Source organism: Microbacterium sp. BK668, assembly GCF_004362195.1.
Lineage (GTDB): Bacteria > Actinomycetota > Actinomycetes > Actinomycetales > Microbacteriaceae > Microbacterium.
The window spans coordinates 2,399,134-2,455,748 of record NZ_SNWG01000001.1 but is presented as its reverse complement, the minus strand read 5'-3'; the positions used below and the strand labels follow the sequence as shown (position 1 = coordinate 2,455,748).

51 protein-coding genes and 1 tRNA gene (2 of these 52 only partly in view) are annotated in these 56,615 nt (G+C 71.1%); 18 read left to right on the top strand and 34 right to left on the bottom strand.

Features of this window, described 5'->3' with window-relative positions; all coding sequences use genetic code 11:
* Together EV279_RS10940 and trmD are read right to left on the bottom strand one after the other, a co-directional pair.
* Positions 1-3,020: the 5' portion of a DUF5979 domain-containing protein gene (locus EV279_RS10940; protein WP_133543416.1), read on the bottom strand. The gene continues 679 nt to the left of window position 1, outside the view; only the first 3,020 of its 3,699 coding nucleotides appear in the window; its start codon is at positions 3,018-3,020; its stop codon lies off the left edge, out of view.
* 48 nt (positions 3,021-3,068) lie between these two features.
* The gene (trmD, locus tag EV279_RS10935) at positions 3,069-3,746 is read right to left on the bottom strand and encodes a tRNA (guanosine(37)-N1)-methyltransferase TrmD (protein ID WP_133543414.1); all 678 of its coding nucleotides are present in this window, start codon (positions 3,744-3,746) and stop codon (positions 3,069-3,071) included.
* 166 nt (positions 3,747-3,912) lie between these two features.
* Between trmD and EV279_RS10930 the strand changes: the two genes are divergently transcribed.
* Positions 3,913-5,349 (top strand): MFS transporter, encoded by a 1,437-nt coding sequence (locus EV279_RS10930; RefSeq protein WP_133543413.1) that lies wholly within the window; start codon positions 3,913-3,915, stop codon positions 5,347-5,349.
* A gap of 197 nt (positions 5,350-5,546) precedes the next feature.
* Here the strand turns inward: EV279_RS10930 and EV279_RS10925 are convergent, their stop codons facing one another.
* From EV279_RS10925 to rpsP, 4 genes are all read right to left on the bottom strand, one after another.
* The gene (locus tag EV279_RS10925; RefSeq protein ID WP_133543411.1) at positions 5,547-9,653 is read right to left on the bottom strand and encodes a bifunctional nitrate reductase/sulfite reductase flavoprotein subunit alpha; all 4,107 of its coding nucleotides are present in this window, start codon (positions 9,651-9,653) and stop codon (positions 5,547-5,549) included.
* A 99-nt stretch (positions 9,654-9,752) separates the two neighbouring features.
* Complete coding sequence (gene rimM / locus EV279_RS10920) at positions 9,753-10,475, bottom strand: ribosome maturation factor RimM (RefSeq protein WP_133543409.1); 723 nt, start codon at positions 10,473-10,475, stop codon at positions 9,753-9,755.
* Positions 10,475-10,705 (bottom strand): RNA-binding protein, encoded by a 231-nt coding sequence (locus tag EV279_RS10915; protein WP_133543407.1) that lies wholly within the window; start codon positions 10,703-10,705, stop codon positions 10,475-10,477. Before EV279_RS10915 ends, rimM begins: the two co-directional genes overlap by 1 nt.
* Positions 10,706-10,708: 3 nt before the next feature.
* Complete coding sequence (rpsP, locus tag EV279_RS10910) at positions 10,709-11,131, bottom strand: 30S ribosomal protein S16 (protein ID WP_133543405.1); 423 nt, start codon at positions 11,129-11,131, stop codon at positions 10,709-10,711.
* A 330-nt stretch (positions 11,132-11,461) separates the two neighbouring features.
* On the opposite strand from rpsP, the gene EV279_RS10905 reads away from it, so the two are divergent.
* On the top strand, positions 11,462-12,625 hold the full coding sequence (locus EV279_RS10905; protein WP_133543403.1) for a glutamate--cysteine ligase: 1,164 nt from the start codon (positions 11,462-11,464) through the stop codon (positions 12,623-12,625).
* 111 nt (positions 12,626-12,736) lie between these two features.
* Here EV279_RS10905 and EV279_RS10900 read toward each other — a convergent pair whose 3' ends face one another.
* The 3 genes from EV279_RS10900 to EV279_RS10890 form a co-directional block, all read right to left on the bottom strand.
* The gene (locus EV279_RS10900; RefSeq protein WP_133543401.1) at positions 12,737-13,594 is read right to left on the bottom strand and encodes a DUF559 domain-containing protein; all 858 of its coding nucleotides are present in this window, start codon (positions 13,592-13,594) and stop codon (positions 12,737-12,739) included.
* A 184-nt stretch (positions 13,595-13,778) separates the two neighbouring features.
* Positions 13,779-15,344: a signal recognition particle protein gene (gene ffh / locus EV279_RS10895; protein ID WP_133543399.1), complete on the bottom strand. Its 1,566-nt coding sequence runs from the start codon at positions 15,342-15,344 to the stop codon at positions 13,779-13,781.
* Between the two features lie 12 nt (positions 15,345-15,356).
* Positions 15,357-16,415: a TetR family transcriptional regulator gene (locus EV279_RS10890; RefSeq protein ID WP_133543397.1), complete on the bottom strand. Its 1,059-nt coding sequence runs from the start codon at positions 16,413-16,415 to the stop codon at positions 15,357-15,359.
* 97 nt (positions 16,416-16,512) lie between these two features.
* Between EV279_RS10890 and lipB the strand changes: the two genes are divergently transcribed.
* Together lipB and lipA are read left to right on the top strand one after the other, a co-directional pair.
* On the top strand, positions 16,513-17,151 hold the full coding sequence (lipB, locus tag EV279_RS10885) for a lipoyl(octanoyl) transferase LipB (RefSeq protein ID WP_133543395.1): 639 nt from the start codon (positions 16,513-16,515) through the stop codon (positions 17,149-17,151).
* A complete protein-coding gene (lipA, locus tag EV279_RS10880; RefSeq protein ID WP_133543393.1) occupies positions 17,148-18,146 on the top strand; it encodes a lipoyl synthase in 999 nt (332 codons plus the stop codon). The genes lipB and lipA overlap by 4 nt, the downstream gene beginning before the upstream one ends.
* Before the next feature lie 40 nt (positions 18,147-18,186).
* Here the strand turns inward: lipA and EV279_RS10875 are convergent, their stop codons facing one another.
* From EV279_RS10875 to smc, 5 genes are all read right to left on the bottom strand, one after another.
* On the bottom strand, positions 18,187-18,624 hold the full coding sequence (locus EV279_RS10875; protein ID WP_133543391.1) for an MSMEG_6728 family protein: 438 nt from the start codon (positions 18,622-18,624) through the stop codon (positions 18,187-18,189).
* Positions 18,625-19,125 (bottom strand): DUF2004 domain-containing protein, encoded by a 501-nt coding sequence (locus tag EV279_RS10870; protein ID WP_133543389.1) that lies wholly within the window; start codon positions 19,123-19,125, stop codon positions 18,625-18,627.
* 68 nt (positions 19,126-19,193) lie between these two features.
* Positions 19,194-20,066 carry a signal recognition particle-docking protein FtsY gene (gene ftsY, locus EV279_RS10865; protein ID WP_133543387.1) on the bottom strand — a complete coding sequence of 291 codons (873 nt, stop codon included), beginning with the start codon at positions 20,064-20,066 and terminating at the stop codon, positions 19,194-19,196.
* Between the two features lie 39 nt (positions 20,067-20,105).
* Positions 20,106-20,750 carry a hypothetical protein gene (locus EV279_RS10860; RefSeq protein ID WP_133543385.1) on the bottom strand — a complete coding sequence of 215 codons (645 nt, stop codon included), beginning with the start codon at positions 20,748-20,750 and terminating at the stop codon, positions 20,106-20,108.
* Positions 20,747-24,250 carry a chromosome segregation protein SMC gene (gene smc, locus EV279_RS10855; RefSeq protein ID WP_133543383.1) on the bottom strand — a complete coding sequence of 1,168 codons (3,504 nt, stop codon included), beginning with the start codon at positions 24,248-24,250 and terminating at the stop codon, positions 20,747-20,749. The genes EV279_RS10860 and smc overlap by 4 nt, the downstream gene beginning before the upstream one ends.
* Before the next feature lie 507 nt (positions 24,251-24,757).
* On the opposite strand from smc, the gene EV279_RS10850 reads away from it, so the two are divergent.
* The 3 genes from EV279_RS10850 (at position 24,758) to EV279_RS10840 (ending at position 27,269) form a co-directional block, all read left to right on the top strand.
* Complete coding sequence (locus tag EV279_RS10850; protein ID WP_133543381.1) at positions 24,758-25,015, top strand: hypothetical protein; 258 nt, start codon at positions 24,758-24,760, stop codon at positions 25,013-25,015.
* 72 nt (positions 25,016-25,087) lie between these two features.
* Complete coding sequence (locus EV279_RS10845; RefSeq protein WP_133543379.1) at positions 25,088-26,176, top strand: GNAT family N-acetyltransferase; 1,089 nt, start codon at positions 25,088-25,090, stop codon at positions 26,174-26,176.
* On the top strand, positions 26,169-27,269 hold the full coding sequence (locus EV279_RS10840) for a GNAT family N-acetyltransferase (RefSeq protein WP_133543377.1): 1,101 nt from the start codon (positions 26,169-26,171) through the stop codon (positions 27,267-27,269). The genes EV279_RS10845 and EV279_RS10840 overlap by 8 nt, the downstream gene beginning before the upstream one ends.
* A 48-nt stretch (positions 27,270-27,317) precedes the next feature.
* Here EV279_RS10840 and mutM read toward each other — a convergent pair whose 3' ends face one another.
* The 6 genes from mutM to EV279_RS10810 all read right to left on the bottom strand — a co-directional run bounded on the left by mutM (position 27,318) and on the right by EV279_RS10810 (position 32,515).
* Positions 27,318-28,247 (bottom strand): bifunctional DNA-formamidopyrimidine glycosylase/DNA-(apurinic or apyrimidinic site) lyase, encoded by a 930-nt coding sequence (gene mutM / locus EV279_RS10835; RefSeq protein WP_133543375.1) that lies wholly within the window; start codon positions 28,245-28,247, stop codon positions 27,318-27,320.
* Positions 28,240-28,878: a ribonuclease III gene (gene rnc, locus EV279_RS10830; protein WP_243728616.1), complete on the bottom strand. Its 639-nt coding sequence runs from the start codon at positions 28,876-28,878 to the stop codon at positions 28,240-28,242. Before rnc ends, mutM begins: the two co-directional genes overlap by 8 nt.
* A gap of 100 nt (positions 28,879-28,978) precedes the next feature.
* Positions 28,979-29,188, bottom strand: a complete 210-nt coding sequence (rpmF, locus tag EV279_RS10825) for a 50S ribosomal protein L32 (protein ID WP_019179169.1) — start codon at positions 29,186-29,188, stop codon at positions 28,979-28,981.
* A 29-nt stretch (positions 29,189-29,217) separates the two neighbouring features.
* The gene (locus EV279_RS10820; protein WP_133543371.1) at positions 29,218-29,706 is read right to left on the bottom strand and encodes a DUF177 domain-containing protein; all 489 of its coding nucleotides are present in this window, start codon (positions 29,704-29,706) and stop codon (positions 29,218-29,220) included.
* A 107-nt stretch (positions 29,707-29,813) separates the two neighbouring features.
* Positions 29,814-30,311 carry a pantetheine-phosphate adenylyltransferase gene (gene coaD, locus EV279_RS10815; RefSeq protein WP_133543369.1) on the bottom strand — a complete coding sequence of 166 codons (498 nt, stop codon included), beginning with the start codon at positions 30,309-30,311 and terminating at the stop codon, positions 29,814-29,816.
* A 41-nt stretch (positions 30,312-30,352) separates the two neighbouring features.
* Positions 30,353-32,515, bottom strand: coding sequence for an ATP-dependent DNA helicase RecG (locus tag EV279_RS10810; RefSeq protein ID WP_133543367.1), 2,163 nt, complete (start codon positions 32,513-32,515; stop codon positions 30,353-30,355).
* A gap of 75 nt (positions 32,516-32,590) precedes the next feature.
* Here EV279_RS10810 and EV279_RS10805 point away from each other — a divergent pair, with 75 nt between their 5' ends.
* Positions 32,591-33,178, top strand: coding sequence for a 1-acyl-sn-glycerol-3-phosphate acyltransferase (locus EV279_RS10805; protein ID WP_166644509.1), 588 nt, complete (start codon positions 32,591-32,593; stop codon positions 33,176-33,178).
* Positions 33,175-33,756, top strand: a complete 582-nt coding sequence (gene rsmD / locus EV279_RS10800) for a 16S rRNA (guanine(966)-N(2))-methyltransferase RsmD (RefSeq protein WP_133543365.1) — start codon at positions 33,175-33,177, stop codon at positions 33,754-33,756. The genes EV279_RS10805 and rsmD overlap by 4 nt, the downstream gene beginning before the upstream one ends.
* Here rsmD and thiL read toward each other — a convergent pair.
* Positions 33,726-34,715 (bottom strand): thiamine-phosphate kinase, encoded by a 990-nt coding sequence (gene thiL, locus EV279_RS10795; protein WP_133543363.1) that lies wholly within the window; start codon positions 34,713-34,715, stop codon positions 33,726-33,728. The two genes, rsmD and thiL, sit on opposite strands and share 31 nt — an antisense overlap.
* Before the next feature lie 22 nt (positions 34,716-34,737).
* Between thiL and EV279_RS10790 the strand changes: the two genes are divergently transcribed.
* Positions 34,738-35,232, top strand: coding sequence for a DUF3515 family protein (locus EV279_RS10790; RefSeq protein WP_133543361.1), 495 nt, complete (start codon positions 34,738-34,740; stop codon positions 35,230-35,232).
* A gap of 1 nt (position 35,233) precedes the next feature.
* Here the strand turns inward: EV279_RS10790 and EV279_RS10785 are convergent, their stop codons facing one another.
* From EV279_RS10785 to EV279_RS10755, 7 genes are all read right to left on the bottom strand, one after another.
* Complete coding sequence (locus EV279_RS10785) at positions 35,234-36,325, bottom strand: D-alanine--D-alanine ligase family protein (RefSeq protein WP_133543359.1); 1,092 nt, start codon at positions 36,323-36,325, stop codon at positions 35,234-35,236.
* Entirely contained in the window at positions 36,225-37,358 is a 1,134-nt protein-coding gene (locus EV279_RS10780) for an NAD(P)H-dependent glycerol-3-phosphate dehydrogenase (protein WP_243728533.1), read from the bottom strand. The genes EV279_RS10785 and EV279_RS10780 overlap by 101 nt, the downstream gene beginning before the upstream one ends.
* Positions 37,348-38,118, bottom strand: coding sequence for a lysophospholipid acyltransferase family protein (locus tag EV279_RS10775; protein WP_133543355.1), 771 nt, complete (start codon positions 38,116-38,118; stop codon positions 37,348-37,350). Before EV279_RS10775 ends, EV279_RS10780 begins: the two co-directional genes overlap by 11 nt.
* Before the next feature lie 3 nt (positions 38,119-38,121).
* On the bottom strand, positions 38,122-39,492 hold the full coding sequence (gene murA, locus EV279_RS10770) for a UDP-N-acetylglucosamine 1-carboxyvinyltransferase (protein ID WP_133543353.1): 1,371 nt from the start codon (positions 39,490-39,492) through the stop codon (positions 38,122-38,124).
* Between the two features lie 83 nt (positions 39,493-39,575).
* Positions 39,576-40,172, bottom strand: coding sequence for a 3-isopropylmalate dehydratase small subunit (gene leuD / locus EV279_RS10765; protein WP_133543351.1), 597 nt, complete (start codon positions 40,170-40,172; stop codon positions 39,576-39,578).
* Position 40,173: 1 nt separating this feature from the next.
* On the bottom strand, positions 40,174-41,655 hold the full coding sequence (gene leuC, locus EV279_RS10760) for a 3-isopropylmalate dehydratase large subunit (protein WP_133543349.1): 1,482 nt from the start codon (positions 41,653-41,655) through the stop codon (positions 40,174-40,176).
* 161 nt (positions 41,656-41,816) lie between these two features.
* Positions 41,817-42,893 carry a TerC family protein gene (locus tag EV279_RS10755; RefSeq protein WP_133543347.1) on the bottom strand — a complete coding sequence of 359 codons (1,077 nt, stop codon included), beginning with the start codon at positions 42,891-42,893 and terminating at the stop codon, positions 41,817-41,819.
* A gap of 262 nt (positions 42,894-43,155) precedes the next feature.
* Here EV279_RS10755 and EV279_RS10750 point away from each other — a divergent pair, with 262 nt between their 5' ends.
* Together EV279_RS10750 and EV279_RS10745 are read left to right on the top strand one after the other, a co-directional pair.
* Positions 43,156-43,710 carry a sigma-70 family RNA polymerase sigma factor gene (locus EV279_RS10750; protein ID WP_133543345.1) on the top strand — a complete coding sequence of 185 codons (555 nt, stop codon included), beginning with the start codon at positions 43,156-43,158 and terminating at the stop codon, positions 43,708-43,710.
* On the top strand, positions 43,707-44,909 hold the full coding sequence (locus EV279_RS10745) for a DUF4349 domain-containing protein (protein ID WP_133543343.1): 1,203 nt from the start codon (positions 43,707-43,709) through the stop codon (positions 44,907-44,909). Before EV279_RS10750 ends, EV279_RS10745 begins: the two co-directional genes overlap by 4 nt.
* 3 nt (positions 44,910-44,912) lie before the next feature.
* Here EV279_RS10745 and EV279_RS10740 read toward each other — a convergent pair whose 3' ends face one another.
* Both EV279_RS10740 and EV279_RS10735 read right to left on the bottom strand, forming a co-directional pair.
* The gene (locus tag EV279_RS10740; RefSeq protein WP_133543341.1) at positions 44,913-45,200 is read right to left on the bottom strand and encodes a hypothetical protein; all 288 of its coding nucleotides are present in this window, start codon (positions 45,198-45,200) and stop codon (positions 44,913-44,915) included.
* A gap of 236 nt (positions 45,201-45,436) precedes the next feature.
* A tRNA-Glu gene (locus tag EV279_RS10735) sits at positions 45,437-45,512 on the bottom strand.
* A 107-nt stretch (positions 45,513-45,619) separates the two neighbouring features.
* On the opposite strand from EV279_RS10735, the gene EV279_RS10730 reads away from it, so the two are divergent.
* The gene (locus EV279_RS10730; RefSeq protein WP_133543339.1) at positions 45,620-46,258 is read left to right on the top strand and encodes an MBL fold metallo-hydrolase; all 639 of its coding nucleotides are present in this window, start codon (positions 45,620-45,622) and stop codon (positions 46,256-46,258) included.
* A 57-nt stretch (positions 46,259-46,315) separates the two neighbouring features.
* On the opposite strand, the gene EV279_RS10725 is transcribed toward EV279_RS10730, so the two are convergent.
* From EV279_RS10725 to EV279_RS10710, 4 genes are read right to left on the bottom strand one after another with little or no spacing between them, the layout of a single operon-like run.
* The gene (locus EV279_RS10725) at positions 46,316-46,585 is read right to left on the bottom strand and encodes an HPr family phosphocarrier protein (protein ID WP_133543337.1); all 270 of its coding nucleotides are present in this window, start codon (positions 46,583-46,585) and stop codon (positions 46,316-46,318) included.
* 36 nt (positions 46,586-46,621) lie between these two features.
* The gene (locus tag EV279_RS10720) at positions 46,622-48,703 is read right to left on the bottom strand and encodes a fructose-specific PTS transporter subunit EIIC (protein ID WP_133543335.1); all 2,082 of its coding nucleotides are present in this window, start codon (positions 48,701-48,703) and stop codon (positions 46,622-46,624) included.
* Positions 48,704-48,732: 29 nt separating this feature from the next.
* Positions 48,733-49,680, bottom strand: a complete 948-nt coding sequence (locus EV279_RS10715) for a 1-phosphofructokinase (protein ID WP_133543333.1) — start codon at positions 49,678-49,680, stop codon at positions 48,733-48,735.
* The gene (locus EV279_RS10710; protein ID WP_133543331.1) at positions 49,677-50,462 is read right to left on the bottom strand and encodes a DeoR/GlpR family DNA-binding transcription regulator; all 786 of its coding nucleotides are present in this window, start codon (positions 50,460-50,462) and stop codon (positions 49,677-49,679) included. The genes EV279_RS10715 and EV279_RS10710 overlap by 4 nt, the downstream gene beginning before the upstream one ends.
* Before the next feature lie 114 nt (positions 50,463-50,576).
* Between EV279_RS10710 and EV279_RS10705 the strand changes: the two genes are divergently transcribed.
* From EV279_RS10705 to EV279_RS10685, 5 genes are all read left to right on the top strand, one after another.
* Positions 50,577-51,491, top strand: a complete 915-nt coding sequence (locus tag EV279_RS10705) for a phosphotransferase (RefSeq protein WP_133543329.1) — start codon at positions 50,577-50,579, stop codon at positions 51,489-51,491.
* Positions 51,492-51,673: 182 nt separating this feature from the next.
* The gene (locus EV279_RS10700) at positions 51,674-52,291 is read left to right on the top strand and encodes a sigma-70 family RNA polymerase sigma factor (protein WP_133543328.1); all 618 of its coding nucleotides are present in this window, start codon (positions 51,674-51,676) and stop codon (positions 52,289-52,291) included.
* On the top strand, positions 52,281-52,751 hold the full coding sequence (locus EV279_RS10695) for a hypothetical protein (protein WP_133543326.1): 471 nt from the start codon (positions 52,281-52,283) through the stop codon (positions 52,749-52,751). Before EV279_RS10700 ends, EV279_RS10695 begins: the two co-directional genes overlap by 11 nt.
* A gap of 75 nt (positions 52,752-52,826) precedes the next feature.
* On the top strand, positions 52,827-54,497 hold the full coding sequence (locus EV279_RS10690) for a S8 family serine peptidase (RefSeq protein ID WP_133543324.1): 1,671 nt from the start codon (positions 52,827-52,829) through the stop codon (positions 54,495-54,497).
* 39 nt (positions 54,498-54,536) lie between these two features.
* A protein-coding gene (locus EV279_RS10685; protein WP_133543322.1) for a CHAT domain-containing protein crosses the window boundary here: on the top strand, positions 54,537-56,615 show its 5' portion. The gene runs 456 nt beyond the window's last position; 2,079 of the gene's 2,535 nt are visible here — the first part of the coding sequence; its start codon is at positions 54,537-54,539; its stop codon lies off the right edge, out of view.

Genomic DNA, 56,615 nt, shown 5'->3' with positions numbered 1-56,615 from the left:
AGGATCACGCGTTCCTGCGGTTCGCCGTTGAGCCACCAGTCGACCGAGAACTCGGTCCCGGGGGGCACTCGCCCGGTCGCGTCGCCGGCCAGCTCCTTCACGACGTTGATGCGGGTGAGCTCGACGGCCGAGTTGGTCACCTCGAGCTCGGGGAGGACGTCGGCCTGGACGATGAGCGTGTTCGTCGGGTTCCACCACGAGCTCGCCCAATCGAATGCCGGCGGGAGGTCCGCTTCGTCGAGCGGGGCCTCCGCGAGGGTCACGACGGTCCCCACGGGGAAGACGATCGGCCCGTCCGCATCCGAGGGACCTACCGGGGTGCCGTCGGCGGGCACGTCGATCGTCCCCGTGATCACGTCGCCGAACACCGTGCGCGCGGAATAGCGGACCTCGAACGAGTCGACCAGGACCTCGGCGGGGTCGATGCCGACGAGGCTCTTGCGCACGAGGAAGGTGCCGTCGGCGAGGATCGCGGAGTTGGTCACGGTGCCGCTGACGACTGCCTCGCCCCCCGCGCCGATCGTCAGCTCTTCGGGCGTGTAGACGGGATCCTGCCAGTCCACGCCCGCGATGCTCGGCAGCCCCGTCTCTTCGAAGGCCACGACGGTGCCGTAGGGGAACAGCAGAGGCGGGCCCGAGGCATCCACCGGCGAGACGGGCGTGCCGTCGGAGGGCAGGACGACGGTCCCCTCCGCCGTGGCACCCGCCGGCGTCGTCGCCGTCCACCCCACGGAGAAGCTCAGCGGGACCGGCAGAGACGGGCCGTCAGCGCGTGCGAAGTCCTTCGAGAGCTGGAAGGTGCCCCGCCGGAGAGCGTTGCCGACGGCGATGACCACCTCACCCGTGTCTGGCAGCGGGATGTTCACGATCGCGCTCTCCAGCGGCCCGGCGCCCTCGAAGTTCTCCGGCCGGTACTCCTCGGTGACGCCGTCGATCGTCACGCGGAAGACCGGGAGATCCCAATCGGCGGCGTCCACCGGCGTGCCGTCGAGCTCGGGCACGAGCTCCGCGAGGGCGAGGGTGTCCGCTTCCGTCTCGAGGTCATCGAGCGTCACCGGGTCGCCGACGGCGATCGGACGCGTCGCGCGCTCCCCCGGCGGGTCGGTGTTGTAGGAGATCGCGTACGTGTAGCGGGGATCGGCGGCCTCGCCGATCGTCTCCTTGACGACCGAGACGACGCGGCCGGCATCGTCCGGCGCGAGCGAGTTCGTGAGCACCACGGCCGTCGTCGTGTTCGCGCGATCGATGAGGAACGCCCTGCCCGGATTCCAGGCGGAGCCCACCCAGTGGTATCCGTCCGGCAGCGCGACCGCGTCGAGGTCCTCGCTGAGCTCGATCCGCGTGCCCAGGGGGAAGCTCTGCCCGACCTCGACCGTCGTGCCGTCGAGGGGGACGTCCAAGGTGCCGCTCGCGAGCGTCCCGCCGCCCGCGCGCGCGGTCCAGGAGACGGGCACGGTGCCTGCGAGCGCCGGGACGTCGGGGGCATCCGGATCAGCCGACTCCACGACCTTGCGGATGCTGAAGGTGCCCGCGCGAAGGACCGCCGTGTTCTCGACGACGACCTCCGCGGCTCCCGCGGCGATGGTGATCGGATTCGGGGTGATGACGGGGTCCGCCCAGAGGTAGGGCGGGACGCTCGCCGGGGGGATCTCGTCGAACTCGACGGTGGTGCCGATCGGCAACTGGATGCCGGGGCCGACCGTCTCCCCGGACGCCGGAAGCTGCACGGAGCCCGTCGTGACCGTTCCGTCGGGGCGCGTCGCGGAGTAGTTGACGGTGAATGTCGTGCCGGCCGGGAGGTCGTCCGCCTCGATGCCGGACAGCGTCTTGCGCATCACGAAGGTCCCGCTGTCGGCCGCGCAGGCGAGCTGCCCGGCGAAGAGGAAGGAGTGCACCTCGCCGCCGCGCAGGACGACGTCGCGACCGATCACCTGCCCGTCGAGGGGTGCGGCGTTCACGGTGACGGCGGCCTCCGGCGCGTAGATGGAGCCGTCGATGCGACTCTGCGCGGCATTCACAGCGACGTCGCCGGTGATCTCCGACAGGTCCCAGAAGATGTACGGCGAGTACGCTCCCTGCGGGTCGACCCGCGCGGCGCTCACCGTCGTCGTCCCGGCGGGAACGCGGATGATGAGGGGGTTGGCGACACCGGGCGTGGGCCCCGCCGAGAACTGGATGAGGCCCGCTCCCGCGATGTCGGCGTACTGCACGACGTTGGGCTGATCGGCGCTGAGGGGCTCCAGGACGACGCGGTCCCCCGCATCCTCGGCGATCCCCACGGGGTTGCCGACGCCGGCGGACGGATCGGCCACGCCGTCGAGGCAGTCCTTCGCCAGCTCGTACGACGCCTCGGCGTTCTCCTCCACATAATCCGCGACGGCGGAGTCACCGGTTCTGATCGTATGGATGCTGTGCCCGCCCAAGGGACCCGCCGGAGGCGCGGCGTGCGCCGGGTAGTCCTGGTGTGTCGCATCGAGAAGCGGCGTCTGATCGGGGTTGCCCGCGTCGAGGTTGAGCCTGAGCCAATCGGCGCGCGCGAAGGCCTGCCACGGTCCGTCGCGCTCCACCATCTTGAGATCGCCCTGCAGGCTGGGATCCGAGGTGCCGGCGCTCGTGATGGCGAGGATGCCCCCGCTGGACGGGCTGTAGCTCCCGACGAGGAGGCGGGTGGGGTCGCCGTCGACGGTCGGCAGCGTGTAGTCAGCCGTCCCGGCCGAGACGTGGATGATCGTGTACTGATCACCGGCGCCCTGCTGCGTCGTCGCGACGCCGCCCGCGGCGAGGCTGCCCTCCGTCTCGTCGTTGCCCATCGTCAGGTCTTCGCGCGCATAGACGGTGAAGCCGCCGTTCATCGAGAACGGATTGAAGGTGTCGGGGTAGGCGGCGTCGGCCGGCGGAGGCGCCGGCGAGACGGCGACACCGACCGTCGCGGCGAGCCCCGCGACGACCGCTCCAGCAAGGAGAACGCCCAGACGGCGTCGGATCGGCACTTCTCGGGAGGGACGAGTCGACCGGCGCATCGATTCCGACCCTATCCGCGCCGGCGGGAAGGAGGAAGGCGGAAGACTCTACGGAAGGAGGTCCGGCCGGCGAAGCCGCGTGCGCTCGACGCTCTGCTCGCGCCGCCATTCGGCGATCGCACCGTGGTTGCCGCCCAGGAGGATCGGCGGCACCTCGAGCCCTCGCCAGATGGGCGGCTTGGTGTAGCTCGGGTACTCCAGAAGCCCCTCCTCGTGCGACTCCTCGATTAGGCTCTCGGGATTGCCGACGACCCCCGGCACAAGGCGCGAGACCGCCTCGATCATCGCCATCGCGGCGACCTCTCCGCCGTTGAGCACGTAGTCGCCCAGGCTCACGCTGCGCACCCGGCCGCGCTGGGAATAGTGATCGACGACGCGCTGGTCGATCCCCTCGTAACGGCCGCACGCGAAGACGAGATGCGGCTCCTCCGCGAATTCGCGGGCCAGCTTCTGCGTGAACCGCTCCCCCGCCGGCGACGGGACGAGCAGAAGCGCCTCGTCGTCGAGCACGGCGTCGAGCGCCTCGCCCCACGGCTCGGGCTTCATGACCATGCCCGCCCCTCCCCCGTACGGGGTGTCGTCGACCGTGCGGTGGCGGTCGTGGGTCCACTCACGCAGGTCGTGGACCCGGAGGTCGAGGATGCCGCGCTCCCGCGCCTTGCCGATGAGTGAGACGTCCAGCACATCGAAGAACCCCGGGAAGATGGTCACGATGTCGATGCGCACGCAGTGAAGTCTAGGCATCCGCCCATGTTTCCGACGTGTGACGCGGGCCTCACCCGCCCGGCGCGCACCCCGTGACGGACATGTGATGAAGAGGTAACCGCGGGGGCCGACGGCGCGAAACACGCCGTCCGTAGCTTCGCCTCATACCCTTCCCGAGGAGAGCGCGATGACCACGACAGTGACATCCCCCCAGGGCGGCGCCGACGCCGCCGGCAGCACGGCCGACGCCTCCGGCAGCACAGGCGCCGTCACCCTCGCACGCCGTCCCGGACGCTGGATCGACGGATGGAACCCCGAGGACGCGCCGTTCTGGCAAGCCGAAGGCCGCGCGATCGCCCGGCGGAATCTCGGCTGGTCGATCTTCGCGGAGTTCCTCGGCTTCATCGTGTGGCAGCTGTGGAGCATCGTCGTGGTCATGCTGCCCGCGGCGGGCTTCTCGTTCACGAGCTCCGAGGCGTTCTGGCTCATCTCGGTGCCGAGCCTCGTCGGCGCGACGATGCGATTCCCCTACACCTTCATGGTCGCGCGGTTCGGCGGCCGCAACTGGACGATCATCTCGGCGGCTCTGCTGCTCATCCCCTCGGTCCTGCTCGGCGTCGTCGTCGGCAACCCCGAGACGCCGTTCGGCCTCATGCTCGTCGTCGCGGCGCTCGCAGGGTTCGGCGGAGGCAACTTCGCGAGCTCGATGGCGAACATCACCTACTTCTTCCCGCAGAAGGAGAAGGGCTGGGCGCTGGGCCTCAACGCGGCCGGAGGCAACATCGGCACGGCGGTCGCCCAGTTCGCGGTGCCGATCGTCGTCACCCTCGGCGCCTCCGCGACGCTGAACATCTCGCTCGCGGGCTGGATGTGGGTGCCGTTCATCCTCCTCGCGATCTGGGGCGCGTGGCGGTTCATGGACAACCTGTCCAATGCGAGATCGGATGCCGCGGCCTCGGCCGCCGCGCTCCGCGAGCCGCACCTGTGGCTGCTCGCCGTGCTGTACATCGGCACGTTCGGCTCGTTCATCGGCTTCGCGAGCGTCTTCCCGAAGCTTATCGCCGACCAGTTCCCGGCCTTCTCGACGATCCAGGTCGGCCAGGCGGCGGTCTCGCTCGCCTTCCTCGGCGCGCTCGTGGGCTCCGTCGCCCGCCCGTACGGCGGCAGGCTCGCCGACCGCGTCGGCGGCGCGCGGGTCACCGTCGGCGCCTTCACCGTGATGGCGCTCGGCGCGCTCGCCCTCGTCTGGACCCTCCCCCTCCAGAACTTCTGGATCTTCCTCGCGTGCTTCCTCGTGCTCTTCGCCGCGACGGGCGTCGGCAACGGCTCGACCTACCGGATGATCCCGAACGTGTTCGCCGCGCGCGCCCTCGCAACGGCATCCGACCGCCCCGATGCGGGCGTCGCGATGCAGCGCAAGGCGGCGGCGGCCCTCGGCCTCATCTCGGCGATCGGCGCCTACGGCGGCTTCGTCATCCCGCAGATGCTGAACCTGTCGCAGACGGCGACGGGCGCATATACGGCCGCGTTCTACGGCTTCGTCCTCGCGTACGCCGCGCTCCTGGTCCTGACGATCTCGGTCTACATCGTGCCGCGTCGCTCGCTCGCCCGCCAGCGCATCTGATCGACCCCGCTCGAAGGGCCGCACCCTCCGGGGTGCGGCCCTTTCTCGTGTGAGCGGCTCTTCCCGCCCGCCGCGCCGATCCACCTGACGCAATCCGTCGCATCGAGGCCGCGTCCGCGACGATTCCCGCCGAGTGAACGCGGGATGCCGGCCCGGGCCGGCGACTCCCTCGCGCCATCTCCTCCCCCCGTGCGGTGTCAATAGACGTCGCGGACGTAGCGCTTCTGCCCGACGAGCGTCTTCGTGAACTGGGCGGCGTCGTCCTCCGACAGGCCGCCGTGGCGGCGCGCGATGGTCGTCAGCGTGTCGTCGACGTCCTTCGCCATGCGGCTCGCGTCGCCGCAGACGTAGAGGTGCGCCCCCTCCTGGAGCCAGCGCCAGAGCTCGACGCCGTGCTCCAGCATCCGGTCCTGCACGTAGATCTTCTGCCGCTGGTCGCGCGAGAAGGCGACGTCGAGGCGCGTGAGGAAGCCGTCATCGCGCATCTCGAGGAGCTCGTCGCGGTAATAGAAGTCCGTCGCCTCGTGCTGCTCGCCGAAGAAGAGCCAGTTGCGGCCCGCGTGGCCCCCGGCGCGTCGGTCGTGCAGGAAGGCGCGGAACGGCGCGATGCCCGTCCCCGGCCCGATCATGATCATCGGCGCGTCGCCTGCTGCGGGAGGCCGGAAGTGCGGGGACTTCTGCAGGTAGACCGACGCCTCTCCGCCGCCGACGACGTCCGCGAGGTAGGTCGAGGCGACGCCGCCGCGACGGCGGCCGGCCTCCGTCTCGAAGCGGACGACCGATACGGTCAGCTGCACTTCGTGCGGACTGGTCTTGGGACTCGACGAGATGGAGTACTGGCGCGGCTGCAGGCGCTTGAGCACGGTCATCCACTCGTCCGCGCCGGCCCGCACCGGAAACTCATGCAGCAGATCCACCGCCTGCATGCTCCACAGGAACTGCTCGAGCCGCGCGGTGTTCTCGCGGCGAAGCAGCGTCGTGAGCGCGGAGTCCTGCGAGCGCTCCGCGACGAATGCGAGCAGGTCCGGCGTGATCCTCGAGATGTCGAGCTGCGTCGCGAGGGCCTCGTCGAGGTGGCGTTCGTGACCGTCGAGCTCGACGACCGTGCGCGGCGGGAGCCCCGTCACGTCGAGCCACTCCGCGACGGCAGCCGGGGCATTCGCGCACACGACGCCGAGCGAGTCGCCGGCCTCGTATGAGACGCCGGCGGGCGCGAGGTCGAAGCCGAACTGGCGCACCTCCTTCCGGGAGCCGGCCCCGCTCAGGAGCGTGTTCGTCACCAGGGCCGCCCGCACCGGGTTCGACCGCGTGAAGAGGCGTCGGGTGGCGGGGACGGATGCCTCGGCGGCCGTCCCCGACCCGGCTGCGCCGGCCGCCGCTCTCGCCGCCCGCGCGTCGCCCAGGGCTGCGAGGACGTCCTCCAGCCATGCCGCAGCCGGCTCGGCGCAGTCGGGCTCGCAGTCCACGCGCGGCACGATCGCCGTCGCGCCGAGTGCGGCGAGCCGCTCGTCGATCCCCCGGCCGTGGCCGCAGAAGTCGTCGTAACTCGAGTCGCCGATCGCGAAGACGGCGTACCGGACGCGGGCGAGGTCGGGCGCGTCGGCGTGCTGGAGCGCGGCCCAGAGGTCTGCCGCATTGTCCGGCGGACCGCCGTCGCCGAACGTCGACGTCACGACGAGGAGCGTCTCGGTCTCGGCGAGGCGCGCGAGCGACACATCGAGCATGCTGACGACGCGGGTCGGGATGCCGCGTCCCACGAGCGTCGCGGCGCAGGCGGAGGCGACCTCCTCGGCGTTCCCGGTCTGCGAGCCCCACAGCACCGTGACCCCCGAGACGACGCCGGTCGCGGCGGATGGCGACGCGATGGGCATGCGCGAGTACAGGCCCGCGAGGACGCCCTCGACCCACGCGCGGGCGAGGTCGCCGAGGGGTGCGGAGGGCGGCAGCACGGGCGCGGTCCCCGCTTCGGGCGGCGCGGCCTCGAGCGCTGAGAGGAAGCCCGACACGTAGGCGCCCTCGTCCTCGCTCAGACGGGCGCCGAGGAGGTTCGCGGCGGCGGCGGGAAGCGGCATCCGACCCTCGTCCCTCCCGTCCGCCGGACGCGACGGCGGGGGACCCACGCGACGGAGCGCCACGGCGGCGTACTTGAACTCCGGCTGCAGCGAGGCGGGATCGACGGCGTCGCTCGTGACCGCGTTGACGGTCAGGTACTCGCCCTGCTCGTCGTTCCAGTGGAAGGGCGCGAAGCAGCCGCCCGGCTGCACCCGCTCGGTCAGCACCGCCGGGAGCACGACACGTCCTCGCCGCGACGACACCTCCACCTGGTCGCCCTCGGCGATCTCGAGCCGTACGGCATCGTCGGGATGGATCTCGACGAACGGATCGGGATCGAGCTTCACGAGCTTCGCGACCTTGCCGGTCTTGGTCATCGTGTGCCACTGGTGCTGAAGGCGCCCGGTGTTGAGGATCCACGGGTAGTCGTCGTCGGGCAGCTCCTTCGGCCCGATGTGCGGGCGGGCGAGGAACTGCGCGCGGCGTGACGGCGTCGGGAAGGCCAGCCGCGGGGTCGAGCCATCGTCCGCGACGTGGCGCGCCTGGCTCACGCCGTCGTTGACGTACCGGATGGGATGCCGCGCCTCGGCGTCTCCAGGCGGAGCCGGCCACTGCACGGGCCCGGCCCGCAGGCGCTCGTGCGTCACACCGCGCACATCCCAGCCCGTGCGCGGGTTCCAGAACCGACGGATCTCGTCGAAGACCTCGGCGCTCGTCTGGAAGGAGAAGCCGTCGGCGAAGCCCATGGCACGGGCCACGCGGCAGATCAGCTGCCAGTCGGGCAGCGCGTCGCCGGGAGGGTGCGCGCCCCGCTGTACGAGCGTCATCGTGCGGTCGCTGCTGACCATGACGCCCTCGGCCTCGACCCACAGCGTGGCGGGCAGCAGCACGTCGGCGTAGGCGTTCGTGGCGGTGTCGATGAAGACGTCCTGCGTGATGACGAGCTCTGCGGCCTCGAGGCCCGCGATGACGGTCTTGCGGTTGGCGACGGAAGCGACGGGGTTCGTGCACATGATCCACGCGGCCTTGATGCGGCCCTCGGCCATCGACCGGAACATGTCCACGGTGCCGGTGCCCGCCTCGGCTCGGATCGTGCCGGACGGGAGCCCCCAGACTCCCTCGACGAAGGCGCGATCGTCGGCGTCGAAGACGGCGCGCTGCCCGGGAAGACCCGGCCCCATGTATCCCATCTCGCGGCCGCCCATGGCGTTCGGCTGACCGGTGAGCGAGAACGGTCCGCTGCCCGGCCGGCAGATGGCGCCGGTGGCGAGGTGCAGGTTGCAGATCGCGTTGGTGTGCCAGGTGCCCTGCGTCGACTGGTTGAGCCCCATCGTCCACAGCGTCATCCACTCGCCGGCTTCCGCGATCCACTGCGCGGCGGTGCGGATGTCTCCCTCGGCGAGCCCCGTGATCTCGGCGACACGGCTCGGCGGGTAGTCCGCGAGGAACGTGGGCATCGCCTCCCACCCGTCGGTGTGCTCGGCGATGAAGCGCTCGTCGATCGCCCCCGTCTCGACGAGCAGGTGCAGGAGGCCGTTGAGGAGCGCGAGGTCGGTGCCCGGCGTGATCGGCAGGTAGAGGTCGGCGCGGTCGGCCGTCGCCGTGCGGCGAGGATCGACGACGATGAGTTTCGCCCCCTGCTTGAGCCGGTCGGCCATCCGGAGGAAGAGGATGGGGTGGCAGTCGGCCATGTTCGACCCGATGACGAAGAACAGGTCGGCGCGATCGATGTCCTCATACGATCCGGGCGGGCCGTCGGCCCCGAGCGACTGCTTGTAGCCGGTGCCGGCCGAGGCCATGCACAGCCGCGAGTTCGATTCGATGTGGATGCCGCGGAGGTATCCCTTCACGAGCTTGTTGGAGAGGTACTGGGCCTCGATCGACATCTGCCCCGAGACGTACACGGCCACGGCATCCGGTCCGTGCTCGTCGACGATGGCCCGCAGCCGCGTGCCCGCCTCGGAGATCGCCGTGTCGAGCGGCGTCGGCACGGCGTCCTCGCCTCGCGCGGGCCGGATGAACGCCGTCGCCATCCGGCCGGGCGCCTGCATCAGGTCGAGGTGCGTCGCGCCTTTCGTGCAGAGCCGGCCGGCGTTGGCGGGGTGCAGCCTGTCACCCGATGTCCTGACGACGCTCGAGCCGTCCGTCGACACGGTGACGCCGCATCCGACTCCGCAGTAGGAGCACGCTGCGCGCACCTCGGTCGTCGGTGCCGCTGAGCGCACCGCCGCCGCGTCCGCGAGAGGGCTCATGCCCCGATGCTCGCGGATGCATGTTCCACGACGTCGTGCGCCGTGTTACCGCCTGGTCACACCGATCTCACCGGCGTGCGATCCGGCGTGTGAGGCGCTTCAGTCGTCGGCGCGCCCGGTGTCGCCGATCGTGGGCTCGCCCGAGGCTTCGTCGCCGGGCATCCCCTCCGAATCGGACATGCCGGAGCCGGTGGATGCCTGGGGCTCGTCGTCCTGACCGGGGAGCTCCTCGAAGAGGCCGGGCGGCGGCGTCACCACGACGCGGCCGGCCGCGATGTCCACCTCGGGCACGATCGCCTTGACGAACGGTACGAGGATCTCGTCGTCGTCGCTGCCGCGGACGATGAGGAGGTCCTGCGCGGGAAGGTGGTCGACGCGGATCACGCGACCGACGACGTCGCCCTCGCGCACGACGTCCAGTCCGACGAGCTGGTGGTCGTACCAGGCGTCGTCCTCGGCGGGAGCTGCCGAGGCATCCTCATCGATCCAGAGGATCGCGCGGATCAGACCCTCGGCGGCCGTGCGATCGTCGACCCCCTCGAAGAACGCGACGGGATGGCTGTTCATCCACTTGAACTCGCGCACCGTGAGCGGCTTGCCGTGCCAGGGCGACGCCTCGGGGACCTGCAGGGTGAACGTGGCACCCGGGACGAAGCGTCCCTCGGGATCGTCGGTGTAGAGCTCGAGCTTGATGGCGCCCTTGAGGCCATGGGCCTTGACGAGGCGTCCCACCCGGAGCTGGTTCTTGGCCGACTTCGGCGGCCGGGCTGCGGCCTTGGCCTCTTCCGGTGTCGTCGAGTCGGGTTCGTGCTCCTGCGCCATCAGTCGTCCGCGACGTCGACGCGCACGCGTCGTCCGTCGGCGAGCGCCGAGATCAACGTGCGCAGGGCCTTGGCCGTGCGTCCGCCGCGCCCGATCACGCGACCACGGTCATCGGGGTGCACGTGCACCGCGAGGACGTCGCCGCGGGGCGACGTCGAAGAGTGGATGCGGACGTCGTCCGGGTGATCCACGATCCCCTTGACGACGTGCTCGAGCGCGGCGGCGAGCACGGATTACTCGGCGTCTTCGGCCGGAGCGGCCTCGGCCTCGTCAGCCGGGGCCTCGGCGACCGGCTCGGCCTTCTTCTCGGCCTGGGGCTTGACGACCGACTTCTTCGAGGCGTCGACCTCGAAGTCGGGCTTGGCCTCCGCGGTGCGCACGGTCGAGACGGCGTTCTTGTCGCCCTTGAACTGGCCCCAGTCGCCGGTCAGCTTGAGGATGGCCAGAACCTGCTCGCTCGGCTGGGCGCCGACGCTCAGCCAGTACTGCGCGCGCTCGGAGTCGACCTCGATGAACGAGGGCTCCTCGGTGGGGTGGTACTTGCCGATCTCCTCGATCACACGACCGTCGCGCTTGGTGCGCGAGTCGGCGACGACGATGCGGTAGTAGGGCGCACGGATCTTGCCCAGGCGCTTGAGACGGATCTTGACAGCCACGATTCTCCTGAATGTGTGGAAAGGAAGTGAACCGGTCGCCTGGAGCGTGGGGTGCACACCCGGCGGAAGCTCTGAAAGGGAGGACCTGTCGCTGGATAGAGGGTCGAGCAAGCGGTCCGACCCTCTATTCTGCCAGATCCGTTCACGAGCCGCGAACCGGCATGCGCGCTCGAGCGGACGATGGACGATCCGACCGCGAGCGACGGATCAGCCGGCACCGTGCGGCGCGAAGCGCAACGCCGCGGCGGGCGCGGCGGCGAGATGTCGCCCGGCGACGCACACCGGTGCGAGCGACGCCGGGGCGCGGCATCCCCGTGCGAAACTGTGCCCATGACGGTGCCTTTCGCGACATCCGCCCGCTCCTCGGTGGGGATCGAATGGGAGCTGATGCTCGCGGATGGCGCGTCGGGCGACCTCGTCCCGCGAGCACCCGAGATCCTGCCGGCCCTCGAGGAGTCGACGGCGCTCGAGCGCTACACCGTCACGGGCGAGCTTCTCACCAACACGGTCGAGGTCACCAGCGGCATCGGCGACACCGTCGCCGCCGCTGTCGACGACGTCGCCGACGCGATCGCGGCCATCCGCCGGGAAACCGATCCGCGCGGCATCGAGCTGCTGTGCGCGGGAAGCCACCCGTTCGCGCAGTGGTACGACCAGAGCATCACCGACAAGACCCGGTACCACAAGCTCATCGAGCGGACGCAGTGGTGGGGTCGCAACATGATGATCTGGGGCATCCACGTGCACGTCGGCGTCGACGACGTCGACAAGGTGTTCCCCATCATCAACGCGCTGGCCGTCTACCTGCCGCATCTTCAGGCGCTGTCCGCGTCGAGCCCGTTCTGGGCGGGCGAGCGGACCGGCTACGCCTCCAACCGCTCGCTCGTCTTCCAGCAGCTGCCGACGGCGGGTCTGCCGTGGCCGCTCGAGTCGTGGGCGGAGTTCGAGGGCTACCTCGGCGACCTCGTGCGAACCGGCGTGATGGAAGACGCGACGGAGGTGCGGTGGGACATCCGGCCCGCACCGAGGTGGGGCACGATCGAGGTGCGCGCGTGCGACGGGATGTCGACGCTTCCCGAGCTCGCGGCCATCGCCGCGCTCGTCCAGGTGCTCGTGGAGCACTTCTCGCGGGAGCTCGACGAGGGGCGCTCCCTTCCGACGCTCCAGCCGTGGTTCGTCCGCGAGAACAAGTGGCGCGCTGCGCGCTACGGCCTGGACGCGCGGATCATCGTCGACGCCGACGGCACGCAGGCCCCCGTGCGCGAGCACCTCGCCGAGACGATGGACCGTCTCATCGACATCGCCGTCGAGCTCAAGTGCGCGCGCGAGTTCGCGGGCCTCGACACCACTCTCACGCAGGGCGCGTCGTACGCCCGGCAGCTCTTCGTGGCCGACGCGGCCGAGGGGGACCTGCGGGAGGTGGTGCACCACCTCATCCGCGAGTTCCGCGCCGGGCCGACGCTGCGCGAGCATCTGTCCCAGCTCGCCCACTGACATCCCGCCACTGACACTCCGACCTCCCGACACCCCGACCTTCACGAAGGTAGGAGTTCGAGCGAGCGTAGGACGCAGCCGCTGCGCGCGGTCCTACCTCCGCGCCTTCTCCTACGCTCGTGAGCCCATCCGGCGATGAAGGCCCTGAGCGACGGCGGCGAGCACCGTCCGCTCGACCACGTGCCAGTCGAACATCACCTGCTGATAGTCGAACCGCAGCACGGTGTATCCCAGAAGCACGAGGCGAGCATCCGCGGCGATGTCCCGCCGACGGTCGGCAGCCGAGCTGTGGTGCTCGAAGCCGTCGATCTGGACCACGAGGCGGTCGCCGATCAGGAAGTCGACCGGATGCCCGTCGATCCACACCTGCTGGCGGATGACCACGCCGAACGGTGAGATCCGGGACCGGAAAATGGTCTCGAGGCCGGAGTCGCTCAACGCCGAGCATGCATCGGCGATCACTCGAGCGCGAGAGCTCCCCCAGTCGACTCGACGAAGTGCATCGAGGCTGACCGCGCCCTTGCGGACCGCCGACTCCCAGACGGTCAGCGCCGACTCCCGCGGCACACACTCTGAGACATGGAGAAGCACGTTCAGAAGCGGGTCCTCGACGGCGTGCGCGCTCACGGGCTCGGGACCGAGCGACCAGTGTGCGACGACCCCCTCTCGGGGAACTCTGGATGCTGTCGGCTTGACCGCGACATGCAGGTCCTCGTGGGCGGGTACCCAGAACCCCCGCCGCGCGGCTGAGCTGATGCAGCTCAAGCGGCCACCCACGGCGACGGCGCGAACGATTCGCCGGTCGACGCCGGGCAGGACGAGCCAGGAGCGGCGCACGCGCGACACGTGTCCATCGTCGACGGCCGCCACCATGGTCTGGGTCGGGAATCCGGCAGTCCGGGCCTCCGAACTGTGCGCGATGCCGCCTCGGGCGGAGAGCCATCTGACGAAGTCGGCGGGGCGAGGCATCCGTCCACCCTGTCGGAACTTCGGCGCACGAGCCGCCGCGCCTCGACCTCTGTTCACATTCCCGTCGGGCGCCCGCGGTGTGGAGGAGACGCCGAAGGTCACCGGCGTAGGAATCCGCGCGAAGGTAGGACCCTACTGGAGGCAGATTTCCTGCCTTCGCTCGATTTCCTACCTCCGTGAAGGGTCAGCCCCGCCCGAGCATCTTCTGCAGCTCGGCGAGGTCGGCCTCGCTCGGCCCGCCCTTGCCGCCGCCGCCGAGGCCGAAGCCCGAGCCCGTCGGCTCCGCCGGACCCGCCGCCGCGATGCCGGCGTTCTCGGCCGCACGCTTGGCGGGGTTTCCCGACCGCGAGCCCGAGCGCGACTTCTGCTGCTTGCCGCGCTTCGACGACGCGCCGGGGCGCCCCGCGCCGGGCACCGGACCCATCCCCGGGATGTTCGGCACACCGCCGCGGGCGACGGTCTTCATCATCTTGGCCGCCTGCTCGAAGCGCTGCACGAGCTGGTTGACGTCGGTGACCGTCATCCCGGATCCGCGCGCGATGCGCAGCCGGCGCGAGCCGTTGAGCACCTTCGGGTTGCGGCGCTCCCCCGGCGTCATGGAGCGGATGATGGCCTCGGTGCGGTCGATCTCGCGCTCGTCGAAGTCGTCGAGCTGCTGCTTCATCTGGCCCATGCCCGGGAGCATCCCGAGCATCTTCTTCATCGAGCCCATCTTCTTCATCTGCTGAAGCTGCTCGAGGAAGTCCTCGAGCGTGAACTGCTCCTTCGCGAGCTTCTCGGCGACCTTCATCGCCTCTTCCTCGTCGAACGCGGCCTGAGCCTGCTCGATGAGGGTGAGGATGTCGCCGAGGTCGAGAATGCGCGACGCCATCCGGTCGGGATAGAACGGCTCGAGGTCGTCGAGGTTCTCGCCCGTCGAGGCGTAGATGATCGGGCGACCGGTGACGGATGCCACGGAGAGGGCCGCGCCGCCGCGCGCGTCGCCGTCGAGCTTGGACAGCACGACACCGGTGAAGTCGACGCCCTCCTGGAAGGCCTTCGCCGTGTTGACGGCGTCCTGGCCGATCATCGCGTCGATGACGAAGAGCACCTCGTCGGGGTTCGTCGCGCGGCGGATGTCGGAGGCCTGCCTCATCAGCTCGGCGTCGACGCCGAGGCGGCCCGCCGTGTCGATGATGACCACGTCGTGCTGGTGCCGCCGGGCGATGTCCACGCCGTCGCGCGCCACCTGCACGGGATCGCCCACGCCGTTGCCGGGCTGCGGCGCGTACACGGCGGCGCCCGCTTGACCGGCGACGACCTGCAGCTGGTTGACGGCGTTGGGGCGCTGGAGGTCTGCCGCGACGAGGAGCGGCGTGTGGCCGTCCTTCTCGAGCTGCTTCGCGAGCTTGCCGGCGAAGGTCGTCTTGCCCGAGCCCTGCAGGCCCGCGAGCATGATGATCGTCGGCGGGTTCTTCGCGAACTGAAGCCGGCGCTGCTCGCCGCCGAGGATCGCGATGAGCTCCTCGTTGACGATCTGCACGACCTGCTGTGCGGGGTTGAGCGCCCGGTTGACCTCGTCGCCCAGCGCGCGCTCGCGCACCTTCGCGGTGAACTCCTTCACCACGGGGAGCGCCACGTCCGCGTCGAGCAGGGCGCGACGGATCTCGCGCACCGTGCCGTCGACGTCCGCGGGCGTGAGCTTGCCCTTGGTGCGCAGATTGCGGAAGGTCTCGGTGAGCCGATCGGAGAGCGTGCCGAAGGTAGCCATGATCCCCCGATTCTACGTGAGCGAGTCCGGCTCCCCCGCGGGCCCGAGTTCCTGGAAGAGCGTGATCTGCAGTCCCGCGGGACCCCGCAGGCGCGAGTTGAGCGAGCGCCAGGGCGTCTGGCGAGCGGATGCCTCGAGCTTCGCCCCCGCCGCGACGAGGCGCTCCGTCATCCCATCCGCGTCGCCGACCTCGAATGCGAGCCGGATCGCGTCGCTCGGAGCATCCCCGTCCGTTTCGACCCGGTCGATCAGAGCCACCTGGCCGGCGTTCGAGAGCTCGAGGGTCGCCTCGCCCGCCGCGAGGATCGCGACCCGCGCATCGCCCTCCCCCTCATGCGACTCCCGCTCGACGAGTCCGAGTTCGTCGCGGTAGAAGGCGAGCGCCTCGTCGAACCGCTCGGCGCGTGCGACGACCCGCAGCTGTCGGACGGCCGTGGGCAGGGTGGGCGCCGCGACGACCAGCGCCCGGGCGAGGAAGCCGGCGAGCGGTGCGCGCCCGGCGCCGCCGTGAGCCCACGCCTCGATCGCGGCGAGCACCGCTCCCCCGTGGGCGGCGCCCGCGACGTCGGCCTCCAGCCGGTCGACGCCGGCCGCGTGCAGACGAGTGGCCACCGCTGCGGCGATCCGCGAGCGGCGGACGGATGCCTCGCGCTCGAGCTCCGCCTCGAGCCCCATCGCGTCGGTGTTCACGACGGCCAGGGCCAGGCTGTCCGGGGTGAAACCCGCCCCGAGGGCCGTGAGTGCGGAGGTGACCGCGGAGGCCGCGCCGCCCGCGCGCCCGGACGCCCCGAGTGACGCGTCAGCGGTCGCGGATGCCGCGGCCGACGTCGCCCCGTCGCCGCGCAGCCGCTCCTCGAGGGCTCGGACCCGCTCGTCGAGAGCGGACCAGAGGATGTCGGACTTGGAGGCGAAGTAGTTGAAGAAGCTCGATCGGCTCACCCCCGCGCGCGAGGCGATGTCGGCGATGGACGTCTGCTCGAACCCGCGCTCGAGGAAGAGCTCGCACGCCGCCTCCGCGAGGGTCTCGCGCGAGGACGCGCGGGGTCGGCCGGTCCGGGGCTCCCTGGGCATGCCCCCACGCTATCCGTGCGCCCCGCGTGGTCGCGAGCGGCGGCGGAGGCGTATTGTTGGACGCGATCCAGGAAGTCGCCACAAGCGAAGGAGAGCCGTGCTCGACATCCTCACCCCCGGCTTCTCGCCGGAGTACGTGCTGTATCACGACGGCTGGGCCCTGCAGAGGAGCGTCCACGCCGACATCGTCTCGGGCGAGCGGGCCGACACGCTGATCCTCCTGGAGCACGAGCCGGTGTACACGGCTGGCGCGCGGACGGCGCGCCACGAGCGCCCGACCGATGGCACCCCCGTCGTCGACGTCGATCGAGGCGGCAAGATCACGTGGCACGGTCCGGGGCAGCTCGTCGGGTACCCGATCGTGCGGCTGCGGGAGCCCGTCGACGTCGTCGCGCACGTCCGCCGCATCGAGGGGCTCTTGATCGACGTGCTCGCGGAGTTCGACATCGAGGGCTACCGCGTTGAGGGTCGCAGCGGCGTGTGGGTGCGGCGTCCGCTCGGGGAGGACAAGGTCGCCGCCATCGGCGTCCGCGTGCAGCGAGGCGTCACGATGCACGGCTTCGCGCTCAACTGCGACAACTCCCTCGCCGGCTTCCGGGGCATCATCCCGTGCGGGATCACGGATGCCGGGGTCACGACCATGAGCGAGATCGTCGGCGCCGACATCTCGCCCGTCGATGTGGTGGACCCGGTGGTGCGGGCCTTCCAGGCCGAGTACGCGGGGGCGATCGCGTGAGCGCCGCCGTGCCCGAGGGCCGCAAGCTCCTGCGGCTCGAGGTGCGAAACGCCCAGACCCCGATCGAGCGCAAGCCCGAGTGGATCAAGACCAAGGCGAAGATGGGGCCGGAATACCAGGCGCTCCACTCGCTGGTGAAGACCGAGGAGCTGCACACCGTCTGCCAGGAGGCGGGCTGCCCGAACATCTACGAGTGCTGGGAGGACCGGGAGGCGACGTTCCTCATCGGCGGCTCGCAGTGCACGCGGCGATGCGACTTCTGCCAGATCGACACCGGCAAGCCGGCCGACTACGACACCGACGAGCCGCGGCGCGTCGCCGAGAGCGTGCAGCGCATGCAGCTGCGCTACTCGACCGTGACGTGCGTGGCGCGTGACGATCTCGCCGACGGCGGCGCGTGGCTCAACGCCGAGACCGTGCGCCAGATCCACGCCCTGAACCCCGGCACGGGGGTCGAGCTCCTGGCGACCGACTTCAACGGCGACCCCGACCTCCTGCGTATCGTCTTCGAGGCGCGGCCGGAGGTGTTCGCGCACAACGTCGAGACGGTCCCGCGCATCTTCAAGCGCATCCGCCCGGCGTTCCGCTACGAGCGGTCGCTCGATGTGCTGACCCAGGCGCGCGACGCCGGCCTCATCACGAAGTCGAACCTCATCCTCGGCATGGGCGAGGAGCTGGAGGAGGTGGTGCAGGCGCTGCGCGACCTGCACGACGCGGGCACCGACATCATCACGATCACCCAGTACCTGCGTCCGACCCCGCGGCACCTGCCCGTCGCGCGGTGGGTCAAGCCCGACGAGTTCGTCGAGTTCAAGGAGGAGGCCGAGCGGATCGGCTTCCTCGGGGTGCTCGCCGGCCCGCTCGTGCGCTCCTCGTACCGCGCCGGGCGCCTGTGGGCGCAGTCGATGATCTCGAAGGGCCGCGACATCCCTCCCCACCTCGCGCACATCGCAGCCGACGTGCACGCGGAGCGCGGATTCGCCCAGGCGGTGTGAGAGGACCGCCGCCGCGCCGACGGCGCCGCGCGGGCTCGCCTCAGACGGCCGGTGCCGGCCAGATGTACGGGAGGTCGTCGGGGATGTCCCCGAACCGGGGACGATAGAACTCGGGATCCTTCCGCACGAGATTCGAACGGTGCGACAGGTGGAACGCCGGGTCTCCGAGCCACAGCGGCAGCTCCAGGTCGTCCTGCCGCACGCCCTCGACCTCGGGCGCGAACGCGAGCAGCTGCGGGCGGACGTTGTCGGGCCGGCCCTGGGCGGTCCAGGCATCCGTCATCGCGAGTCCGTACGACACGAGGGCCGGAAGGTACCCGCGCCACATCTTCGCGGCCGGGTGGTGGCGCCACCCGTAGGTCGGAAGGGTGTTCGCACGCAGCAGCTGCAGGGTCTCGACGCGCTGCTTCCCCAGCCGGGCGCGGTCCAGGGCAGCCGCGGACGCGGCGAACGAGGGGTAAGGGAGGAAGGTCTGCATTCAGTCGGCGCTGGTCACCGAGAGGACGTCGCCGTCCGATCCGAGATTGACCAGCAGCACGTCGTCGGTGGCGTCGGGGTCCAGCGCGTACTCGAGCACCGCGAAAGGATCCGAGCCGCCGTGCTCGTCGGCCAGGATCGTCATGCTCATCAGCTGCAGCGAGCGGATGACGTCGATGTGCAGATCGCCCGATACGTCGACGAGCATGTCGTCGATGTCGTCGCCGAGATTCTCCTGCTGCTGCAGGATGTACTCGGTCACCTCGCTCGTGCGGTCGTCGAGCTCGGAGACCATGGCGTTGCGGGCGCTCCGGTCGATCGCCTCGAGAGACGAGACGAGGCCCGCTGCGACGTCGAGAGCCGCCTCGGAGACGTCGTCCTGGTCGGGTGCCGTCAGGTCGACGGTGACGCTCTGGTCGCCCAATTCGACGTTCTCAGACCAGAAGATCGACCCGTCCGGCCCGGACTCGAGGAGTCCGAAGAAGTCGTGCTCGATCGCCATGAACCCATGAAACCAGCCTGCCGGGTCGGGCGGTAGTGGCGACGCTCCGTGTGTCGCCGAAACGCCGATCAGTCGACGAGGGCGGCCGCGAACACATGCGGCGTGAAGCCCGTGAGGTCGCCGATCCCCTCGCCCTGGCCGAGCAGCTTCACCGGGATTCCGGTGCGCTCCTGCACCGCGAGCACGAATCCGCCCTTCGCCGAGCCGTCGAGCTTGGTGATCACGAGCCCGGTGACTCCGGCGTGCTCGAGGAACGCCTGCGCCTGCATGACGCCGTTCTGGCCGGTCGTGGCATCCAGGACCAACAGGACCTCGCTGATGGGCGCCTGCTTCTCGATCACGCGGCGGATCTTGGTCAGCTCGTCCATCAGGCCGCCCTTGGTGTGCAGGCGGCCGGCGGTGTCGACGAGCACGATCTCCGTCCCCGTGCGCTTGGCGTAGTCGATCGTCTGGAAGGCGACGGATGCCGGATCCTGCCCCTGCTGCTGCGGCCGCACGATCGTCGCGCCGCCGCGTTCGGCCCACGTGGCGAGCTGGTCGACGGCCGCGGCCCGGAAGGTGTCGGCCGCGCCCACCACGACGGAGCGGCCGTAGCGCTGGAGGAACTTCGCGAACTTGCCGATGGTCGTCGTCTTGCCGACGCCGTTGACGCCCACCACGAGCACGACGGCCGGGCGCTCGGTGAGCCGGAGCGTCGTGTCGAACTTGGCGAAGTGCTCCTCGAGCGTCTCTTTGAGCATCCGCTGCAGGTCCCGCGGGTCGGTCGTGCGGTACCGCTCGACCTTCTCGTGCAGCTCGTCGACGATGCGCTCGGTGATGTCGGGACCGAAGTCGGCCGTCAGCAGCGCCGTCTCGAGGTCGTCCCACGTCGTCTCGTCGATCGTCGGCTTCACGAACATGCCGCGCAGCGCGCGGCCGAGCGACCAGGAGCTCTCTGCCATGACTCCAGCCTATGGGGCGCTCCACGCGGCGACGGATCGTCAGCCCGTGCCCGAGAAGACGAGCTGGAATGCGTTCGGATCCGAGCTCAGGAGCGCCCACATGTCGCGCACGTCCGTGGTCGAGGGGCACCGCAGCGTCGCGACGAAGCCCATATCCAGCGCCGCGAAGGCGCGCGCGGCGACGAGGTAGGTCGTCGCGGTCTCGGAGTCGGCGCCCGCGACCGCCCGTGTCTGGACGAGTTCGGAGGGGGTGCGGAAAGGGGCGAGGTCGTCACGCGCGAAGGACGCGATCTCCTCGGCCGTCGTTCCGAACTGGGCGGCGAGCAGCAGGTCCGAGTCGGCGGCGTCGCCGTCCCCTTCGCCGGAATCGGGAAGGGCGCCGTGCCAGTAGCCGACGACGCAGTCCGTCGCCTCGCTCCGGTACGACCACGAGCCGTCCCCGTCGTCGGCTGTCACGACCGTGTACCCGGCGGCACCGTCGAGCGGATCCGCCCACGAGGCCGTCTGCGCGGGATCCAGCAGGTCGCCGTCATCGAGGGAGATCTGGACGGTCGGCGGTTCGGACGACGAAGGCGAGGGCTCGGCGGCGCTCGGCGTCGGAGACGGCTGCACCGTGCACCCGCTCAGGGAGACGAGGAGTGCGACGGAGACCGCCACCGCGGCTCGAGCGGTCGGGCGGCTCACGACGCGACGCGCTCCCCCACCCGCTGGCCGACCACGGCCGAGACGCCGTCCTGGCGCATCGAGACACCGTAGAGGGCGTCCGCGATCTCCATCGTGCGCTTCTGATGCGTGATGACGATGAGCTGGCTGGACGCCCGCAGCTGCTCGAAGACGCCCAGCAGGCGTCCGAGATTCGCATCGTCGAGTGCGGCCTCCACCTCGTCGAGGATGTAGAAGGGACTCGGACGCGCTTTGAAGATCGCCGTCAGCAGAGCCACCGCCGCGAGCGAGCGTTCGCCGCCCGACAGAAGCGAGAGCCGCTCGATCTTCTTGCCCACGGGACGCACGGCGACCTCGATGCCGGTCGTGAGGGGGTTGTCGGGGTCGGTGAGCGAGATGCTGCCCGTACCCCCGGGGAACAGGATCGGGAACACGTCGCCGAACGCCGTCCTGGTGTCCTCGAAGGCCGCGAGGAAGATCGTCTGCATCCGCTCGTCGAGCTCCTCGATGATGGTCATCAGGTCCTTGCGCGTCTGCGTCAGATCGGCCAGCTGCTCGGTGAGGAACTTGTGGCGCTGCTCGAGCGCGGCGAACTCCTCCAGAGCGAGCGGGTTGACGCGGCCGAGCTGGCTCAGCTTGCGCTCGGCGTCCTGCAGGCGTCGCCGCTGCTCGGCGCGGTCGAACGGCACCGAGGCGTCGTCCTTCTCGTCGGAGTTCAGAGGGATCGGCTGATCGGGGCCATATTCCGAAATGAGAATGTTTTCTTCCAAGCCCAGCTCGGAGGCGACGCGCTCGAGCAGGCTCGCAACGTGCAGTCGCTTCTCGTGGATCTGCAGCTCGAGGCCGTGCACGCTCTCCGTCAGCCCTGCCAGCCGCTCGCGCGCGGCCGACTCCTGCGCCCGGAGCTCGGCGAGCTCCTGCGTCACGGCGGTGCGGGCGCTCTCGGCCGTCGCGAGCTCGAGTCGCGCCTGCGTCACGGAGCGGTCGATGGCATCCAGGAGCGGCGGCAGCTGAGCCGTCACGGCGGCCGCCGTCTCGCGCTGCTGCCTCCGGATGACCGCCCGCCGAGCCGCCTCCGCCGCCGCCTCCCGCTCGCGCTCGCGCTGGTTCGACAGCTGGATGACGCGGGCCTCCGCCGCGCGGACCCGTTCACGCAGCGTCTCGACCTCGAGCCGCGTACGCATCTCGTCCTCCCGTGCCGCCTCGAGGCCGGCGAGCAGTCCCTCTCGCGCAGACGCGTCGAGGATCGGTCGCGGGGCCTCGAGGGCCACGGTCAGGCGCTCGTCGGCGACGCGGGCGGAGGCGACGGCATCCTCGACCGCCGCCTCGGCCTGGGCCAGACCCGCTGCGAGGCGCTCGCACTCGGCGATCGCCGCCTCGTGCCGGACGGTCGCCCGGTTGACCTGCTCGGCGTGCGCAGCGAGGGCCGCGTCGTGCGCGCGCAGCGTCTCGAGAGCGGTCTTGGTCGCCTGCCGGGCGCTCTCCAGCTCGCCCACCGTGTCGGCGAGGGCGGTACGCAGGGAGTCCGAGACGACGGTGATCTCCGCGAGCCGTTCGGACGCGGCATCCCGCTCCGCCGCCAGCTCGAGGCGCGAGCGCCCCTGTCCGGATCCCGCGCGGAGGGTGTGGGCCGTCACGACCTCGCCCGTGCGGGTGACCACCGTGGACGACGGCGCCTGCGCCGCGATCGACCGGGCTGCGTCGAGGTCCTCGGCGATGAGCACGGGTGCCAGGATGCCGATCACGCCGTCGGGCGCCGCCACGACGTCGCGCGCGGCGACCGCGCCGCGGACGGCCGCCGTCGGCTCCGTCGCCCGCCCGGCGTGGGCGACCGCGATGTCCACGACGCCGAGGTCTCCGTCCCGCGCGAGCGCGGCGACGTTGAACGCGTCGTCGGTCGAATCGACGAGCACGCCTTCCGCGAGCGGTCCCAGGACGGCTGCGATCGCGGCCTCGTAGCCCGGCGTGACCTTGATGGCATCCCCGATGAGCCCGCGGACGCCGGAGCCCCCGCGCGCCACGATGTCGGCTGCCGCGTTGCGCGTGTCGAGGGCACGGCTCAGCGTCTTGGTCTGCGCCCGCAGGGCCTCGAGCTCGCGCTCCGCGGCATGCAGCCGCTCGCGCAGTCCGTGCACCGCGCCCTCGGCATCGGTCGCGTCGCGCTGAGCGCGCTCGTAGGCCGCCGCGTGCTCGGCGGTGGTGCCCTCGGCGACGAGATCGGGGTCGATGCCCTCGAGCGCCGCCTCGGCGTCCGCCCGGCGGGCCAGGGCTGCGTCGAGCGCCTTCTGCTGTCGCTCCACCGCGCCGCGGACGGCGGCGAGCGTCGAGGCTGCGGCCTCGGCCGTTCCGCGCAGCGCGGTGATCCGCATGTCGTGCTCCGACACGAGGGCGCTCTGCGCGGCGATGTCGGCGTCGAGCGCGTCGAGCTCGGCCCGCGCGCGAAGGACCTCGCGCGCGGCCTCCGCCGCGGCGTCCTGGGCGTCACCCCGCCCCGCCGCGATGTCGTCGATCTCGGTTCGAGCCTCCTCGATCATCGCCTGCGAGACCGTCGTGCGCGTCGCGGGATCGTCGTCGACGCCCTCGCTGAGGAGGGCGAGGCGCTGACCCGCCAGCGTGTACAGGCCGCGCACGCGCTCCTGCACGCGCTCGAGCTCGAATGCCACGCTGCGAGCCCGGTCGACGGCCTCCGAGCGCTGGTCGGCTTCGAGCACCTCGATGCGCGACCGGACGTTCTCGAGCCGGTCCTGCAGGACGAGCCGCTCGGCATGCCGTTCCTGCTCGCTGCGGGTGTGGCCGCCCAGCTCGGTACGGAGGGCGACGAGTTCGTCGGCGAAGAGCCGCGCCTTGGCGTCGCGGACGACCGCCGCGATCGTCGCGGCCTCTCGCGCGATCTCCGCCTGACGTCCGAGCGGCTTCAGCTGCCGGCGCAGCTCGCCCGCGAGATCGCTGAGGCGCAGCAGGTTCGCCTCCATCGCCTCGAGCTTGCGGACGGTCTTCTCCTTGCGCCGCCGGTGCTTGAGGATGCCCGCGGCCTCCTCGATGAAGCCGCGGCGCTCCTCCGGCGAGGCCTGCAGGACGCTGTCGAGGCGGCCCTGACCGACGATCACGTGCATCTCCCGGCCGAGGCCGGTGTCGCTCAGCAGCTCTTGCACATCCAGCAGCCGGCACGTCTCGCCGTTGATGGCGTACTCGCTGGCCCCGTTGCGGAAGAGTGTGCGGCTGATGGTCACCTCGGAGTATTCGATCGGCAGCACGCCGTCGGCGTTGTCGATGGTCAGCTGCACCTCCGCCCGCCCGAGCGGCCCGCGTGTCGCGGTGCCCGCGAAGATGACGTCCTCCATCTTCCCGCCGCGCAGCGTCTTGGCCCCCTGCTCCCCCATGACCCAGGCGAGAGCGTCGACGACGTTCGACTTCCCGGATCCGTTCGGACCGACGATGCACGTGACGCCCGGCTCGAAGGCGAAGGTCGTGGGCTGCGCGAACGACTTGAACCCTTTGAGCGTCACGCTCTTCAGGTGCATGGACGAGCCTCCGCAACGGCCGATGGATGACGCGACAACCGTACCCGACACGCCGGGGAACGCCCGTGCGCCGGGCCGGTGGAGGGATGCTTCGCTCGAAGCTCCGCGAGGGTTTCCGGCCGTTCGGCACGCAAGGCGACACGCGCGGCGAACCGCCGTTTCTGAGAAAAACCTTGACGCCGACCACACGACTGCGCTAGCGTCGCTGATCGCGTCAGAAGTCGAAAGGAGGTCGCCATGATGATGCACATGACTGCTGCCGGCACTGCGCCGGTCCACGCCACCGCGTGCGGTGGATTCCGTGCCACGGCGACCGGGTCCTTCTACGCGTTCATCCCCACGGCCGGCTGACCTGCCGCTCCCGGGAGAACTCTGCCCTCAGGCAGGCTGATCCGGCGATCCCGCCCGCGGCGCATCCCTGCGCCCGCATCGCCCCGCCATCTCTCGAGCGCGATCCGCGCTCCTCCGGCGAACCGACCCCTCATCCCTTCAAGGAAAGACACCACCATGTCCAAGCTCCTCGTGGACGTCCGCACTCTGGACCTCCATCCGCCCGCTCCGGCTCTGCCGGCATCCGCTCCCGTCGGCCTCGTCGACCGCGCATCGCTGCGCCTCGGCCTCTGGCTGCTTCTGCGGAGCGCGGCCCACGCGAACCGTCGCGCGGACCGCGACCTGCGCTCGCGCGCTCTCGAGAACCGTTCCGGTCTCGAGGCGCGGGAGAACGCTGCACTGCGGCGGCTGCACCTGCTGCAGCCGCACCTCTGACGGTGTGCGGCCCGCACCGGGCCGCACACCGCCCCACCGCGCTCCGACCGCACTTCTGACCAGGAACCCCTCATGAGCACCACCACGATCACCGGCGTCGAGTTCCGACCGCTGACCATCCCCGACTCCATCGACTCCCCGGACGCACGCGACTTCCTCGACATGGTCGACGTGCGAAACCGCATCTACGCCGAGATCTCCGGTCACGGCGATCACTCCATCGTCGCCGACGAGCTGCTTCCCCACTACCGCCCCACCGAGTACGAGAAGCGGCTGGTATGGCTGGTGCTGCGCGACGGCGTGCCCGTCGGACGCGTAGGCGCCGACGTCCCTCTGCACGAGGGATCCAAGAACGTGTTCTGGCTCATCGAGCTCCTTCGCCAGGCGCGTGGCCAGGGCATCGGCTCCGCCGGCTACGAGCTCATCGAGCAGACCGCCCGCGAGCACGGCCGCACGGTCCTGCAGTCGTGGGCCGAGCATCCGGCGGCCCCCGGTCCCCGCATCGACTCGCCGACGGGCTTCGGCTCGATCCCCGAGGACGACGCGGCACGCTTCTACCTGCGGCACGGGTACACCCTCGAGCAGGTCGAGCGCAACAGCGCCCTCGACCTACAGGGCTCCTTCGACGAGATCGAGCGGCTGCTGGCCGAGGCGCAGGCGGCCTCGACGGGGTATCGCGTCGTGCAGTGGTCTCCCCCGACGCCCCCGGAGTTCGTCGAGGGCTACGCATGGATGAAGTCGCGCATGAACACCGACGCACCCGCGGCCGGACTCGAGTTCGACGAGGAGGGCTGGGATGCCGCGCGCGTCGCCCGCCACGACGCCCTGTACACCGAGTCGGGCAGGCTCCTCCTCGTGACGGCCGCACAGCACATCGAGACCGGCGAGCTGTGCGCATTCAACGAGCTCGTCATCGGCAAGGACCGCACCGAAGCATCCCATCAGGAGGACACCCTGGTGCTCAAGCAGCACCGCGGCCATCGGCTGGGCATGCTCGTCAAGTGCACGGGACTCCTCTCGTGGCGCGAGATCGCGACGGAGTCGCCGCGGATGATCACGTACAACGCAGAGGAGAACCGCCCGATGCTCGACATCAACGAGGCGATCGGATTCGCGCCGATCGCGTATGAGGGCGCATGGAAGAAGGTGCTCGATGACTGAGACGGCCGCCCCACCGCTCACGATCGGACGCATCGTCGTCCCCGCGACGGTCGACGCCCCCGACGCCGGGCCCTTCCTCGAGATGGTCCGCCTCGGCAACGCCGTCTGCCTGCACGACGCCGGGCACGACGATCTGCATCAGGAGCCTCTCGAGGCGCTGGGGTTCTGGCAGGACCAGCGCGACTGGGGGCAGACCGGCTTCTGGGCCGAGCGCGACGGCCGCATCCTCGGCGCGGTGACGCTCCGCTACGCCCAGGACGAGACCGCGACGACGTCCGACTTCGACCTGCTCGTCGACCCCGAGCACTGGGGCGAGGGTGTCGAGGAGGCACTCCTCGCCGCGGCGGAAGAGGAGGCGCGGGCACTGGGGCGCACCGTCCTCCAGACCTGGACGCTGCATCGACCCGGGACCACCGGGCCGAGGCTGCAGCCGTCGACGGGCTGGGGCGAGGTGCCGGCGGACGATCGCCAGACGGTGTTCCAGCTCGAGAACGGCTTCACGCTCGAGCAGGTGGAGCGCAACAGGGCCTTCGATCTGCGCGGCTCGTTCGCCCTCGTGGAGTCGATGCTCGCTCAAGCCCTCGCCTTCGCCGGGGAGGACTATCGCGTCGTCAGCTGGACGGCGCCGCCGACCCCCGAGGAGTTCCAGGACGGCTACGCCTACGCGATCTCCCGCATGTCGACGGACGTCCCGCAGGGCGGCATGGTCATCGAAGAGGAGAAGTGGGATGCCGAGCGCGTGCGCCGCCGGGATGCCCGCATCGCCGCGCAGGGGCAGGTCGTGTCGGTCGCTTGCGTCCAGCATGTCCCGACGGGGGTGATCGCGGCGTACAACGAGCTCGTGATCGCGGCCGACGACCGGTCCGGCGCGACCCATCAGTACGGCACGCTCGTGCTGAAGGAGCACAGGGGCCACCGACTCGGGACGATCGTCAAGTGCGCCAACCTGCTGCGGTGGCGCGAGATCGCACCCGAGTCGCCGCGCGTCTCGACGTTCAACGCCGAGGAGAACCGGCCAATGCTCGACATCAACGAGGCGATCGGCTTCACGCCGGTGTCGTACGCGGGCGCCTGGAAGAAGATCCTCGCGTAGGGATCGTCGAGGGATGCCGCGCCCCGCGCCGGGCGCGGCATCCCACACTCAGCCGGGAGGCTGCGCCGGCCGCGGTTGACGCTGGCAGTGCGGGCAGTAGTGGCTCGACCGGTTCATGAACGAGACGCGCACGATCGGCCGCCCGCACCGCGGGCACGGCTCCCCCGTGCGTCCGTAGGCGTGGAGCGAGTGCGCGAAGTAGCCCGCCTGCCCGTTCACGTTGACGTACTGCGCGTCGAAGCTCGTCCCGCCCTCGGCGAGGGCCTTCTCGAGCACCGCGCGCACCTCGAGCAGCAGCCGGTTGGCGGCCCGGGTCGAGAGCGCGCGGGCGGGTGTCTCCGGATGGATGCGGGAAGCCCAGAGCGCCTCGTCGGCGTAGATGTTGCCCACTCCGCTCACGACGGACTGATCGAGCAGCACGCGCTTGACGGCCGAGTTCTTGCGGCTCAGGGCGGTGCGGAACCCGCGATCGGAGAACGCCGGATCGAGCGGGTCGCGCGCGATGTGGGCGACCTGTGTCGGGACGGCGGCGGCGTGCGTCCCCCGGCCTCCCGGCGCTGCATCGGGCGTCGGGAGCAGCGCGTCCACGGCGAGCGATCCGAAGGTGCGCTGGTCGGCGAAGACGACGGAGATCTCGCCGTGCGAGGGGTGGTGGATGTCGAGTCGCACGCGCTCGTGACGCTCTGCCGGAGCGCCGGGCGATCGCAGGAGAAGCTGACCGCTCATGCCCAGGTGGCCGACGATGGCATCGACCGGGACGGCACCCTGAGCGGGCAGGAGCGGCAGCCAGAGGAACTTGCCGCGGCGCGCGGCCCCCTCGATCGACCGCCCGGTGAGGGCCGCCTCGAAATCGGCGGCGCCGCCCGCGTGCCGCGTGAGCGCGCGCTCGTCGAGCACCGTCACGCCGGTGATGAGGGCGCCGGCGACGGCGGGCTCGAGGCCGGCGCGAACGACCTCGACCTCGGGGAGCTCAGGCACGCCCGCTCAGCAGGCGCCACGCTCCGAGCGCCGCCGCCGCCTCGGCGTGCTTCTTGCTCGTACCCGTCCCCTGGGCCGACACGTCACCGACCGAGACCGTCGCGGTGAAGCGGCGGTCGTGGTCGGGGCCGGTCGACTCCACGACGTAGACCGGAGCCGCCTGGCCGTCGCGGGCGGCGAGCTCCTGCAGGCTCGTCTTCGGATCCATCGCCGCTCCGTAGCGGTCCGGATCGTCGAGGAGCGGCTCGATCAGCCGGATCACGAGGGACGTAGCGGCGTCCGGCCCGTTGGACAGGTAGGTCGCGCCGATGATGGCTTCGAGCGTGTCGGCGAGGATCGAGTCCTTGTCGCGGCCTCCGGTGAGCTGCTCACCGCGTCCGAGGAGGACGTGGTCGCCCAAGCCGATGCGCCGCCCGACGTCGGCGAGGGCGACGGTCGACACCACCGAGGCGCGGCGCTTGGCGAGCAAGCCCTCGTCGAGCTCGGGGTGATGCGTGAACAGCCGGACGGTGACCGCCTGCCCCAGGACGGAGTCGCCGAGGAACTCGAGGCGCTCGTTGTGGGGGATCTGGCCGTGCTCGTACGCGTAGGAACGGTGCGTGAGGGCGAGCGACAGAAGCCCGGCGTCGATGTCGACGCCGAGCTTGTCGACGAGAACGGCGCGCGGGGCGCCCTCGGAGAGGGGCTGATCCGCGCGCCGCGGGGTGACGTCGGTCACGTCGGGACGACGATCAGACGTCGGCGACCTTGCGGCCCTTGTACTCGAGGAACAGCTCGGTGCCCTGCGAGTCGGTGACGACCTTCGCCTGGTGCGGACGGCTGTAGACGACCTTGCCGTTCTCGATGGTCTTGACCAGCGTGGGGGCCTCGGCCTTCCACTGCGCGCGACGCGAGCGCGTGTTCGAACGGGAGACCTTCCGCTTCGGGGGGTTACCTGCCATGGCTGACTCTTCTCTGTGTTCTCGACGAGTCAGCTGCCCGGCACAGGGCGCGGGGCGTCGTCGTCGTGGTCTTGGGTGTAGTCCTGGAGCGCTGCCCAGCGTGGATCGATGGGAGCGACGGGCTCTGATCCGGTGCTTCCGGTGAGTCGCTCACCCGTGACCGGATCGAGGCCGGGGCAATCCGGCTCACACACCGGCTGAAACGGAAGCGACAGGACGATCGCATCCCTGACCGGAGTTTCAAGATCCACGTGGTCGTCTTGAACCTCGAAGTCAGTTGCTTCCTCCCCAGGATACGCGAAAAGCTCCTGAAACTCGACTTTGAGCGTCTCGGCGATGTCGCGGAGGCAGCGTCCGCAGACGCCGGTGTACTCGGTCTCGGCCTCGCCCGTGGCGAGGATCCCTTCGTGCACCGACTCCAGTCGGACGTCTACCACGATCGGCTCGCCCTCGGCGACCGAGACGAGTCCCTCTCCCCACTTCGCGGGGGCGACGACGTCGAGCGTGTGCTCCCGCATCTCGCCGGGGCGGTGCGCGATGTCGCGGACGGGGATGTCGAGCGGTCCGTTGTGGCGGTTTCTCACGGTCGTCCATGCTACCGGCGGCCGCCCGCGGAGGGCTCGGGTCAGAGGCCGCTGGCGGGAGTTCCCAGGAAGCGCGCCACGGCGGGCGGCACGTACGGCGTGACATCGCCGCCGAGCGATGCGACCTGGCGCACGAGCGAGCTCGAGACGAGGGCGTGCGCGGGGTCCGGGAGGAGGAAGACCGTCTCGACGTGGGCGAGGTGGCGGTTCACGATCGCCATGGGGGTCTCGTAGGCCACGTCCACCTGTGAACGGATGCCCTTGACCAGCACGCCGGCCCCGACATCCGTCGCGTAGTCCACGAGCAGTCCGACGCTCCACGACGCGACCACGACCTCTGTGTCGATGTCGCTCTCGGCGATCGACTGCTCGAGGAGCGCCTGCCGCTGCGCGATCGGCAGCATGGCCTCCTTGCGGGGATTGTGCACGACGAGCACATGCAGCTGGTCGTACAGCGACGCCGCCCGCCGGATGACGTCGAGGTGGCCGAGGGTCGGCGGATCGAACGAACCAGGGACGACGGCGATCCGGCTGCTCATGGCCCCCAGCCTATCCAGGCGGGCGGATGCCTCGGCTCGCGTCACGACTTCGCCAGCGCCGCCCGCTCCTGCTGCCCGACGCGGCGTTCGATCGCCGCGGTCAGGCCGCCGTGCTGCAGCAGGGCCGGGTCCTCGTCGAAGATCCTCTCGGCCGCGATGCGTGCCTCGGCGATGAGATCGGCGTCCTTCACGACGCGCAGCAGCCGGAGCGAGGACCGGGCCCCGGACTGCGCGTCGCCCAGCACGTCCCCCTCGCCACGCAGCTCGAGGTCGACTTCGGCGAGCGCGAAGCCGTCGAGCGTCGAGGCCACGGCGTCCACTCGCGCCCGGGCGGACGAGCCGGCGGGCGCCTCCGTCACGAGCAGGCACAGGCCGGGTACCCCGCCGCGGCCGACGCGCCCCCGCAGCTGGTGCAGCTGCGATACCCCGAACCGGTCCGCCTCGAGGATCGCCATCGTCGAGGCGTTCGGCACGTCGACCCCCACCTCGACGACCGTCGTGGCGACGAGCACGTCGACGTCTCCCCGCGCGAACGCCTGCATGACGGCATCCTTCTCCTCCGCCGGCATCCGGCCATGGAGGATCTGGATGCGGATGTCGCCGAACGCGGGATGCCGGGACAGGAGCTCCGCCGCCTGGACGACGCCCCAGCGTGTGCGGGCCGGCTCATCGTCGTCCTGCCCGATCGGCTCGTCCGCCGTGTCGTCCTTCGCTCCGGCTTCGGCGTCGATCGCCGCGCAGACGACGAAGGCCTGACGCCCCTGCGCGACCTCCTCGGCGATGCGGTCCCAGACCCGGGCGAACCAGCCGGGCTTCTCGGCGAGCGGCGCGACGAACGTCTCGATGCCCGCCCGTCCGGCGGGCATCGTGCGGATGGTCGAGACGTCGAGATCGCCGAAGACGGTCATCGCGACCGTCCGCGGGATGGGCGTCGCGGTCAGCACGAGAGCGTGCGGCGACGAGCCCTTCGCGCGCAGCGACTCGCGCTGCTCGACGCCGAAGCGGTGCTGTTCGTCGACCACCACCAGCCCGAGATCGGCGAAGGTCGTCGACTCGCTCAGCAGCGCGTGCGTGCCCACCACGATGCGCGCCTGCCCGGACGCGGCCCGCAGGGCCGCCTTCCGCCGCTCGGCCGCCGGCAGCTGACCGGTGAGGAGGGTGGGCATGAGCTCCGGCGCGAGCTGGGGACCGAGCATCCGCGCGATCGAGCGCACGTGCTGGGCGGCGAGCACTTCGGTCGGGGCGATGAGGGCCGACTGGCCGCCGCTCTCGGCGACCTGCAGCATCGCGCGCAGCGCGACGAGCGTCTTCCCCGAGCCCACCTCGCCCTGGACCAGCCTGTTCATGGGCCAGTCGCCCTCGAGGTCGCTCTCGATCTGCGCGCCCACCCCGATCTGGTCCGGCGTGCGCGGGAAGGGAAGGGCCTCGTCGAATCGCTCGAGCAGGCGTCCGGGCGCGCGCCTGGTCGCCGAGAGCGACCGCACGAACTGCCGCTGCTGCAGGAGCGCCGCCTGCAGCACGAAGGCCTCGTGCCAGCGGAGCGTCTCGCGGGCCTGCTCGATCTGGTCCTCGAAGTCCGGCCGGTGGATGCGCTCGATCGCCGTGCGCGCGTCGAGGAGGCCATGCCGGTCGCGAAGGCCGCCGGGGAGGGGATCCGGGATGGGGCCGAGCCCGTCGAGGACGAGGTCGATGATCTTCTTGAACTGCCAGCTGGCGACCGCCGACGTCGCCGGGTAGATGGGTATGGGGAGATGGGCGTAGGCTTGCGCGTTCATGCGCGCGGTGTCTTCGTCCTCGAACAGCTCGTAGTCGGGGTGGGCGAGCTGCTTCGCCCCCCGGTACTCGCCGACCTTGCCGGCGAAGATCCCCCGCCGGCCGGGATGCAGGTCTTTGATCCGCCAGGACTGGTTGAAGAACGTCAGCGAGAGATCGCCGTGCCCGTCGCTGATGACGACCTCGAGGATGCTTCCCTTGCGGTACTGCATGCGCCGCTCGTTCGCCCGCCTGACCTCGGCCACGATCGTCACCGCCTCGCCCACGGGCAGCGACGAGATCGGGGTCAGCTCGCCCCGGCGCGCGTAGCGACGCGGATAGTGCGCGACAAGGTCTCCGACCGTCCTCATGCCGAACGCGCGCTCGAGCGCCTTCGCGGTCTTGCCTCCGACCGCGCCGTCGAGTCGGGAATCGAGGGAGAGGCCGGGCATGATCCGAGTGTAGAGATGGTCCGGGACCTCGCCGCCGTGAGAACGCAGAACGGTGCGGCGTCCTACGCTGGAGAGGTGATCCGCCGCTCCATCGCCCGCCTCTACTGGGCGTTCAGCCGGTGGAGGCTCGTCTCCGAGCCCGCCCCCGCGCGCCCCACCGTCGTGCTCGGCGTCCCTCACACGTCGAACTGGGACTTCGTGCTCATGCTCGCCATCGCGTGGCGACTCGGCATGAAGATCCGCTGGCTGGGGAAGGCGAGCCTCTTCCGCGGCTGGCGGTCCCCTGTCATGCATGCGCTCGGCGGCATCCCCGTGGACCGCGCCGACGCGTCACGAGTGGTGTCCGAAGTCGTCGCGCGAATCGGTGAGGACGGCACCTTCGGTCTCGTCGTGACGCCCGAGGGAACTCGCACCGGCGGCGCCTACTGGAAGTCGGGCTTCTACCGGATCGCCCGCGACGCGGGGCTCGGTGTGACCTTCGGATACGTCGACCGCACGACGATGACCACGGGGCTCGGTCCCACGATCGAGCTGACCGGGGACGTGGGCGCCGACATGCACACGATCCGGGCGTTCTACGCCGACAAATCCGGACTTCGTCCGGAGCGCCGCATCGAGCCGAGACTGCGCGAGGAGCAGCTCGACGAGGGTGGCGCGCCGTGACCCGCATCATCGCCGGCCGCGCCGGGGGAACGTCGCTCGACGTTCCCGACCGCGGGACGCGTCCCACGAGCGACCGCGTGCGGGAGTCGCTCTTCGGCGCCCTCGAGTCCGCCGACGCGCTGCGAGGTACCCGCGTGATCGACCTCTACGCCGGGTCGGGCGCTCTCGGGCTGGAGGCCGCCAGTCGCGGCGCGGCATCCGTCGATCTCGTCGAGAGGGGCGCCCCGGCCGCGGCAGTCGTGCAGCGGAACGCGGCGCGGGTCCAGAAGGCGCTCGGACGCGAGGCGGCGATCCGTGTGCACCGGGCGTCGGTCGCCACGTACCTCGCGCGCGCCGCCGGGCCCTACGACCTCGCCTTCCTCGACCCGCCTTACGACCTCTCGGACGCCGACCTGTCCTCGGCGCTTGCAGCCCTGCGTCCGCTGCTCTCGGACGAGGCGCTCGTCGTCGTCGAGCGCGCGCGACGGTCGCCGGCCCCCGACTGGCACGCGGCGGGACTCGAGGGCGTGCGCGACCGGGCATACGGCGACACCACGATGTGGTGGGGTCAGCCGCGCCCGGAGTCCCAGTCGCGGTAGGGGTCCCACCCCGTGCGCGCCCCCGGCAGCTCCTCGCCGATCAGCACCGGCGCGCGCCCGCGCGGCGAGGCGCGGCCGATGCGGCGGAATCCCCGCGGAAGGGCGGCCCCGGACGGGAACGTCGCGAGAAGTCCGTGATCCTCGCCGCCGCTGAGCGCAGGCTCGCCGCCTACGGCTGCGGGATCCAGGACGATGGTCACGCCGGATGCCTCGGCCAGCCGCGTCGCGTCAAGCACGAGGCCGTCCGACACGTCCATGAGCGCCGTCGCCCCGGCGTCGGCGGCGACCGGCCCGAGCGCCACGGGAGGAGTCGGCCGGAGCTGGGCGGCGAGGTCGGCGGCGTCCTCGGGCGACAGGGCGCCGGCATCGACGGGGCGCGGCGCGCCCGAGGGATCCGTGAACCGCGTGAACAGGAGCCCGAGGCCCCGCGCCGCCCGCCCCAGCTCACCGGCTATCGCCACGACGTCGCCCGCGCGTGCTCCCGAGCGCAGCACGGGCGCGCGGCCGTCGAGCGTGCCGAGCGCCGTCACCGCGATCGTCAGGGTGTCGGACACCGTCAGATCGCCGCCCTCGACCGCGCACCCGGGGGCGAGCGCGTCGCAGGCGGCGCGCAGGCCCTCGGCGAGCCCGGTGACGAAGGAGACCCGGGTGTCGTCCGGTATGGCGAGGGCGACGAGCAGCGCCATGGGGCGGCCACCCATCGCGGCGATGTCGGCGAGGTTGACGGCGGCCGCCTTCCAGCCGAGGTCGAAGGCCGACGACCAGGCCAGACGGAAGTCGGGGCCGTGCACGAGCGTGTCGGTGGTCGCGACCACGCGCCCGTCCGGGGCGGCGAGCACGGCGGCATCGTCACCGGGGCCGACGAGAGCCGTGGAAGGTCCGAGGCGGTCGAGGATGCGACGGAGGATGCCGCCCTCGGAGAGGTCGCCGACGCGGGGATCGTCGGGCGGCTCGGTCATCCCTCCAGGCTAGCCTGGAGGGATGACCCGGACCCGCCGCGCCCTCGTCGCCGCCCTCGTCCTCGCGGGCGCGGTGGGCCTCGCCGGGTGCAGCGGCACGGTGACGCTCGAGGCCGCGCCGAACGCCGACGACCCCCTGTGCGCCGAGGTGACCGTGCGGCTTCCGTCGACGGTCGACGGCGAGCAGCGCCGGTGGACGGATGCGCAGGCGACGGGGGCCTGGGGGACTCCCACTGCGGTCCTGCTGACGTGCGGGGTCGAGCCGCCGGGTCCGTCGACGCTGCGCTGCATCACTGTCGGCGGGGTGGACTGGCTCGTGGACGAGTCGGAGTCGCCTCGGTTCCGGCTGACGACGTACGGCCGCTCCCCCGCCGTGCAGCTGTACGTCGACAACGAGCTCGTCTCCCCCAACAATGTGCTCGACGACGTCCGCACCGCCGTGTCGCAGCTGCCGAAGACCGCCGAGTGCACCGCGCCGGAGGCCCCGCTCGACGAGCAGGACTCCGCGACGGGCTGAGTCAGACGGCGCGCTCGAGGGCGGTGTCGACCAGCTCCGAGATGAGCTCGGGATAGGTCATCCCGGAGGCCAGCCAGCACTTCGGGAACATCGAGATCGGCGTGAACCCCGGCATCGTGTTGAGCTCGTTGACGTACAGGCCGTCGGCGGCGAGGAAGAAGTCGACGCGCGCGAGGCCCCGCCCCCCGACCGCTTCGAACGCCCGGACGCCGAGTTCCTGGACGGCGGCGATGTCGGCGGCCGCGAGATCGGAGGGGCACACCACCTCGGCACCCTCTCCTCCGAGGTACTTCCCCTCGAAGTCGTAGAACTCCCGCGTCGTCAGCACGATCTCACCCGGCAGAGACGCGCGTGTCGGCCCGCCCCGACGGCCCTCGAGCACGGCGACCTCGATCTCGCGCCCGACGATCGCCGATTCGATGAGCACCTTGTCGTCCTCGGCGAAGGCCAGCTCGAGCGCCGCGTCGAGCTCCGACGCGTCGTGCACCTTCGACACGCCGACACTCGATCCTGCACGCGCGGGCTTGACGAAGACGGGCTCGCCCAGGGAGGAGGCATCCGTGCGCACGCCCTCCGGATCCGCCGCCCAGCGGGCACGTGAGACCGTGACCCACGGGGAGACCCGCACGCCGGACGCCTGCAGCACGATCTTCATGAAGTGCTTGTCCATGCACAGCGCCGAGTCGAGCACGCCGCCGCCCGCATACGGGATGCCGAGGGTGTCGAGGAAGCCCTGAACCGTCCCGTCCTCGCCGTGCACGCCGTGGAGGATCGGCAGCACGACGTCGAGCGGACCGAGCTCGTCGATGGAGCCGTCGGCGCGCCGGACCCGCAGGTGGCGATCGGCTCCACCCTCCGGCCAGAGGATCCGCGTGCCGTTGTCGGAGACCTCGGGCAGCTTCGACGCATCGAGCGCGAACTTGTCGGGCTCGTCGTCTTCGAGGACGAACACGCCGTCTCGTGTGATCCCGACCGGGATCACACGGTAGCGGTCACGGTTGATCGCGCGGAGGACGCCTCCCGCTGTTGCGGAGCTGATCGAGTGTTCGCTGGAGCGACCTCCAAAGAGCACCACCACCGCCGGCTGTTCCATTCTGCGTCCTCTCGCCCTTCGGCTCGTCGTCGTCGGTCGTCAGGTGGGGCGCGATCTCGCGCGGGTTCATCGTGCCGTCGAGCACGCGCTTGACCTGCTCGACGATGGGCATCTCGATGCCCGCCTCCTTCGCGAGCTGCAGCACGGGGGCGACCGAGGCGAGGCCCTCGGCGGTCTGGTTCATCTGCTTCACGACGTCCTGGAAGCTGTAGCCCTGCCCGAGCAGCCGGCCCGCCGTGTTGTTGCGGCTGAGCGGCGACTGGCACGTCGCGATCAGATCGCCGAGACCCGCGAGGCCCTGCAAGGTCTCGGGATGCGCACCCTGGATCACGGCGAAGTCCGTCATCTCGACGAGTCCGCGGGTGATGATCGAGGCCTTGGTGTTCTCTCCGTAGCCGACGCCGTCCACGATGCCGATCGCCACGGCGATGAGGTTCTTGAGCACCCCGCCGAACTCGGTGCCGATGACGTCGGTGTTGACGAACGAGCGGAAGTAGCGGTTGCGTGCGCGGCGCGCCACGGCGTCGGCGGTCTCCTGGCTCGTCGAGGCGATGACGGCGGCCGTCGGCTGCTCGCGGGCGATCTCGAGCGCGAGGTTCGGACCGGATGCCACGGCGATGCGTGCCGGGTCGCAGTCGAGCTCCTGCTGGATGACCTGGCTCATCCGCAGTCCCGTGCGCTTCTCGACGCCCTTCATGAGCGAGATGATCGGCGCGTCGGTCTTCGACACGAGCGGCCGGACCGCCTTCAGGTTCTCGCGGAGAGTCTGGCTCGGCACCGACAGGTAGACCTGGTCGGCGCTCTCGAGCGCCTCGGAGAGGTGATGCGTCGCCGACATCTCCCGGGGCAGGTTCACGCCCGGCAGGTACTGGCTGTTGCGCTTGGCCTCGTCGATCTCGTGTGCGAGCTCGGGTCGGCGGGCCCACATCGTCACGTGGGCGCCGCCGTCGGCCAGGACCTTCCCGAACGTCGTCCCCCAGCTGCCTGCCCCGACGACCGCGACGCGAGGCAGGGTCTCGTGCCTACGGCTCAAGGCGCCCCGTCTCCTTCTGCCCGTGCTCGGAGGGGTTCCACCGTTCGGCGGGCGCCGGTTCATTGCGGATCGTCGACAGCAGCTCGGCGATCTCCGCCATGACGACGTCCGTCGCCGCGACGAGCGCGGCCGGCTGCGTCTCGTTCGCGCGGAACGCCGAGAGGTCGACGGGCTCGCCGATCACGACCCTCACGGGGCGGCGCAGCGGCCACAGCTTGAGCTTGCCGTAGCGGGGCAGAACCGCCTGGCAGCCCCACTGCGCCATCGGCACGAGCGGGATGTCGCCGGCCAGCGCAAGCCGGACGGCACCGGTCTTCCCGCGCATCGGCCACATGGCGGGATCGCGGGTGAGGGTGCCCTCGGGGTAGACGATGACGCCGCGGCCCAGCTTGACGAGCGTCTCCGACGTCTCGAGAGTCTGGCGCGCGGACGCGGCCGACGAGGAGCGGGCGACCGGAACCATGCCGGTGATCCGGAGGATCCAGCCGAGGACCGGTACGCGGAAGAGGGACTCCTTGGCCATGAAGCGCGGCGCGCGCCCGGCCTTCCACACTGCGAGGGCGACGGCGAGCGGGTCGGACTCGGAGTAGTGGTTCGGCGCGAGGACGTAGGCGCCCTCGCGGGGCAGATTCTCCGCACCCTCGATCTCGAGCTTGAACAGCAGCGCGATCAGCGGCGCGATGACGGCCGCCAGCGGCCAGAAGACACTCGGCCGCGTCTTCTCCGTCGACGCCCGCAGCCGTGGCGAGGTGGCTGCCATGGCTTATCCGACGATGTTGAAATCGGCGCCGAGGGCGTCGAGCTTGGCGAACAGCTTCTCGTAGCCGCGGCGGATGATGCCGACGTTGCGCACGGTCGACTCGCCCTCGGCCGCGAGCGCGGCGATGAGATAGCTGTAACCGCCGCGGAGGTCCGGCACGACGACATCGGCGCCGTGCAGCGGCGTCGGGCCGTTGATGACGGCGGCCTGCTCGAGCTCGCGGCGCGGCACGCGCCGGCCGGGCTGCTGAAGACCGTGCGGATGCACGACGATGTCGGCGCCCATCTGGACGAGTGCCTGCGTGAAGCCGAGGCGGTTCTCATACACGGTCTCGTGCACGACCGACTCGCCGGCAGCCTGCGTCAGAGCGACGATCAGCGGCTGCTGCCAGTCGGTCATGAAGCCGGGGTGCACGTCGGTCTCGACCATGACGGGCTTGAGCGCGCCGTCACGGCGGAACTGGATGCCGTCCTCGTGGATCTCGAACCAGCCGCCGGCCTTGCGGAAGACGTTGAGGAAGGTGAGCATCTCCTGCTGCTTCGCGCCCCCGACGAACACGTCGCCGTCGGTCGCGAGCGCCGCGCACGCCCAGGAGGCGGCCTCGTTGCGGTCGAAGATGCAGCGGTGGTCGTAGCCGCGCAGCGAGTCGACGCCCTCGATGAGGATGACGCGGTTCGGCTCGTAGGAGATGATCGCGCCCATCTTCTGCAGAACGGCGATGAGATCCATGATCTCGGGCTCGATCGCGGCGTTGCGCAGCTCGGTCGTGCCCTTCGCGCGCACCGCGGTCAGAAGCACCTGCTCGGTCGCCCCCACGCTGGGGTACGGCAGCTCGATGTCAGCGCCGTGGAGGCCGTTCGGCGCCGACAGGCGGATGCCGCTCGGCAGCTTCTCGACGATCGCGCCGAAATTGCGCAGCGCGTCGAGGTGGAAGTTGATGGGGCGGTCGCCGATGCGGCATCCCCCGAGGTCGGGGATGAAGGCCTGGCCGAGCAGGTGCAGAAGCGGTCCGCAGAAGAGGATCGGAATGCGGGATGCCCCGGCGTGCGCGTCGATCTCCTCGATGTGCGCCGACACGGCGCCGCTCGGGTCGAAGTGCAGCACGCCGTCCTCGTCGCCCTCATCGACGCGCACGCCGTGCGCCTCGAGGAGGGAGCGCACGACCTTGACGTCGCTGATGTCGGGGACATCTCTCAGCGTGCTCGAGGTCTCGCCGAGGAGCGCGGCCACCATCGCCTTCGTCGCGAGGTTCTTCGCCCCCTTGACCTCCACGCGACCGGTGAGCGGCCGCCCGCCCCGGATCGTGATCGTGTCGCCGGACAGTTCCCTGTCTTCCGCCGTCGGAGCGGCCGTTTCGCTCAGGAGTGTCTTCATCCGGTGGGACCTCATCTGGTTCTTGGTCGAACGCGCGGGCCGCCCTGGTGGAGCGCCGACGCTGGTTTCGGGAACGCCTTAGCTTACGGAACGGGAAGCGTGCGAGGGCGCCACGCCTCGCGACGAGCCTCGAACTGGGCGATCCTGTCTTCGTTCCGCAGAGTGAGCCCGATGTCGTCGAGACCCTCGAGAAGGCGCCACCTAGTGTAATCGTCGATCTCGAAAGCGACCTGAAGACCGCCGATCGTCGCCGTGCGGGCCTCGAGGTCGACGGTCATCGGGATGCCGGGCTCGGCGTCGATCGCGCCCCAGATCGCGTTGAGGTCGTCCTCCGCGATCACACCCGTCACCAGACCCTGCTTGCCCGCGTTGCCGCGGAAGATGTCGGCGAACCGGGGACTGAGCACGACCCGGAAGCCGTAATCGCGCAGCGCCCACACGGCGTGCTCGCGGCTGGAGCCGGTTCCGAAGTCCGGGCCGGCGACGAGGATCGACGCGCCGGCGAAGGCCGCCTGGTTCAGGACGAACGCGGGATCCTGACGCCAGCTGGCGAACAGGGCGTCGTCGAAGCCCGTCTTCGTGACGCGCTTGAGGTAGACGGCGGGGATGATCTGGTCGGTGTCGACGGCGGAGCGCGTGAGCGGTGCCACGATGCCGGTGTGGGTCGAGAACTTCTCCATGTCAGACCTCCGCCCCGGCCGGTTCCTCGGCGTGTCGGAGGACGGGCAGATCGCTCGGACTCGAGAGCGTCCCGCGGACGGCGGTCGCGGCCGCGACCAGCGGCGAGACGAGGTGCGTGCGCCCGCCCTTGCCCTGCCGGCCCTCGAAGTTGCGGTTGGACGTCGAGGCGCAGCGCTCGCCCGGGGCGAGCTGATCGGGGTTCATGCCCAGGCACATGGAGCAGCCGGCGAAACGCCATTCGGCACCGAAGTCGATGAAGACCTTGTCCAGGCCCTCCGCCTCGGCCTCCAGGCGCACCCGCGCCGAGCCGGGGACGACCATCACCCGGACGTTCGGGGCCTTCGTGCGCCCGCGGATGATCGATGCGAACGCGCGGAGGTCTTCGATGCGGCTGTTCGTGCACGAGCCCATGAACACCGCGTCGACCGGGATCTCCTTCAGGGGCGTGCCCGCCTGAAGGTCCATGTACTCCAGCGCCCGCTCAGCCGCGGCGCGCTCGTTGGGGTCCGCGAACGTCTCCGGCGAGGGGACGACATCGCTGAGCGAGACCCCCTGACCGGGATTGGTGCCCCAGGTCACGAACGGCTCGAGCTCGTCCGCGTCGAGGAACACCTCGGCGTCGTAGACCGCGCCTTCGTCGCTGGGCAGGGTGCGCCAGTACGCCACGGCATCCTCCCAGTCCTGGCCTTTGGGCGCGTGCGGACGGCCCTCCAGGTAGGCGAACGTCGTGTCGTCGGGCGCGACCATGCCCGCGCGCGCCCCCGCCTCGATCGACATGTTGCAGATCGTCATGCGCCCCTCCATCGAGAGGGAGCGGATGGCCGAGCCGCGGTACTCGAGCACGTAGCCCTGTCCGCCGTTCGTGCCGATCTTCGCGATGACGGCGAGGATGATGTCCTTCGCGGTGACCCCCGGCCGGAGCTGTCCTTCGACGGTGATCGCCATCGTCTTGAAGGGCTTGAGCGGCAGGGTCTGCGTGGCGAGGACGTGCTCGACCTCGCTCGTCCCGATGCCGAACGCCATGGCCCCGAAGGCGCCGTGCGTCGAGGTGTGCGAGTCGCCGCAGACGACGGTGATGCCCGGCATGGTGAGGCCGAGCTGCGGGCCGACGACGTGCACGATGCCCTGCTCCCGGTCGCCCAGGGAGTGCAGGCGGACGCCGAACTCCTCGGCGTTGCGGCGGAGGGTCTCGATCTGCGTGCGGCTCGTGAGATCGGCGATCGGCTTGTCGATGTCGAGCGTCGGAGTGTTGTGGTCCTCGGTCGCGATCGTGAGGTCCAGGCGACGGACGGGGCGCCCCTCGGCACGGAGGCCGTCGAAGGCCTGCGGGCTGGTCACCTCGTGGACGAGGTGGAGGTCGATGTAGATGAGGTCGGGTTCGCCGTTCTCGCCCTTGACCACGAGGTGGTCGTCCCACACCTTCTCGGCGAGGGTGCGGGGGCGGTCGGGGATGCCGAAGCCGTCGGAAGCGGGGGTGCTCATTGCTCTGTCGTTCTCCTCGAATGGGGGATCAAGCCCGCAACGGACTCCGCGACGAGGAGGGGCTCAGAACGAGATCTCGCCGCGGCCGCTAAGGAGAAGGCGAGCGATCCGCACCCGGTCAGACTACCACCGGGCGCGGATCGCCCGTTCGCGCGGCCCGCTCAGCGCGGCCCCTCGGACCTGGGCGGCTGCTCCACGGTGGGCGGGGTGCCCTTCTCGTCGGCGACGGCGGCGGCCGCGGCATCCGGAGTCGCGGCCTTCTTCTCACGGCTCGACGAGGCGAGGCTCGCGATCGTGGCGACGGCCATCGCGGCGATGATGACGAGCAGCGACACCCACGTGCTGATCTCGGGCGCCCACTCGACGGGCTCGCCGTCGTTGATGAACGGCAGCTCGTTGACGTGGAGGGCGTGGAAGAAGAGCTTGACGCCGATGAACGCCAGGATGAAGGCGATCCCGTAGTGCAGGTACTTGAGGCGGTCGAGCAGGCCGCCGAGGAGGAAGTACAGCTGACGCAGACCCATCAGCGCGAACAGGTTCGCCGTGAAGACGATGAAGGGGCTTTGCGTGATGCCGAAGATCGCCGGGATCGAGTCGATCGCGAAGATGAGGTCGGTGAAGCCGATCGCGACGAACACGAGGATCATCGGCGTCCAGATCCGCTTGCCTGCCACGACCGTGCGCAGCTTCGCGCCGTCGTAGTGGTCGCTGATGTCGATGAAGCGCCGCAAGAACCGTACGATGCCCGACTCCGCCTTGGCGTCCTCGTCGTGCGCGCCCGGGAACGCCTGCCGCCATGCGGTGAAGACGAGGAAGGCGCCGAAGATGTAGAAGATCCACGAGAAGTTCTCGATCAGCGCAGCGCCCAGCATGATGAAGATCGCCCGGAGGACGAGGGCGATGATGATGCCCACCATGAGCACTTCCTGCTGGTATCGCCGCGGCACCGAGAACTGGGCCATGATCAGCACGAAGACGAACAGGTTGTCGATCGACAGGCTGTACTCCGTCAGCCAGCCCGCGATGAACTGTCCCATCGCGTCGGAGCTGCCGGTCACCCAGTACAGGACGACGGCGAAGATGAGCGCGAGCGCGACGTAGAACACGACCCAGAGGGTGGCCTCCTTCATCGAGGGGATGTGGGGGCGCTTCAGGATGATCAGCAGATCGGCGACGAGGATCAGGGTCAGCACGATGAGGGATCCGACGGCGAACCAGGCGGGGATCTCGAAGGTCATGGGTACCTTTCGGGGATGCTCAGGGACCGAAAGTCTCTCCCCCGCGTACGCGGCGCGCGCCCGGGGCTCCGCGACGGCAGCCCGTGATGACGGACGCGCGAGGTCGGGATACTCCCTCTCGCCCGAACAGACTACAGCGCGCGTGCGGCCCGCTCCGCCCGGAAGCGGCGACGGCCGCCCCGACCCGTGAGACGAATGCCGATCCACCGACACTTCAGGGGTGAGAGACAATGAGGCGCTGGCCTCACCGGACGGACGGTGCATGACCGAGATCGATGGGACGGATGCCGCGCTGGCGCGTGCGGCCGCGGACGGCAGTGAGCACGCCTTCCGCGCGCTGTATCGCGCCTATGTGCGACCCGTCTACTGGATCGCCCACGGGCTCGTGGGTAACGCCCCCGACGCCGAGGACGTCACCCAGGAGACCTTCCTGGCTGCGTGGCGGAAGCTGCGGGGCTTCGAGCTCGCGGGGGATTCGCTCCTCCCCTGGCTCGCAGCGATCTGCCGCCTGCAGGCGGCGAACCGCATCCGCCGTCAGCGCCGCGACCGCGAGCGCACCGCGGGAGCGGCCGATGAGACCCTGCCCGCGCGCATCGACGTCGAGAAGCAGGTGATCGACGCGGACCTCGCCGAGCGCATCCTTCGTGAGGTGGAGGGCCTGAGCCCGCTCGACCAGGACATCTTCCGGCTCTGCGCCGCGGAGGGATATGCCTATCAGGCGGCCGCCGATGAGCTCGGCGTCGCGCACGGCGTCGTCCGCAACCGTCTCTCCCGCATCCGCACGCGTCTGCGGACCACCGTCGAGGAGAGCACATGAACACGTCACGCCGCGAGGAGGCCACCGCAGAAGAGGCCGGCCTTCCCGAGCTGCCCGACGCACGCATCGCGGAGATCGAGGAGTCGCTGTTCGCCGAGATCGCGCGGCAGCGGCGCGCGCAGCGCGCGCGGCGCGGACGGTGGTGGATCGGCGGAGCAGCCGCTGCCGCGGTCGTCGTGGTGGCCGCGATCGCCGCGCCGACGATCGTCCCGATCGTGTCGGGGTCGGCCGGCTCATCCGTCTCGGACCAGGCGGGTTCTGCGCCCGCTGCTCCCGAGACGATGACGGGCGACTCCGGGGCGCAGGTGGCGGAGGGGGCGCGCGATTCGTCGAGCACGCTCGAGTCCTCGTCGGTTCCGCTCGCCGACCGCCCGGCGGGCCGCGACATCATCACGACGGCTTCAGCGACCGTCGTCGTCGAGGACGTGCGGGACGCGACGGCGAAGGTCGGAGCAGCCGCCGAGGCGGCCGGCGGCTACGTCGAGTCCCTGAGCATCGGCCAGAGCGGACAGGTGGTGCCGGTCGACCCCGGCGCAGGATACGACACGGCGTATCCGTATCCGTATCCGTATCCGCCGACCGACGGTGCGGTGATCACGGTGCGGGTGCCCGCCGACCGGCTCACGGCGACCGTGAACGATCTCGCCGACCTGGGCGAGGTCACGGCCTCGACGATCAACCGCCAGGACGTGACCGAGCAGACGGTCGACCTGCAGGCGCGGATCGATGCGACGCAGGCCTCCGTCGACCGGCTCACCGCACTTCTCGCGCAGGCCGGGGACCTCTCGGATCTCATCGCCGCCGAGACGGCGCTGTCCGAGCGCCAGGCCACCCTGGAGTCGTACCAGCAGCAGCTGGAGTCGCTGGAGGGTCAGGTCGAGCTGTCGACGCTGACCGTCACGCTGACACCCGTCGCCGAGCCCGTCGAGGCGGATCCTGCCGGATTCGCCGACGGACTGGCGGCCGGTTGGAACGGGCTCGTGGCCACGCTCAACGGCATCGTCATCGCGCTCGGGTTCATCATCCCCTGGCTCGCGCTGGCCGCTGTCGTCGCGCTCGTGATCTGGGGCGTGGTGCGGCTGGTGACGCGCCGCCGCGCGGCACGCCGGGCGCGGGCTCGGTCGGAGCGCGACGCGGGCGCCCCTGCCTCGCAAAGCCTCGCTGAGCAGGCTCGTGAGGGTGGGGACCGCGAAGCGTAGAGCTCAGACGCCCTCGAGCCGCTCGCTGCGCCGCTGGATCTCCACCGAGGCCTCGTGCGCGCCGGCGAGCCGCTCGATCGGCGAATCGAGCACTTCGACGGCCGCGATGGCGGAGCCCGTGCCGGGCCCGAGGGCGAGCCACGAGTTCGCGGCGACGCCGTCGACCAGCGCGGGGAAGCGCACGACGTCGGCCCGGCCGTACTGCGCGAGGACCTGTGCGTAGTGCAGGACGGCGTCGGCGACTTCGTCCGTGGTGAGGAACCGGCTGCCGCTGAAGAGCAGATCTTTCATCGCATGAACTCGACTTCACCCCAGGGGCGCACGTTGCGCGCTTCTCTACCGGTCCTCTTATGTTCACGACGACCCGGCGATCGGCCGAGTGGGTTGACCGATGGACCGGCGTTTGATAATCCTCCCCGGCGGCGCGAGGACCGCCCGCGGGGCTACCGCCCGCGGGGCGGGTCCGAAGAGACCACTGACGCCGAACAGCAAGAAAGCCGGTCCTGGCGGACCGGCTTTCTTGCTGTTGGTGACCCCAGCGGGATTCGAACCCGCGTTACCGCCGTGAGAGGGCGGCGTACTAGGCCGCTATACGATGGGGCCGTCAGGCAACCGTTCAAGTATGCCATGGCCGCGAAGCCCGTCCAAATCGAGGCGGGAACGCAGAATCGCCCTTGCCGGACGACGCGCCGCACGGCTTGACTCGTCACATGCGAGTGACCAAGTTCGAGCATGCCGCCCTCACGATCGAGAACGAGGGCAGCAAGCTCATCATCGATCCCGGATCGTTCACCCTGCCGCTCAGCGACCTCAACACCGTCGTCGCCGTCGTCATCACCCACGAGCACCCCGACCACTGGACGGCCGATCACCTCGACCAGATCCTCAAGTACTCCCCCGGCATCCCGATCTACGGTCCGGAGGGCGTCGCGAAGGCTGCGGGGGGCTATGACATCACCGTCGTCGCTCCGGGCGACACGGTCACCCTCGACGACTTCACGCTTCGCTTCTTCGGCGGCACGCACGCCGTCATCCACGAGTCGATCCCGGTCATCCAGAACGTGGGCGTGCTGGTGAACGAGCAGTTCTACTACCCCGGCGACTCCTACGCCGTCCCCAAGGGGGTGGACGTCACGCTCCTCGCCGCGCCCATCGGCGCACCGTGGCTGAAGATCGGCGAGGCGATGGACTTCGTCCTCGCTGTGGCGCCGCGCCAGGCTTTCGGCACGCACGACATGACGCTGTCGGTGATCGGTCGGGACATGGCGCGCGCTCGGCTCCAATGGGCCGTCGAGCAGGACGGCGGGCAGTTCCTGGTGCTCGAACCGGGCGAGGCCGCCGACATCTGACCGGGAAGACGACGGATGCCGCGGGCCGGACCGGCCCGCGGCATCCTTCTGTCGTCTCTACTCGGCGTCGAGATCCGTCTCCAGCAGCTCGACGAGCTCGTCGAGCGCCTGATCGGCACCCTCGCCTTCCGCCTTGAGGGTCACGACGGTTCCCTTCGAAGCTCCCAGACCCATGAGCGAGAGGATGCTCCCCGCGTTGAGGTCGGGGCCGCCGTCGACGGCGATCGTGACGGGGACCGGCTTCTGCTGCACGGCCTGCACGAAGAGCTTGGCGGGGCGGGCGTGGAGGCCCGAGCTGCTCGCGATGGTGGCCTGGCGTTCTGCCATGAGTGCTCCTGTTCTTGTCTCGGCGAGGATTCCTGGTCAGGCGGGGACGGCGGTCGCCGTCAGGCTGCTCGCCTCGGCGGCCTCGAGCTCCTTCGGGGCGATGAAGCGCTTGAAGGCGACGACGAGGAACGCTGTCACGACCGTACCGGCGATGATCGACACCGCGAAAGCCCAGAAGGGGTTGATCGCGAAGAAGACGAAGATGCCTCCGTGCGGCGCGAGCGACTGCACGCCCAGCGCCATGCTGAGGCCGCCCGTCACGGCACCGCCCACCATCGACGCAGGGATGACGCGGAGGGGGTCGGCGGCCGCGAACGGAATCGCTCCTTCGCTGATGAACGAGGCGCCGAGCAGCCACGCGGCCACGCCGTTCTCCCGCTCGACGGGTGTGAACATGTTGCGGGCGAGGACCGTCGAGGCCAGCGCCATGGCCAGCGGCGGCACCATGCCCGCCGCCATCACGGCCGCCATGATGAGGTACGGGGTCGTGTTCTCCGCCGACGCCGAGGCGAGCCCCGCGACGGCGAACGCGTACGCGACCTTGTTGACCGGACCGCCGAGGTCGAAGCACATCATGAGGCCGAGGATGACGCCGACGACGATGATGCCGGAGGTGTTCGCGACGTCGGTCAGCCACGTGTTGAGCCACTCCATGAGGGTCGCGATGGGGCGGCCCAGGAAGAGGATGAGCAGGCCCGAGGCGACGATCGATGCGACGAGCGGGATGATCACGACGGGCATGAGACCGCGCAGCCACCGCGGCGCGTTGAGCCGGCCGATCGCCAGTGCGACGAAGCCGGCCAGCAGACCGCCGACGATGCCGCCGATGAAGCCCGAGCTCATGAGCACCGCGACGGCGCCAGCGACGAAGCCCGGCGCGATGCCGGGGCGGTCGGCGATCGCGAAGGAGATATAGCCCGCGAGAGCCGACACGAGGAAGCCCATGGAGGTTGCGCCGATGACGAACGCGACCGAGCCGAGGTACCGGCCGAGGCCGCCCGCGGGCAGATCCCACAGCGCATTCTGGACCACGACGTCGAAACCGAAATCGGTGACCTCGTAGCCCGCGAGCAGGAAGCCGAGAGCGATCAGGAGACCACCGCCGGCCACGAAGGGGATCATGTAGCTGACGCCGGTGAGGAGGATCCGCTGGATGCGGGCGCCCCACGACAGCGACTCGGTCGGTGCGGCGGCACCCGCCGCCGCGGCCGTTCCCGACACCCGCGTGGCGGCGGGGTTGTTGGCCGCCGCCACCGCTTCGGCGATCAGCTGGTCGGGCTGCTCGATTCCGCGCTTGACGCCGGAGCGGACGACGGGCTTCCCGGCGAACCGCTGGAGCTCGCGCACGTCGACGTCGGTGGCGAAGATGACCGCGTCGGCGCCGTCGATGACCCCCTGCGGCAGCGCCTGGTAGCCGCTCGAGCCCTGCGGCTCGACGGTGAGGTCGACGCCGTTCTTCTTGCCCGCGGCGGTCAGAGCGTCCGCCGCCATGAAGGTGTGGGCGATCCCGGTGGCGCAGGACGTGACGGCGACGATGCGCGCGGGACGCCCCTCGACCGTGAGGCCGGGTGCGGTGGCGGTTGCCGCGGCCTGCCCGGCCGGAGCGCCGACCGACCCGGCGACGGCCGATGTGCCCGCTCCCGTCGCGGAGGCGGGCGCCGCGTCCTCCTCCCCGATGGCACGGCGCACGATCGAGACGACCTCGGCCGTCGAGCCGGCAGCGCGCAAGCCGCTGGTGAAGTCGTCCTGCATGAGGCTGCGGGCGAGCTTCGACAGGACCGCCAGATGCGCCTCGGCTGCGCCCTCGGGCGCGGCGATGAGGAACACGAGGTCGGCGGGGCCGTCCGGTGCGCCGAAATCCACGCCGGGCTTGAGGCGCGCGAACGCGAGCGACGCCTCGTTCACGGCGGCGCTCTTGGCGTGCGGGATGGCGATGCCGCCGGGAAGACCCGTCTCGTCCTTCTCCTCGCGCGCCCATGCGTCGGCGAAGAGGGCGCCGGCGTCGGTGGCGCGACCCTGCGCGACGACGCGTGCGGCGAGGGCTCGGATGACGGCGGCCTTGTCGGCGCCGAGCCCGACATCGAGGCTCACGAGCTCTGGTGTGATGGTGTGTGACACGATGACCTCCTCAGGTCGGTGATGCAGGTTCAGGGAAGAGTCCGGATCGGCACGTCGCCGTCCGGGAGGTCGGCGGGCGAGGGCGCCTGGGTTCCGGGCAGGGATGCCGCGGCCGCTCCGTAGCGGATGGCCCGGCGGAGCCGCTCTTCGGGGCCGGCCCCGTCGAGATCGGCGAGCAGGTAGCCGGCGAGAGAGCTGTCGCCCGCGCCGACCGTGCTCACGACGCGTATGCGCGGCGGGGTGCCCGCCCACGCCCCCTCGGCGTCGACGAGCACGGCGCCGGTCGCGCCGAGCGTCACGAGGGCCGCCCCGACCCGGCCGGGAACCAGGCGGCGGGCGACCGGGAGCACGGCGGCCGCCAGGTCGTCGCCCTGGGCGAGTTCGACGCCGGCGAGCTCGGCGAGCTCCTCGTCGTTGGGCTTGATGAGATCGGGGCGTCCGCTCTCGACGACGGCGGCGAGGGCTGCGCCGGAGGTGTCGACGGCGATCCGCGGTGCGTCCGCCCCGAGACGTGCCCGAACGGCCCCGATGGTCGCGACGTAGAAGTCGTCGCCGGCGCCGGGTGGCAGCGAGCCGGCCAGTGCGAGCCATCGTGCGCCCGAGCAGGCGTCCACGACGGCGTCGATGACGGCCGCCACGTCGTCGGGGGCGAACCGCGCGCCCGGGAGGTTGAGCTTCGTCGTGACGCCTGCGGGGTCGGTGATGGTGATGTTGGCGCGGACTCGTCCGTGGATCGCGACGCGCCGGGCTGCGACAGCGGAGGTCCTGAGCGCGGCGTCGTACGGGTCGTCGGCCGCGAGCGGCAGCACGGCGAGCGATCGGGCGCCCGCCGCTCCGATGACGCGGGCGACGTTGATGCCTTTGCCCCCGGCATCCTCGCGCGCGGAGGTCGCCGCCTGCACCTCGCCCGGCCGCAGGGTGTCAGCCAAGGTGATCGTGCGGTCGAGCGACGGGTTGGCGGTGAGGGTGACGATCATGCGAGCCACACCTCCACGCCCGCCGCGGCGAGTGCGGCAGCCAGCGGCCGGTCGGGCGCGGCATCCGTCACGAGGATGTCGATCTCGTCGAGGTCGGCGAAGCGCACGAACGACTCCACGCCGAACTTGGCGCGGTCCGCGAGGGCCACCACGCGGCGAGCCGACCGGACGATCGCGGTCTTGACCGCCGCTTCGGCCGGGTCGGGTGTGCTCAGACCGAATTCCGCGGAGACGCCGTTGGTCCCGACGAAGGCGAGGTCCGGGCGGAGCGTCGCGAGTGCCGAGAGGGTCGACGGGCCGACGGCGGCGGCGGTGAGCCCGCGCACCTGTCCGCCCAGGACGGTGAGCCCGATGTCGGGCAGCAGAGAGAGGGTGTGCGCGACCGGTACCGCGTGCGTCACGACATCCAGGCGCGCCCCGGTCGCGGCGATGCGCTCCCCGATGCCTGCTGCGACGGCCCCGACGGTCGAGCCGGCGTCGAACACGACAGCGCCGCGGTATCCGTCGGTGATGACGTCGAGCGCCCGGTGGGCGATGGCCCGCTTCGCGTCGGAGTTGACCGTCATCCGCTCTGCGATCGACGGCTCCGAGACGCTGCCGGCGCGCGCCGGAACGGCTCCGCCGTGTACTCGGCGCAGCAGCCCCTGGTGCTCGAGCGCGTCGAGATCCCGGCGGATCGTCTCGGTCGTCACGCCCAGGTCGTCGGCGAGCACGACGACCGAGACGCGGCCGCGCTCGGCGAGATGCCGAGTGATGTGAGCTTGTCGCTCCGTCGCGTACATGTGGTTCCTCACCGTCAAGGTGACACCAAGATACAACAGAGCCAAAGCCAAAACAAGTCATTCCCACATAAATGCAGATCGGGACTCCGGGCGGCGACACGATAGCCTCGCGGAATGCCGGACAAGCCCGCCGCGGAGGTGCAGATCAGCAGCGAGCTGGTGAAGCGCCTGGTGGCTTCGCAGGCCGCGGATCTCCCGGACCTCTCCCCGCTGCCCCCGTCGAAGGTCGCCGAGGGGTGGGACAGCGAGCTGTGGCGCCTCGGCGACCGGCTCGCCGCGCGACTGCCCCGACGAGCCGTCGCGGCTCCCCTCGTTCTCCACGAGCAGCGCGCGCTCGACGTGCTCGCCCCGAGGGTCGCGGCCGTCGGAGTCGGCGTGCCGGCGCCGATCGTGCACGGCGTCCCAGGCGGCGGGTTCCCGTGGGCGTGGTCGGTCGTCCCCTGGTTCGACGGCGATCGCGGCCTGGACGTCGCCCGCCCCGAGCGCTCCGGATGGGCCGAGCGCCTGGCCGCTGCCCTCGAGGCGCTGCATCGACCGGCGCCCGCCGACTTCCCGGTGAACCCCGTTCGTGGCGTGCCCTTGCCGTCCCGCGCTCCTGCTGTGGAGGACCGGATGTCTCTGCTGCGCGATCGAAAGGCCGTGCCGACCGGACTCCTGGACCACGCCGGCGACCTCTGGCGGGCGGGTGCGGCGGCCGCGACGTGGGAGGGCCCGCCCGTGTGGATCCACGGCGACCTGCACCCGGGCAACCTCATCGCGCGCGGCGGGACGCTCGTGGCGATCATCGACTGGGGCGATGTCACGGCGGGCGACCCGGCCTACGACCTCGCCGTCGCGTGGCTCGCCTTCGACGAGCACGGCCGGAGCCGCTTCCGCGCTGCGACGGCCGATCGCTACGCACCGCCGACGTGGGACCGCGCCCGCGCGTGGGCGGCTGCCGTGGCCGTGCTCCTGCTCGCGCACAGCGACGACAACCCCGACTACGCGCGTCTGGGCCACGACACCCTGGAAGAGCTCGCGCGCGGCTGAGGAAGGAGGATGCCTCGGGTCGCGGCATCCTCCTCCCCCGTGACACGCCCCGCCGTGCGTGCGTCACCGGATGAGGCCGACCTCCGCAGGCGTGATACATCCGAGCCGGGGGAAACCGATCCTGCTCACGTGTATCTCCTGGGCACTATCGCTCTCTTCTCCACGTGGACACAATGGGCGCTATGACGCACGGGGGCGCCGAGGCATCCGTCGACTCCGTCGAGCCCGCTCGATGGGAGCACGCGGGCGCGCTGTTCGTGCGATGGCGCGAAGGGGACAGCCGCGCGATGGACGAGCTCGTGCGCCTCATGACGCCCGCCCTGTGGCACATCGTCCGCTCGTACGGCCTGGACGCCGGTCTGGCACAGGATGTCGTTCAGACCACCTGGCTCACCCTCGTGCGACGACACGCGTCGATCGCGGATCCCCGCGCCGTGTCGGGCTGGTTGACGATGTGCGCTCGGCGGGAGGCCTGGCGGGTGGGCCGGCAGCACCGCCGCGCGACGCCGACCGAAGCCGAGTCGCTCGAGTCGCACCTTCCGGTGCACGAGTCGGCGGAGCAGGAGGCCGGCGCCGCGGACGAGCGGGTCCGCCTGTGGACCGCGGTGGCGCGGCTCGATGACCGATGCCGACACCTCCTGCGCATCGTCGCGTTCGACGAGAGACCCGACTACGCGCGGATCGCCGAGGACCTGGCCATGCCCGTCGGTTCCATCGGGCCGACCCGGCAGCGCTGTCTCGCCAAGCTCCGCGCCGAGCTCGAGCGCGCCGGATGGGGAGGACGAGAACATGGACGATGAGGAAGCCGGCGCGGATGCCGCGGTCTTCGCGCGCTTGCGTGGGATGTGGGAGCACACCGACCCGGTGCCGCCGGACCTCGCCGATCGCATGGTCGCCGCGGTGGCCGTCGCCGATCTCTCGCGCGACTACGCTCTGCTGACCCTCGTCGAGGGATCGACGCGGGTCGCTGTGCGCGGTGAGTCCGACACGTCGACGCTGCAATTCAGCGACGGCGAGACGAACGTGCTCCTGCATGTGACGGCGGCGGAGGACGGCTCGCGCCGGGTCGACGGGTGGGTGGATGCCGCGGTCCTCGCGATCCGGTTGGTGCAGGACGGACGGGATTGGCCCTCGTCCGCCGATGAGAACGGCCGGTTCGCCTTCGACGGGATTCCACCCGGCGTCACGCGGCTGCATCTCGTCGTCCGCGGCGCGGACGGCGACCTGCGCGACTTCCGGACGCCGCGATTCGAGGTATAGGACGTGCGGCCCCCCGGCCCTCAGGGCCATGATGACGTCGGAGACCGGGCTCCGGCGCAGAAAGGGAGCGGCGAGATGGCGGACGATTCGAACTGGCGCGATCGTGAAGCGGCGGCGGTGCCCCGAGGCGTGCCTCTGGATCCCCGTGCGGAGACCGTGAGCGGGATCGCGGCGTTCCCGACGGTCTACATGCCCGGGCACCTGCTGATCTCCGGCGAGCCCGCCGGCGCGCTCGAGCGGCTCGGGACCGCGGCCGAAGCGTTCGGCTGGAAACTCTCACCTGTCGTGCTCCGGCCCCCGCGCAAGCGCGAACGGCCGCGCGCACGCGGCGCGCAGCTCACGCGGGTGGATATCCGCCCGGCCGACGGGGTCGTTCCCCCCGTGCCCGTCGACGCATGGCGCCTCCTGCAGCACGCCCGGCGCCGCGCTGTCTCCGGCCGCGCGGCCGTGGGGGCAGGCGGTGCGCCCGGCGTCGGCCGGCGCCTCCCCGTATCCCCTGCACTTTCTCCGACCCCGGACGACCCGCTGCGATCCGTCGGCCTCGACCACGTCCTCACGCTCGACGACATCGGCGTCAATCCCTTCGCACGCACCAACCCGTTCGCCCGGACGAATCCCTTCGCACGCACCAACCCCTTCGCCCGCACCAATCCCGCCGGCGAACTGGACAGCTACGCCTCGGCGGGCTCGGGAGGACTCGAGGTCGTCACGTACGTCGGCGCGGCGCCGGCGCCGACCTTCTCGGTCCAGAAGGAGGGACGGCGACCCGTCGTCGCCGTCGTCGACACGGGATGCGGTGAGCACGCGTGGCTTCCGGGTCCGGACGGCTCCGACGACCCGTGGGTGCAGGCCCGCCTTCCCTCGTCCACGCCCCCCGCCGTCGTCGGGGTCGATCAGGCCGAAACCGATCCCGAGACCCATCCCGACCAGACCGGACCCCGCGACGGACGGCTGGATGCGGCATCCGGTCACGGCACCTTCGTGTGCGGAATCGTCCGGCAGGCGGCGCCCGATGCCGACATCCTCGCCGTCCGCGTCGCGGACAGTGACGGCACCGTGCTCGAGAGCGAGCTGCTGACGGCCCTCGACGAACTCCTCGAGCTCATGGATCACGGAAGCGACCCGCTGTCCCTCGACGTCCTGAATCTCTCCCTGGGCTACTATCACGAGACACCCGAGGACGGCCTCTTCTCGACCGCGCTCTACGACCTCCTGGTCGACTTCCGACAGCGCGGCGTCGTGGTGGTGTGCTCGGCCGGCAACGACTCGACCGATCGACCGGCGTTCCCCGCGGCACTGTGGGAGGGCAGCGAGCCGGGGCTCGGCCTCGGTCCCGAACCGGCGGACCTCGCCCCTCACGTGTCGGTCGGCGCGCTCAACCCCGACCGGCGCTCCGTCGCGCTCTACAGCAACATCGGCGGGTGGGTGCGGCTCTACGCGCCGGGCACGTCGGTGGTGAGCACGCTTCCCGCCTCTTTCACCGGCGGTCTCGCCCCCGCGGCGCGCGACGACCGCCACGGTCTCACGCGCACGATGATCGACCCGGATGACTTCCACGGCGGGTTCGCCATCTGGAGCGGGACCTCGTTCGCGGCGCCGTATGTCGCCGGCCTGATCGCGCAGGGGATGGCGTCGCAGCTGACGTCGGGCACGAGGCCGGAGACTCCCACCTTCGACGGTCTCGTGACGGCGCTGTCGCCCCGCGAGCTCTCGGTGTGGGATGCCTCGCGCCCCGCGTCGCGGTGAACGACTCCCGCAGCGGCCGGTCGGAGTGAGGCATACGGGATGACGGTGGACGCGGCGTCGCCGAGCACCGCGCGGCGGACGGCACCCGGCTCTTCGGCCGCGGCGCTGTACCAGCGCGGTGTCGCCGACGTCAACGCGGGTCGGTATGCCGCGGCACGCCGGGTGCTCGCGCGGGCGTCAGCCGCCGCGGAGGCCGACGGCGACGTCGACCTGGCGGCGCGCGTGGCGGGGACGACCGGATTCCTCCTCGCGATCTCCAGCGACGCCGCAGCCGGCGAGCGGCTGTGTCGCCAGGCTCTGCACCGCCCCGGGATCTCGCGCGAGACGACCGCGATCCTGCAGGGCCAGCTCGGGTCGATCGACATGTCCCGCGGGCGCCTCGACAGCGCCGCCGACTGGCTGGGACGCAGCATCCGGGGACTCGCGCACGACCCCGTGCGCGCGGCCAACATGCGGATGAACCGCGCGCTCGTCGAGATGGACCGCGGGAACTTCGCGTCGGCGAAGGCGGACCTGGAGTGGGCGGAGCAGGCGTACCTCGATGCGGGCGACCTGCTGGCCGCGGGGCAGGCGGTCCACAATCACGGCTACGTGTCGATGCTCGAGGGCGACGTCGTGACGGCGCTGCGGACGATGGAGCGCGTCCGGGCTCCGCTCGACGCCGAGTCCGAGCTGTGGGCGGCCACGAACGAGTCCGACCGCGCCCAGGCTCTCGCCGACGCGGGCCTCACCGGCGAGGCCGAGGCGGCGCTGGCGAACGTCGCACGCGTCTTCGGCACGCTTCGCGCGGTGCGCGAGCAGGCGGAGGCAGAGTACGCCCTCGCGCGGTCGCTCCTGCGCCACGACGCAGCGGGCGCGGCACGGGCCGCTTCCGCCGCGGCCCGACGCTTCCGCCGGCTGGGCAGTGACGCCCGCGCCCTTCGCGCCGAGGCGGTCCGCCAGCGCGCGCGTCTCCTCGCGGCCGGCGAGGACCGGGCGGGATCGGGAAGGATGCGGCGGCTTCCGTCCGCGGAGGAGATCGCGTCGCTCGCCCGGGAGCTGGAGGCGGCCGGGATTGCGGGGGACGCTGCGATCCTGCGCCTCGCGGAGCGCATCGCACGCCTCCGCCGCAGCGGGCTCGACACCCGGGACCCGATCGTGCGCACGACGTCGGGACTCCCGCTCGAGGCGGCACTGACGGCGGCCGAGCTGCGGTCGCTGCGGGCGGGTGCCGCGGGCCGGGAGGCCGAGGCGCGACGCCAGGCCGAGCGCGGGCTGGAGCTGCTCGAGCGATCCCGGCAGGCCACCGGCAGCCTCGAGCTGCAGGGAGCGTCGATCATGCTCGGCCGCGGACTCCTCGTCGCGGGACTGTCATCCGCGCTCCGATCCGGACGGCCGGCCGTCGTCTTCCACTGGTCCGAGCGGACTCGTCACATGAGCACGCAGGTCGTTCCGCTGCGACCGCCTCCCGACCCGGAGGCCGCCGCCGACCTCGCCGAGCTCCGCAGGATCCGCGCCGCCTCTCCGGACGGGGAGTGGCTCTCGACGCCCCGCGCCGCGTTCCTTCGCGACCGCGCACGAGAGCGGCAGTGGTCGCAGACGGGCACCGCCGGGCTCGAGGGACGCGTGGGGCTCGACGAGGCGCAGGCGGCGCTGACTCACGACGAAGCGATTCTCTCCTTCGTGCACGACGGGAGATCGCTCGTCGCACTGGCAGTCGGACCGGCAGACGTCCGGCTGGTGCACGTCGACGTCTCGGCTGCGCGGACCGCGATCGCCGGGCTCCGGTCAGACCTCGACATGACGGCATCCATCCGCACCGGCCCGCTCGCGAGCGTTGTCCGCAGCTCACTCGAAGCCCGGCTCCGCCGCCTGGCGACGTGCCTGCTGCCGCACGATCTGCGCGGCATCCTCGACGCCCCCCGCATCGTGATCACGGTTCCCGGCATCCTGAGCGGAATCCCCTGGACGATGCTCCCCGACCTCCGGGGCCGGGCGGTCACGGTGACGCCTTCGGCCTCGAAGTGGGTACGAGGGCGCCTGACGTCCTCTTCCGGTGCCCGGACGGCCGCCTTCGCGGTCGGACCGAACGTTCCCCGCGGCGAGGAAGAGGTGACGCGCGCGGCGAGGTCGTGGGTC

Bases quoted from the DNA above. Each gene is read 5' to 3' on its own strand.
- EV279_RS10930 (WP_133543413.1), top strand. From the start codon at position 3,913: ATGACCACGACAGTGACATCCCCCCAGGGCGGCGCCGACGCCGCCGGC.
- EV279_RS10925 (WP_133543411.1), bottom strand. From the start codon at position 9,653: ATGAGCCCTCTCGCGGACGCGGCGGCGGTGCGCTCAGCGGCACCGACG.
- rimM (WP_133543409.1), bottom strand. From the start codon at position 10,475: ATGGCGCAGGAGCACGAACCCGACTCGACGACACCGGAAGAGGCCAAG.
- EV279_RS10905 (WP_133543403.1), top strand. From the start codon at position 11,462: ATGACGGTGCCTTTCGCGACATCCGCCCGCTCCTCGGTGGGGATCGAA.
- EV279_RS10900 (WP_133543401.1), bottom strand. From the start codon at position 13,594: ATGCCTCGCCCCGCCGACTTCGTCAGATGGCTCTCCGCCCGAGGCGGC.
- ffh (WP_133543399.1), bottom strand. From the start codon at position 15,344: ATGGCTACCTTCGGCACGCTCTCCGATCGGCTCACCGAGACCTTCCGC.
- EV279_RS10890 (WP_133543397.1), bottom strand. From the start codon at position 16,415: ATGCCCAGGGAGCCCCGGACCGGCCGACCCCGCGCGTCCTCGCGCGAG.
- EV279_RS10875 (WP_133543391.1), bottom strand. From the start codon at position 18,624: ATGCAGACCTTCCTCCCTTACCCCTCGTTCGCCGCGTCCGCGGCTGCC.
- EV279_RS10870 (WP_133543389.1), bottom strand. From the start codon at position 19,125: ATGGCGATCGAGCACGACTTCTTCGGACTCCTCGAGTCCGGGCCGGAC.
- ftsY (WP_133543387.1), bottom strand. From the start codon at position 20,066: ATGGCAGAGAGCTCCTGGTCGCTCGGCCGCGCGCTGCGCGGCATGTTC.
- smc (WP_133543383.1), bottom strand. From the start codon at position 24,250: ATGCACCTGAAGAGCGTGACGCTCAAAGGGTTCAAGTCGTTCGCGCAG.
- EV279_RS10850 (WP_133543381.1), top strand. From the start codon at position 24,758: ATGTCCAAGCTCCTCGTGGACGTCCGCACTCTGGACCTCCATCCGCCC.
- EV279_RS10845 (WP_133543379.1), top strand. From the start codon at position 25,088: ATGAGCACCACCACGATCACCGGCGTCGAGTTCCGACCGCTGACCATC.
- EV279_RS10840 (WP_133543377.1), top strand. From the start codon at position 26,169: ATGACTGAGACGGCCGCCCCACCGCTCACGATCGGACGCATCGTCGTC.
- rpmF (WP_019179169.1), bottom strand. From the start codon at position 29,188: ATGGCAGGTAACCCCCCGAAGCGGAAGGTCTCCCGTTCGAACACGCGC.
- EV279_RS10820 (WP_133543371.1), bottom strand. From the start codon at position 29,706: ATGCGGGAGCACACGCTCGACGTCGTCGCCCCCGCGAAGTGGGGAGAG.
- coaD (WP_133543369.1), bottom strand. From the start codon at position 30,311: ATGAGCAGCCGGATCGCCGTCGTCCCTGGTTCGTTCGATCCGCCGACC.
- EV279_RS10810 (WP_133543367.1), bottom strand. From the start codon at position 32,515: ATGCCCGGCCTCTCCCTCGATTCCCGACTCGACGGCGCGGTCGGAGGC.
- thiL (WP_133543363.1), bottom strand. From the start codon at position 34,715: ATGACCGAGCCGCCCGACGATCCCCGCGTCGGCGACCTCTCCGAGGGC.
- EV279_RS10790 (WP_133543361.1), top strand. From the start codon at position 34,738: ATGACCCGGACCCGCCGCGCCCTCGTCGCCGCCCTCGTCCTCGCGGGC.
- EV279_RS10785 (WP_133543359.1), bottom strand. From the start codon at position 36,325: ATGGAACAGCCGGCGGTGGTGGTGCTCTTTGGAGGTCGCTCCAGCGAA.
- EV279_RS10775 (WP_133543355.1), bottom strand. From the start codon at position 38,118: ATGGCAGCCACCTCGCCACGGCTGCGGGCGTCGACGGAGAAGACGCGG.
- murA (WP_133543353.1), bottom strand. From the start codon at position 39,492: ATGAAGACACTCCTGAGCGAAACGGCCGCTCCGACGGCGGAAGACAGG.
- leuD (WP_133543351.1), bottom strand. From the start codon at position 40,172: ATGGAGAAGTTCTCGACCCACACCGGCATCGTGGCACCGCTCACGCGC.
- leuC (WP_133543349.1), bottom strand. From the start codon at position 41,655: ATGAGCACCCCCGCTTCCGACGGCTTCGGCATCCCCGACCGCCCCCGC.
- EV279_RS10755 (WP_133543347.1), bottom strand. From the start codon at position 42,893: ATGACCTTCGAGATCCCCGCCTGGTTCGCCGTCGGATCCCTCATCGTG.
- EV279_RS10750 (WP_133543345.1), top strand. From the start codon at position 43,156: ATGACCGAGATCGATGGGACGGATGCCGCGCTGGCGCGTGCGGCCGCG.
- EV279_RS10745 (WP_133543343.1), top strand. From the start codon at position 43,707: ATGAACACGTCACGCCGCGAGGAGGCCACCGCAGAAGAGGCCGGCCTT.
- EV279_RS10740 (WP_133543341.1), bottom strand. From the start codon at position 45,200: ATGAAAGATCTGCTCTTCAGCGGCAGCCGGTTCCTCACCACGGACGAA.
- EV279_RS10730 (WP_133543339.1), top strand. From the start codon at position 45,620: ATGCGAGTGACCAAGTTCGAGCATGCCGCCCTCACGATCGAGAACGAG.
- EV279_RS10725 (WP_133543337.1), bottom strand. From the start codon at position 46,585: ATGGCAGAACGCCAGGCCACCATCGCGAGCAGCTCGGGCCTCCACGCC.
- EV279_RS10715 (WP_133543333.1), bottom strand. From the start codon at position 49,680: ATGATCGTCACCCTCACCGCCAACCCGTCGCTCGACCGCACGATCACC.
- EV279_RS10710 (WP_133543331.1), bottom strand. From the start codon at position 50,462: ATGTACGCGACGGAGCGACAAGCTCACATCACTCGGCATCTCGCCGAG.
- EV279_RS10705 (WP_133543329.1), top strand. From the start codon at position 50,577: ATGCCGGACAAGCCCGCCGCGGAGGTGCAGATCAGCAGCGAGCTGGTG.
- EV279_RS10700 (WP_133543328.1), top strand. From the start codon at position 51,674: ATGACGCACGGGGGCGCCGAGGCATCCGTCGACTCCGTCGAGCCCGCT.
- EV279_RS10695 (WP_133543326.1), top strand. From the start codon at position 52,281: ATGGACGATGAGGAAGCCGGCGCGGATGCCGCGGTCTTCGCGCGCTTG.
- EV279_RS10690 (WP_133543324.1), top strand. From the start codon at position 52,827: ATGGCGGACGATTCGAACTGGCGCGATCGTGAAGCGGCGGCGGTGCCC.